Raw genomic sequence first — 57,671 nt, forward strand, 5'->3', positions numbered from 1 at the left:
TTTTTATACCTAAATCAGTCAAAATTTGTGCTCCAACTCCATAATTTCTGAGATCAGCTGGAAAACCTAATTTTTCATTAGCTTCTACAGTGTCTAATCCACCATCTTGTAAACTGTAAGCTTTTAATTTATTTATTAGACCAATACCTCTGCCTTCTTGTCTCAAGTAAACAACAACTCCTTCTTCCTCCTTTTCTATTCTTGATAAAGCAGCCTCTAACTGAGGTCTACAATCACAACGTAATGATCCAAAAGCATCCCCAGTTAAGCACTCTGAATGCATTCTTACTAGTACAGGTTCACTTAATTTCGATGATTTTTGTTTAACTAATGCAACGTGCTCTGAACCATCTAGTTCATTAACATATCCATAAGCTTTGAAATTACCAAAAATACTTGGAAGAATAGCATCAGATTTTCTAAATACAAATCTCTCAGTTTGAAACCGATAACTTATTAAATCAGCTATTGATATTAATTTCATTCCCCACTGTTTTGCATACTCTTTAAGTTGAGGAAGTCTTGACATAGAACCGTCAGGATTTTGTATTTCACAAATCACTCCAGCGGGATAAAGACCAGACATTGAGGCTATATCTACTGCCGCTTCGGTATGACCTGCCCTTTTTAATACTCCACCTTTTTTTGCTCTTAATGGAAAAATATGTCCTGGCCTCCTTAAATCATCAGGTTTTGTATTTGGGTTTATAGCAACTTGTATTGTCTTTGCCCTGTCTTCAGCGGAAATTCCGGTAGTAACATTATGTTCAGGTCCAGCATCAATTGATACTGTAAAAGCTGTTTGATTTTCATCTGTATTTCTGTCTACCATTAATGGTAAATCTAATGAATCAAGTTTCTCACCTTGCATTGCTAGGCATATAAGACCACGTCCCTCAGTAGCCATAAAATTAATTTGCTGTGGAGTTGCAAACTGAGCCGCGCAAATTAAATCTCCTTCATTTTCTCTTCGTTCATCATCTACAACAATTATGCATTCACCATTTCTTATAGCTGCCAACGCATCGCTAATAGGATCAAAATCAATTTTAAAAGATTCATTTATATCCAAAATTGTTCCATTATTTGATTTGGGACTTGTTTCTTTCATTATTCCTATCAATATAGAAAAATAGTGTTTTAGTTACCTTAAATTCAACACTTTATAATCCTATCTCAAAGTCTGCCAATTCAAAGAAATGAATGTTGCAATAGTAGGTGCTACTGGTTACGGCGGTATTCAAGCGGTAAATCTTCTAAAGAAAATTAAAAAATACAAAATTTCATTTTTAGGAGGTAATAAAACATCTGGATCAAAGTGGAATGATAATTTTCCTTTTATTTATCTAGATAATGATCCTTATATAGAAGAAATTTCCGTAGATAATATTTCAAAAAATGCAGATGTTGCTTTGCTTTGCTTACCAAATGGCCTTTCCTCAACGTTAACAAGAAAATTATTAGATCGAGGACTTAAAGTTATTGATTTATCTGCTGATTACAGATATAAGTCTTTAGATGAATGGAATAATGTATATTCCAAAGAAGCTGCTATTTATAAAAGGAATGATGATGATTTATGTAAAGAGGCAGTCTATGGTCTTCCTGAAATAAATAAGGAAGCCATTTCAAAAGGAAGATTAATTGCCTGTCCAGGATGCTACCCAACATCTGCTCTTATTCCATTAGTTCCTTATCTTTCTCAAGGAATTATTGAAAATGAAGGAATAGTGATTGATTCTAAAAGCGGAACTTCTGGAGGAGGTCGAGAACCAAACCAAAAGCTACTCTTATCAGAATGTGGTGAAGGCTTGTCAGCATATGGATTGATAAATCATAGACATACCTCGGAGATCGAGCAAGTAGCATCTATAATTTCTGGAAATAAAATTGAAGTGCTTTTTACACCTCATTTGGTTCCAATTTCAAGAGGTATGCATTCTACTATATATGGGAGATTAAGAGATCCAGGATTAACTTCTGATGATTGCAGAATACTTTTGGATAATTATTACAGAAATTTCAAAAATATTAAAGTATTACCTGTAGGTACATACCCTTCAACAAAATGGGTTAAAAATACAAACCAAATTTTCCTTTCTGTTAAAGTTGATATTCGAAATGGCAGGATTATTATTTTATCTGCAATTGATAATTTGTTAAAAGGTCAGACTGGGCAAGCAATTCAAAATTTAAACATTATGAGTGGAATTTCAATGGATGAAGGTCTTGATTTAACTAATAATTTTCCATAAAATTACTTCTTATCAAAAAACCAGCTTGAGAGATTGAGTGAGGTAAAATTTTATGCTCAAGCATTTGTATCCTTTTGGAAAGTGATTCAATATCATCATCATCTCTAATTGACAATGCAGCTTGCATTATTAATGATCCACTATCTACCTCCTCTTCTACAAAATGTACTGAACAGCCAGTAATTTTTGAACCATTTAATAAAGAGTCTTTTATCGCAGAACCACCTTTATATGCTGGAAGTAATGAGGGGTGAATATTTATTATCTTATTCTTAAATTTATTAATAAAAAATGGAGTAAAAATTTTCATCCAGCCTGCCATAACAACAAGTTCAACATCGTAATGAATTAAAGTATTTACAATTTCTAATTCAAAAGCTTCTTTTTGCAGAAAGTCTTTTCCTCTTATTATTTTGTGAGGTATTTTCTTCCTTTGAGCTCTTTTTATACAACCGGCTTCTTCTTTGTTAGTAATTAGAATTTTTATATCTATATCTAATTCTCCTTTTTCTGTGAGATTAATTAATTCCTGAAAGTTGGTTCCTTCCCCAGAAGCAAGTACACCTATTTTTAATTTTGGTGAAAATCTTCTAAACTCAGATATCTCAGGCGAAATTATGTAATTAAATGATCTATCCAAAGTTTTTTATTTTATCTAATAATAAATTCATATGAAATAAAAAAAACCCTCCTGTCTAAATATTTATATTCAAAAACATATTTATTTGAAGATAAATATTTAAACAAATTTAAATGATTCAAATCTATGTACTAGTCGTTTAGATATAATTAAATAATCAATAAAAGAAACAAATATATAAAATGAATGGAGATTTAAACTCTTGGGATAAATTTTGTAATTATCTTTGGTTTGATAAAAAATTAAATATTTGGTTAGACATAAGCAAAATTAATTTCTCAAATAAAGAGATTAAAATTTTAGAAGAGAAGTTTATAGATGTTTTTTCATCAATAAAAGAATTAGAAAATGGAGCAATCTCAAATATTGATGAAAATAGACAAGTTGGACATTATTGGCTTAGAAATCCATCCATTTCACCCTCTACAAAAATAGGAGAGGAAATTAGTGCAGATATTAATGCAATCTCTGAATTTGGAAAACAAATTTTAAATGGAGATATTAAGAATAAGAATAATGAGCATTATACTGATGTTCTATGGATAGGAATTGGTGGAAGTGGTCTAGGACCATTACTCATTACAGAGTCACTGCAGAAGTGCTCTAGAGGCTTAAATTTTTCTTATATCGATAATGTTGATCCTTTTTTAATTAGTGAAAAGTTAGAAGAGTTATCTGAAAAATTATCAACAACATTATTTGTAGTAGTAAGCAAATCAGGAGGTACGCCTGAACCTAGAATTGCTATGGAAATTATTAAAAGTTACTGCGAAAACAATTCTCTTGAATGGAATTCTAATGCTATAGCTATAACTATGAAAGATAGTAAGTTATATAAAAAAGCCACTTCTGAAAAATGGTTAAAAATATTTAATTTACAAGATTGGGTTGGAGGAAGAACTAGTATTACTAGTTCTGTGGGATTACTTCCATTAGCTCTAATTAATGAAAATATATCTGAATTTATTAGAGGTGCATCATTAATGGATGAGGCCACACGTATAAGTGATTTTAAAAATAATCCAGCAGCACTATTGTCATCCGCATGGTATTTAACTGGGGAGGGAATTGGAAAGAGAGATATGGTCGTATTACCTTATAGAGATAGGTTACAGGTATTTAGCAAATATCTCCAGCAATTAGTAATGGAATCATTAGGAAAGAAATTTAACAGGAATGGTGAAGTAGTTAATCAAGGTATTTCCGTTTTTGGTAATAAAGGATCTACAGATCAACATGCTTATGTTCAGCAATTGAGAGATGGTATTGATAATTTCTTTTGTATTTTTATTGAATTATTAGATTCTCCATCTATTAATATTTTTGATGAAAAAGAAAATCCTAAAGAATATCTTTCTGGTTTTTTGCAAGGAACCAGATCAGCACTCTCTAGTGAAAACAGACAAAGTATCACTATTACGTTAGAAAAGTTAAATTGTTTTTCACTAGGTGCCTTAATCGCTTTATTTGAGAGGGCTGTATCCTTCTACGCTGAATTGGTAAATATTAATGCTTATGATCAACCTGGAGTTGAAGCTGGAAAGAAAGCAGCCGCAAATATTATTGAGTATCAACAAAAAGTAAGTAATCTATTAGACGAAGGTGGAGAATATTCTATAAATGACATAACATCATTATTTGATAATTCAGTTAGTGAACCTATATTTTTCATACTCCGTGAAATGTGTTTCGGAAATGATAATTATTTAGTTAAGGGTGATTGGTCAAATCCAAATTCATTAGTTATTCAAAAAATAAATTCTTAAACAACAATATTCATAATTTTTCCTTTAACAATAATTATTTTTCTTATTTCCTTATTTTGTGTCCATTTTAATATGTTAGGTCTTTGAAGAGTAAATTCTTTAATTTGATCTTCACTTATATCATTATTAATATTTACTTTGTCTCTAACTTTTCCATTAACTTGTATTACTAGTTCATATGAATCTTCCTTTAGGGCTTCGGCATTAAATGAAGGCCAGTTTTCTAAATGCACAGAATTTTTAAATCCTATAAGATGCCATACTTCTTCTGCAATATGAGGTGCAAATGGAGCCAACAAAATACAAAATGTTTTTAAAGCCTCAATTTTTAAATTATTGTTTACATCATTAATGGAATTTGATAATGAATTATAAAACTTCATTAGTTCTGAAATCGCAGTATTAAATTGGTTATTTAATATGTCATTTGAAATTTCTTTTATAGCCATATTCATTGACTTTATTAAACTTTTTTCTTTATCTGGATAGGAATTAGATTTACTATTAATATCTTTTACACAATTTAAATAAAGCTTCCAAATCCTGCTTAAAAATCTAAATTGTCCCTCAACATCTGTATCTCCCCATTCCAAATCTTTTTCTGGTGGTGCTTTAAATAATATAAACATTCTTGCAGTATCTGCTCCATATTTTTTAATTACTGATTCAGGGTCTATTCCATTGTATTTAGACTTAGACATCTTCTCGAAAAGTACTTCGAGTTTAGAATTGTCAATTGGATCTGTAGGATTTGATAAGTCAGTAATATCGGAAGGAGAAACATATTTACCAGTTTTATTGTTTTTATATGCTGCGGACTGAACCATTCCTTGCGTTAATAGTTTTTTGAAAGGTTCATCAATATCAAATAGTTCATTATCTCTCAAAGCTTTAGTGAAAAATCTTGCATATAACAAATGCAATATTGCATGTTCTACTCCTCCAACATATTGATCTACAGGCAACCAATTATTAATTTCATTCTTTTCAAATGGCTTGGTTGAACATTTTGAAGATGGATATCTTAAAAAATACCAAGATGAACACATGAAAGTGTCCATAGTATCAGTTTCTTTTCTTGCTGCTATTCCACATTTTGGACATGTTGTATTTATCCAATTATTATTATCACCTAAAGCATTAATCTTGTTAGCGGAGATTTCTATATCTTTTGGTAATGCAACAGGCAAATCCGATTGGTTCAAAGGAACAGCTCCACATTTTTTGCAATTAACAATGGGTATCGGACATCCCCAATATCTTTGTCTTGATATTAACCAATCTCTTAAACGATATTGAATCTTATTTTCGGCCCATCCATTATTTACTCCCTCCTCCGAAATTTTTAATTTAGCAATAGTATTTGCTATACCATTGTATTGATTTGAATTAATTAGATATCCATTTTCTACATAAGCATTATCAAGCTCATTACTTTTTTCACTTTTATCCTTTACTATTACCTGTTTAATATCTATATTGTTTTTCTTAGCAAACTCAAAATCCCTTAAATCATGAGCAGGTACACCCATAACAGCACCTGTACCATATTCATCAAGTACATAACTAGACACCCAAATAGGTATAGGTTGGGAATTAACTGGATTTATTGCTATTAAGCTGGTTTTTATTCCAATTTTTTCAAGTTCATTGTTTTTATTTTTTTTCAAATATTGTTTAAGATTTTCTATATCTTGTATGGTTTTTTGATCAGTAATATTTTTAATTAATGAATGATTAACAGAAATTGCTAAATAAGTAACTCCAAATAAAGTATCAGGTCTTGTTGTGAATACTGTTATTATCTCTTTTGGATTAGTAATAATATTGAAATTAATATTTGTACCAATTGATTTTCCTATCCAATTATCTTGCATTATTTTTACTCTTTCTGGCCAGTTATCTAATTTTTCTAAATCCTTCAATAACTCATCCGCATAATTAGTAATCCTTAAAAACCATTGTTTTAATAATTTTTTTTCAACTAATGCCCCAGATCTCCAAGATTTACCTTCTGAGTCAACTTGTTCATTCGCTAAGACTGTATTATCTATAGGGTCCCAATTAACTTCTGATTCCTTTTGATATACAAGATCTGACTTGTATAACTCTAAAAATAGATATTGTGTCCAAATATAATAATCTTCATCACAAGTAGCAAGTTCCCTATCCCAATCAACTGACAGTCCCAAAAGCTTTAATTGTGACTTCATATGAGAAATATTTGTTTTAGTCCAGACACTTGGACTAATTCCTCTTTCAATCGCTGCATTCTCAGCAGGCAAACCAAAAGCGTCCCAACCCATTGGATGTAAAACAGATTTGCCCTTAAACCTTTGGAATCGAGCTATTAAGTCTGTAATAACATAATTCCTAACATGTCCCATATGAAGATTACCTGAAGGGTAGGGAAACATTGATAAGGCATAAAATTTATCACTATTATCGGTTAAATCATCTGTTTTATATAAATTATTTTCTGTCCATATTGACTGCCATTTTTTTTCTATTTCAGATGGATTATATAAATTGGTATCAGTCTCATATTGTTTATCGGGAGAAATCACTTAATTTTTATTTGTTAAATTATTATTTTAATATCCATTGTATAAAATAGAAATAGATTGTTAAAAGGAATAATTTATAATTAAAATTTAAAATATATTATCTACAAATGAAAAATATAACTTTTGAAAAATATCAAGGTAATGGAAATGATTTCGTGGTAATTGATTCTAGAGGAAATGATTTATATAAAAATTACAAGTCAAGTAAAATATTTGATATAAAACAAATTTGCAACAGGCAATTTGGTATTGGAGCAGATGGTGTAATTTTTATAGAAGAACCTAATGAAGATAATTATGCAAAAATGATAATTTTTAATTCTGACGGTTCTGAAGCACAAATGTGTGGAAACGGAATTAGGTGTTTAGTTGAGTATCTCCATGTAAATGATTCAATGAATAATAAAAATATAGAATATAAAATTGAGACAAAAGCAGGTTTAAAAATTGCTAAATATATAAATGATGAAATTACAGTAAAAATGGGAGTTCCAATTTTAGAATGTCAAAATATTCCAACAACAATTGAAAAAAAAATAAATTCAATACCTTCGCACGAATTTTTTGAGAAAGATTTTAATAATATGGGTTATGCCGTAGGAATGGGAAATCCTCATTTAATATTCTTTGTAAAAGACATAGAGTCAATTGTGCTTTCCAGACTTGGTCCTATATTTGAAAAAAATGAATTATTTCCTGAAAAAACTAATGTGCATTTTTGTCAAATTTTAAATAGAGATAATATCAAAGTAAAAGTATGGGAAAGGGGAGCAGGACCAACCTTGGCTTGTGGAACAGGTGCCTGTGCTATCCATGTAGCAGCTTATAAATTAGGCCTTTGCAATTCACAAACCATAGTAACTTTACCTGGCGGTAATCTTAAAATTGATTGGTCAAAAGACGATTGTGAAGTCATGATGACCGGTAATGCTAAAAAGGTTTTCTCTGGATCAATGTTAGTAAATTAATGGAAAATAATTTTATCTATTTAGATAATGCATCCACAACTCCATTATCTGAGAATGTTTTAAATATAATTAATTCAACTTACAGGAATTATTGGCATAACCCATCATCTACATATGAGCTAGGGATAAAATGCTCTACATATCTTGAAAAAATTAGATCTAAAATTGCTTATATATTTGAAGCAGAAGAAGAGGATATAATATTTACCTCTGGTTCTTCGGAATCGACAAATATTGTATTTAATAATATTTATGAGAACTTTAAAAGTGGTAGGGTGGTTATTTCTAATGTTGAACATCAAGCAACAACTATTTGTGCTAATAAATTAAGAAAACAAAATTGGGATATTTACGAATGGACGGTAAATAATGATGGAATTTTAAATATTTCTAATATTGAAAAAATTTTAAATAATGATACTAATCTTGTATCAATTATTTGGGGACAAAGTGAAATTGGGACAATACAACCTGTACAGTTTATTGGTTCCAAATGTGAAGAATTAAATATAATGTTTCATTTAGATGCAACTCAAATATTAAGTAATGGAATATTTAGTTGGAAAGATCTTAAATGTGATTTTTTAAGTTTATCTGCTCATAAATTTGGCGGTCCAAAAGGGATCGGTATTCTTTTAACAAAAGAAAAGTCTAGACAAATTTTAAAAAATAAAGACATATCACTTACTCAGGAATTTTCAATTAGACAAGGTACACAAGCTTTGCCATTAATTGCTGGAATGTATGAATCATTAAAGAATATTAAAGGGAAAATAAAATTATATGATTACATAACTGAATTTCCTTCTAATAAAATATATAAACTTAAAAATTATTTTTTTAAAAAAATTAATGATAATAATCATATAAAGATTACTGGTAGTATCAACCATAGACTTCCAAATCATATTTCGTTTCTACTATTAAATAAGTTTTTTGAGCCTATAAGGGCCTATAAGATTGTTAATTTCATGTCAGAAAATAAAATTGCAATAAGCAGTGGAAGTGCTTGTTCAAGCTCATCTGGGAAACCTAGCTCAACACTTAAAAATATTGGTTTAAAAGATGATGAACTATATTCAAATATTCGTGTTACTTTAGGTTCTATAAACAATAAGTCAGAAATAGATAAATTTTTAGAACTTATTCAAATATGTATTGACAAATTTTAATGGAAACCAACTATAGACTACCTAAAGATTTAAATGAATCTCTTAAGAATATGGAGGATGCAATTATTCCCAGTTTATTAGATTCAAATAAAAGATTTACTATAGAAATTAATTTTGAAGGATTGAAGTTTAACAGAATTGGAATAACTATCTACAAGATATTGTCTAAAAATAATAATGTATTCATTACATTTGCTGATCAAGGTGCTGTGGCTTTGGCTCAAAGAGACTATCCAGATATCAAAGATAAAATCTTTACTTTTAAATCATTTGATGAATCAAATAATATAAATAATATTGATAGTGCAATGATATCGATACTACCTCAGCCATATGATTTTGATTCATTTGAACCAATGTCTGATAATTATCAAGGTACGCATTATTCATTAAATCCAAAATTTGAAGATGCCAATATTGGTATAGGAAGTGTTATTAGAGAGCGACGTAAAAACTTTGTCAAAACATGGACAAATATTTATTTTCTTCAGCCTTTAAATAAAGCTGCTCTTATGCATATTTATCCAAATAACTGGTTGCTTTTCAAAGAAGAAAATAAAAGATATTTTTTTAAAAAAGAATTTGAATTTAAACCCGACAACGAATCTATTTTTGTAAATTTATAGATTTAATGTGATAAAAAAAATTTATTCATTTTTCTTAATTGTTCTTGTCTTAGTAACATCTCCTTTCTTAATAAGATATTTATTAGCAAATAAGAAAATAACTTTTTTAAATAGTATTTATTTTAATTTCCCGGGAATAATTACAAAAAACAAAATATGTCCTACTTATGATGCTTTATTGAATCAAACGCTTGATGATTCTTTTAGTGTATCAATTATTAATAATAAAGGGAAAATAATAAGTTCCTACAATGAGGATGTTCCAAGGTTGCCAGCATCTAATCAAAAATTATTTTCATCAGCTTATGTTCTAAGTAAATATAAATTAAATAATAATTTAAAAACTTCTTTATTTAAAGATAAAAACGATTATTATTTACACGGTCAAGGTGATCCAGATCTTAATTATGAACATATAATAGAACTAATTTCTAATGTTAAAGAAAATAAAATTATTAACTTTAATATTGTAGAAATTGATTCAAAATTATATTGGCCAAATGGTTGGACAAATACTGATAAACTTTACGAATACGGATCTCCAATTACATCTCTTGCAATAGAAAGTAATCATAATAAATATGATGATATTTATGCATTAAAAAATTTTATTAAAAATTATTTAAAAAATAAATTTCCAAATTCAAAAATATATATAGATTTATTTGATTCAGAAAAAACTTTTTATTTAAAAAATATTAAAGAGATAAATAAAATATATTCAACTCCAATTCTTTCTTTATTAACTCTAACAAATTCTGAAAGCCATAATTTTACAGCTGAATCTCTCTTTAAAAATGCCTCAAATACTTGGAACGATAATGACTATATAAAATTGAAAAGGTGGCTTGAAAATAAAGGCTTACCAGTATCTAATGCATACTTTGCAGATGCTAGTGGATTATCTCGAAAAAATAAAATTACAACAAAGTTAGTTGTATTGTTTTTAGATAAAATGAGATATTTTAATGATTTTAATGCTTATCAATCTACACTTTCAATTACGGGAGTAAGAGGAACATTAGCTAAAAGATTTGTAAATAGTGAACTATCTGGAAAGTTTTTTGGCAAAACTGGGACTCTTTCAAATGTCTTTGCATTATCTGGTTTTTTATATAAAAATGAAAAGCCAATAATTATAAGCATTATCCAAAATTCTAATAAAATTGATAAAGAAAAAGCTTTTAAATTATTACGTGATCTTTATTACTTGAAATCTTGTTAATAAAAATATTATTTAAAATATTCTTTTAAATCCCTCTCAACACAGGGGGGTACCATGTGATTAATTTCACCACCAAATTTTGCAACTTCTTTTACTAAAGAACTACTAAGAAAACTATAATTTGTATTTGTCGATAAAAATATAGTTTCAATATCATTATTAAGAGATTTATTTGTATGAGCAATCTGAAGTTCGTACTCAAAATCACTCATTGCTCTTAAGCCTCTAAGAATAAGATTAGCTTTTAGATCATTTGCACAATCAACAGTTAGACCAGAATAAGAAATAACTTCAATATTAGGTAAATGAGAAAGAGAATTTTTTATTTGTATTATTCTTCTTTCAAGATTAAATGTTGGTGTTTTAGAAGTATTTTCTAAAACAGCAACTACTAGATTGCCAAATATTTTTTCAGCCCTTTCTATTAAATCAAGATGTCCGTTTGTTAAAGGATCAAATGTACCTGGATAAAGAATTTTCATGAATTTATTATGATCGAATAAGAAATTTAGTTAAAATAAGATTATTAGATAAATCAATTATGACATTAAATCTAGAAGCAAAAAAAATCTTATTAAGAAAAATACCTCATGGATTATTTATTTGTGGCGTTAAAGACGAGGATAAAAATGAAGTGAATGGATTTACTGCAAGTTGGGTGACTCAAGGTTCCTTCACCCCACCATTAGTTGTAATGGCTGTTAGAGCAGAGGGTTCTAGTCATGAAATAATAAAGTCCACCAATAAGTTCTCATTAAATGTGCTCAAAAGTGATCAAAAGGATCTAGCAGCTGTTTTCTTTAAACCTCAAAAAGCCTTAGGAGGTAGATTTGAATCTGTTGAATTTAATTTAGGTGAGCTTGGATTGCCTATTTTAGTTGATAGTGTTGGTGGAGTTGAATGTAATGTTGTTGGAAGTGTTATGCATGGAGACCATACCGTTTTTGTAGGAGAGGTTCAATCTGCTTATCTGAATAATGATGTTGACTCACTAAATTTATCTTCAACTGGCTGGAATTATGGAGGGTAATCATCATAAATGAGTAATTCCTCTATCGAAAAAATAGATAATAAATATAATTTTAAAATTGAATATAAATTAATTTATAATAAGGAGTTATTAAAATCAAGATTATCCGAAATTCCAAAGTCATCTGGTTGTTATCTTTTCAAAGATATAGATAATAACTTACTTTATATCGGTAAATCTAAAAAACTACGCAGTAGAGTAAGTAGTTATTTCAATAATTATTCAGATTTAACTCCCCGATTAAGTTTGATGGTTCGTCAAATAACTGAAATAGAAATAATAGTCACCGATAGCGAATATGAAGCATTAAATTTAGAGTCCAATTTAATTAAAACAAACAAACCATACTTTAATATTCTTTTAAAGGATGATAAGAAATATCCATATCTTTGCATAACTTGGAGTGAAAAATATCCTCGAATATTTATTACAAGAAGAAGAAGAAATAGAAATAATTTAGATAGATATTATGGACCTTATGTAGATGTCGGATTATTAAGGAGAACATTATTTACCATAAAAAAAATATTTCCACTTAGACAAAGGCCAAGGCCAGTCTATAAAGATAGAACTTGTTTGAATTATTCAATAGGAAGATGTCCAGGTGTTTGCCAAGAAGTAATATCATCTGAAGATTATAAAAAAATAATTAAACAAGTATCTATGATATTTCAGGGAAGGAATGATGACTTAGAAATATTTTTACAAAAAAAAATGTTGCAATTATCAAATGATTTAGATTATGAGAATGCAGCAAAAATAAGGGACCAAATTTCAGGTTTAAAATTATTAACTGAATCACAAAAAATATCAATACCAGATTCTTCAATTAATAGAGATATCTTTGGAATTGTTTCAGAAAAAAATGTAGCTAGTATACAAATTTTCCAAATGAGATCTGGTAAGCTCATTGGGAGAATTGGTTATAGTCAAAAATTAAATAATGAAGATGAAAGTCTTATTCTAAAAAGGGTATTAGAAGAGCATTATATGAATGTTGAATGCGTAGAAATACCTTCAGAAATTCTTATTCAATATAAACTTCCAAAACAAATAACATTAGAGGATTGGTTAACGGAGCTAAGAAAAAAGAAAGTAAAAATTATAATACCGAAAAGAAATAAAAAACATGAAACTGTAGAGATGGTTTTAAAAAATGCGAAATTGGAATTAGATAGAATATTAAATGGGATACAAGATAATGAATCATCAATTGAGGATCTTGCCCAAATACTTGAATTAAGCGAACAACCTAAAAGAATTGAAGGTTATGATATAAGCCATATTCAAGGTACAGACCCAGTAGCATCACAAGTCGTATTTATTGATGGAATTCCTTCTAAACAGCATTATAGGAAATATAAAATTAAAGATCCAAACGTTTTTATAGGACATAGTGATGATTTTGCTTCGATATATGAAGTAATACATAGAAGGTTTAGGAAATGGTCAATATTTAAAAAAAACGGAGGGGATTTTTCAATATTAAATGATAAAAGGAATAGTAAATTAGACAATGAACTTCTATCAGATTGGCCAGATTTAATAATGATTGACGGAGGTAAAGGGCAGTTAAATTCTGCTATTAAAGCATTAAAAGAATTAAATCTTGAGGAAGAAGTTACTATATGTTCATTGGCAAAAAAAAATGAAGAAATATTTATTCCAGGCTTTACAAAGTCTATTGATACTGATGAAAATCAAAAAGGAGTTCTTCTATTAAGAAGGATAAGAGATGAAGCCCATAGATTTGCATTATCTTTTCATAGAGAAAAAAGATCTAAGAGAATGAATAGATCACAATTGTCCCAAATCAGTGGATTAGGCCCAACAAGAATAAGAGAATTGCTTGAGCATTTTAAATCAATAGACGCAGTAAGAATAGCTACTAAAGAGGATTTATCAAAAGTTAAAGGACTTGGAAAAAATTCAGTAAATGATATATATGAATATTTTCACGAGTTATAAATATTAATTAATTTTTGAAAAATAGATTTCTTGATATTGTTATATATAACTATATTAAAAATATATATATAGAAATTAATCTAGAAATTTGACAGCTGAAACATATCTCTGGTTTAAATCACTCCACATTATTGGTGTAATCGTTTGGTTCTCGGGACTTTTTTATTTAGTAAGACTTTTTATATATCATGAAGAATCTAAAAAAATGGATAATGAGTTAAAGATTGCCTTTAATAAACAATACACCCTGATGGAAAAAAGACTGGCAAATATAATCACAACTCCTGGGATGATATTAGCTTTAAGTATGGCTATATGCATGGTTATTATGCAGCCAAGTTGGTTAAGTGAGAAGTGGTTGCAAATTAAAATTTCTTTTGTTTTGGGATTAGTAATTTATCATTCTTATTGTTATAAAATAATGTATTCATTGCAAAATGGTACCTCAACCATCTCAGCAAAAAACCTTAGATTATTAAATGAATTGCCTACTTTGTTATTATTTATAATTGTACTTTTAGTTATATTTAAAAATAATTTTCCAACCAGTGTTGCAACATGGAGTGTAGTGGGACTTGTTATTTTCATGTTGGCTTCAATACAATTATATGCAAAGATTAGAAAGAAAAATGAGAATTCATTAAGTAATGAATAGGGAATACTTAATAAAATTAACTTCCAATATTAATAAATATAGTTGTCCTAAAAATATTAATTTCCACTGTCATACAAAATTTAGTGATGGAAGTCTAGAACCGCATGAACTTTTAGAACAAGCTTATCAAAATAACTTAAAATTTTTATCAATAACCGATCACCATACAATTAAAGCTCATGAATATATAAAAAAAAATAATATACTCAAAAATTATCCTGAAGATTCTTTTACATTAATTTCCGGAATAGAAATTAATTGTTTGATTCTAGGATGTTTAGTACATGTAATTGGATTGGGAATAGATATTAAAAGTAGATACCTAAATCCCTACATCCTTGGAGAATCTCCAATAGGTAATGATTTAAATATTAAATCAGTTACTAAAGCAATAAATTTATCTGGTGGTTTATCATTTCTTGCACATCCAGCGAGGTACAGGATTCCCTTTTATAAATTAATTCCAGAGGCCAAAATACATGGTATTGATGGAATAGAGGTTTGGTACGATTATGAACTTAATGAAGTATGGAATCCTAGTTTATTTGTATGCTCAGAAATAGATAAATTAGCAGATAAATATTCAATGCTAAAAACATGCGGAACAGATAGTCATGGACTTTCACTGTTAGGCAGATAATTCAGAATTCGTTTTTTTCAATTATTGAATCAGTATTAATAATTATGTTCTTTAAATTTTCAATGACATCAGAAGAACAATTATTCCACATTTTTCTATTAACAATTTCAAGAAATCTTTGTGCAATATCTCTTAAAGCCCACGGATTATTTTCTAAAAAGAAATTCCTAAGATCCCGATCACATAGCCATGATTTATAAACTTCCTCATAACACCAATCTGAAACTACTTCAGTAGAAGCATCAAAAGCATATAAGTAATCTAGTGTCGCTGAAAATTCAAACGCTCCTTTATAACCATTATCCTTCATTCCATTTATCCATTTAGGGTTAAGTATTCTTGATATAACAACTTTATTAATTTCTTCTTGTAATTTTGAAATTTTAGATAATCCAAATTTAGATAAATCACCATGATACATTTCAGGTAATTTACCGCTCAATTTTTTTACTGCTGAAGATAAACCACCTTGAAACTGATAATAGTCATCAGAATCTAAAATATCATGTTCCTTATTATCTTGGTTATGAACAACTAACTGCACATTTTTAAGAGCATTTTCTAATGATTTTTTATCCTCTATAGGTTCAAGATTATCACTATAAATCCACTTACTCCAATTAAGAAAAGATTCTCCAAAATCATCTATATTTTCCCAATTAGAATTTGAAATTAGTTCTTGTAGACCAGCACCATATGAACCTGGTGCTGACCCAAATATACGATTAATTGGATCACCATTCTTTAATGCTCCAGCAAGAGGATTAAATTTATCAATCTCATTCAGATTAGAAATTAGATTTATTGCTTTAGAAGTTAATTTCACTAACTGAGGAAATGCATCTCTAAACATTCCTGAGATCCTTAATGTAACATCTACTCTTGGCCTATCGAGAACAGTTAAAGGGATAATTTCTAAGTCAACTACTCTTCTTGATGGTCCATCCCAAATAGGTTGTATGCCTAATAAATATAATATTTGACAAATGTCTTCCCCACCATTTCGCATGGTGGACGTTGCCCATACAGATATTGCTATATGTTTTAAATCTTCTCCATTTTCTTGTTTGTATAAATCAATAATTTGAGAAGCAGATTTACAACCAACACTCCATGCTGATTCAGTGGGTAGTCCCCTCGCATCAACTGAAAAGAAATTTTTACCAGTAGGTAAAGCTTCAGTTTTACCTCTCGTAGGAGCTCCAGATGGACCACTTTTTACATATTTGCCATTTAATGAATTAATAAATGATATTTTTTCATCATATGAAGAATTAATGATTGGATTTAGTATCTCATTTTTTAATAATAAAAAATAATTATTATGTTTTTTATCATTAAAGAAATAATCTATTATTTTCTGATTTTTATATTTGTCTAAATATTTTATATTGTTTTTCTTTTTGTAAAAAAACAAATAAATAATATATTTTGCTTGTTGTTCCAAAAAGTCAATAGCCATTCTAAAATTTAAAATTTTTTTATTTGAAAACCTCAATAATATTTTTTTATCCTTTTCTGTTAACTTCTGATCATATTTATTTGTCCAAGGATTCAAATCTAGTTTTAAATTTTTCGCCAGATATTGAACAACACCAATTCGTTTTGCATTTGGGACTCTAGCAATACACAAGAATAAATTTATTTCATTAATATCATTCTGTCTACTGCCAAATACATGCAAACCTGTTCTAATTTGAGATTCTTTAATTTTGCAAAGAAAGGAATCAATTTCTTCTATTTGCAAATTTTTATTCTTTAAGGTAATTTCACTAAAATCTTTTTTAATTAATTCAAAAATGGAGTTTTCTATTATCTCAATACGATTTGAATTTAATAACTTCGCTTCAAAATATTCGTCTAAATAACTTTCTAATATTGAATATTTTCCATATAGTTCTGACCTATCCAAAGGAGGTGTTAAATGATCAATAATTGTGGCAGCAGTTCTTCTTTTAGCTTGGGATCCTTCTCCAGGATCATTTACGATAAAGGGATATATATTAGGTATTGCTGGACAAATAATATTTGGAAAACATTTATGGCTGAGACCTATTGATTTGCCAGGTAACCATTCAACAGTCCCATGTTTACCAATATGGCATATAGCATTTGCATTAAAAACTTTTTCTATCCAAAAATATTGAGCTAAATATCTATGGGGAGGTGGAAGATCAGGAGAATGAATATCTCTATCAGTGTAAGCGTCATAACCACGTTGAGGTTGAATCAATAATGTTATTTTTCCAAATCTAAGACCATTTATTGAGAAGCCTTTATTATCTAGATCGATTGCCTCAGATGGTTTACCCCAACGATTAACAATAATATTTTTTGGATCATTTTCTAAATAATTCCAATATTTTAAATACTCACAAAGTGGTAAGAAATCTAATGGTTCATTATTTTGAGATTCAATATCATTGGTTCTAGTTTTGATAAGCATTGACATTAATTCCGAAGAATCTTGAGGATAATTACAAGATCCAAGGTCATAACCTTCTTCTTTTAACCAATTAAGAATATTTATTATTGAGGATGGTGTATTTAGACCAACGCCATTACCGATTCTTCCATTCTTTACTGGATAATTACTTATTAGTAAACAAATTCTTTTATCAAAATTATTAAGTTTCTGAAGTTTCACATAATTTGTTGCTAATTTTGAAATCCATCGAATACCTACTTGATCAGCTTTATAACTCGTTATTTCACTATATAGTGTATTTTTCTTAGAAATTATTTCTTTAAATGCTGAAGGACAGGTAGTAATTCTTCCATCAAATTCGGGAATAATTATTTGCATTAATAAATCAGATGAATTCATTCCAATAGATGAATTTAACCACTTTTTTCTTGATGTATTAGAAGAAAGAAGCTGTAAAATTGGAATTTTAAGAGAAGTAAAAATATTTGTTGAATTTTCAATTAAATCGTTATTTTTGATTTGAGATGACGAAAATGAAGTTGTGGTAATTATTAGTTTAATATCTTCTTTTTTAAAAATCTCAATTAATTTCTTCTGAATAATATGATCTTTTAGTGTTGAAATAAAAAATGTTTTAGGAGATAGTCCGCATTCTCTTAATTGCAAGTTAAGTTTTTCGTTCACTTCAATTTCATTAGCCAAAAAAAGTGATTTATAGGATATTATTCCTATCTTTTCGCCTTTTTCATTTTTCCAATCATGTAAATATGGATCTGCATAAAAAGTAATATTTAAAAACTCATCAGGAATTAATTTTTCATCTACAACTAAATAATTTAAACAATTAAGAAACTTTCTATAATTATCCATCCCTCCAGATCTTAGTAATCTAGAAATATTTAATGCAATATTTTTATCTATACTACTTATTTCGCATAAGGAAATTTCCTGATCAATGGTACCTGATAGGATTACTAACTTCCTATTTTTATTAACTGCTTGCCAATTTAAAAGTTGTTCAATTCCGTAGTTCCATGTACCTTTATCTCCAAATATTCTAAGTACGACAACTTTTGCATAATTAATTGTTTTTAATAAATAATTATCTATTTGAGCTGAGGAATTTAAATTAGAAATTTCTAATGCTCTTATATTATTTTTTAATGAATCAAATTCTTTTTCTAAAAATAAGTTTGATATAAGATTTAAATCAGCCTTGACACTTGTTATAAAAATAAAATCTGCAGGTGGTTGCTCAATTAAATCATCCTTATTCTTTTCATTTCCAGCTATATTTATTATCCTGTGCATTTTTATATATAAATAAGGTTTAGAATACGTAAGTAGGATAAAACAATTTTACCTTAATTAAATAAATTAAATATGCATGAATTTCTTCCATACGCCTGGTTCGAAGGTAAATGTATTCCATTTAAAGAAGCAAAAATATCAATAGCTACTCATGCACTACATTACGGTACTGCTGCATTTGGAGGAATGCGAGCGATACCTAACCCAACAAACAAAGATGAATTCCTTTTGTTTAGAACTGATAAACATATAAAAAGGTTATCTCAAAGTGCAAAATTACTCTTAACTGAAATTTCTGAAGAATATATTTTTAAAGCCTTAGAAGAAGTTATAAAAAGAAACAAGCCAGAAAAACCTATTTATATAAGACCATTTGTATATACAAGCGATTTAGGTATAGCTCCAAGATTACACAATATTGAAACAGATTTCTTTATTTATTGTATTGAACTAGGAGATTATCTATCACCAGATGGTGTTTCTTGTAGAATGAGTAGCTGGACAAGACAAGAAGATAGATCTCTCCCCTTAAGAGGAAAAATAAGTGGAGCATATATTACTAGTTCATTAGCCAAAACAGAAGCTAGTTTATCGGGTTTTGATGAAGCCCTGCTATTAAATTCAAGTGGTAAGGTAAGCGAAGCTAGTGGTATGAATTTATTTATTGTAAGGAATGGGGACTTAATCACTCCTGGTGTTGATCAAGATATCCTTGAGGGGATTACTAGAGCTAGTGTAATTGAATTAGCAAAATCATTTGGAATAAATGTAGTTGAGAGGCCTGTTGATAAAACAGAATTATTAATAGCAGATGAAGTTTTTCTAACTGGTACAGCAGCAAAAATTACACCAGTTAAAAAAATTGAATCAACTGAATTAAATGTTGAAAGACCAATAATGAATAAATTAAAAAGTAAGCTTATAGAAATAACAGAAGGTCGTTCTCAAGACTATGATAATTGGGTAACGAGAATTTCACTAAAATAAATTAATTTTTGCCTAAAAATGGAATCTTTCAGAACCTATCTAAATAGAGATGAAAAACCATTAATTATTTTTGACGGAGGTACTGGAACATCTTTTCAGAACTTAAATCTTACTGCAGATGACTTTGGAGGAAAAGAATTAGAGGGATGTAATGAAAACCTTGTTTTATCATCGCCAGAGGTAGTTGAGAAGGTTCATAATTCATTTTTAGAAGCAGGTTGTCATGTTATAGAAACTAATACATTTGGAGCCTCATCAATAGTCCTTGATGAATATGATATTGCTGATAAGGCTTATGAGATAAATAAAAATGCAGCATTTATAGCAAAAAAAGCTGCTGCCAAATACTCATCAGTTGATAAACCAAGGTTTGTAGCAGGTTCAATTGGGCCAACAACTAAATTACCCACCTTAGGACATATAGATTTTGATGAATTAAAGCAATCATATAAAGAACAAATTTATGGTCTTATAGATGGAGGAGTTGATCTTCTTTTGATTGAAACATGTCAGGATGTTTTACAAATTAAATCTGCCTTATTAGCATCAAAAGAAATTCTTGAAAGTAAAAATATTGATATACCTTTAATGGTATCTATAACAATGGAAACAACAGGTACTATGCTTGTTGGATCTGATATTGCTTCTGCATTAACAATATTAGAGCCATTTAATATAGATATCCTCGGACTTAATTGTGCAACTGGTCCAGAGCAAATGAAGGAACATATTAAATATTTGTCTGAAAATTCTCCCTTCGCTATAAGCTGTATTCCCAATGCAGGTCTTCCTGAAAATATTGGTGGTGTAGCTCACTATAGATTAAAGCCAATAGAATTAAAGATGCAGTTAATGAATTTTATATATGACTTTAATGTTCAATTAATAGGTGGATGTTGTGGGACAACACCTGAACATATAAAGTACCTGTCTTTAATAATCGATGAAATTATTGATAATGAAAGGACTAACAACAATGGTAAGAAAAATTCAAGCGGTTTTATTCCATCTGCCTCATCAATATATAACTCTGTGCCATATAAACAAGACAATTCAATTTTGATAGTAGGAGAAAGATTAAATGCAAGTGGATCGAAAAAGGTAAGGGAGTTATTAAATAACGACGATTGGGATGGCTTAGTTGCAATTGCCAAGCAACAACAAAAAGAAAATGCTCACGTTCTTGATGTAAATGTCGATTATGTAGGCAGAGACGGAGTGAAAGATATGAAAGAAATAACTTCAAGACTAGTTACCAATATAAATTTACCCTTAATGATTGACTCTACAGATGCTGACAAAATGGAAAGTGGATTAAAGTCAGCTGGTGGTAAATGTATTATAAATTCAACCAATTACGAAGATGGCAATGAAAGGTTTGATCAAGTTTTAAATTTAGCCTTAGCGTATGGTTCAGGTCTTGTTGTCGGAACAATCGATGAAGATGGAATGGCAAGGAATTCAGAAAAAAAATATAAGATTGTCAAACGAGCGATTAATAGAACAAGAGAATGTGGTTTGTCAGATTATGAGCTATTTTTTGATCCATTAGCTCTGCCAATATCTACAGGGATAGAAGAAGATAGATTAAACGCTAAAGAAACTATTAGTGCTATATTAAAAATTCGTGAAAATTTCCCAGATATTCATATCATACTTGGGATATCAAACATTAGTTTTGGTCTTTCACCATTATCAAGAATTAATCTAAATTCAATATTTTTAGATGAATGCATTAAAGCAGGATTGGATTCTGCAATTATCGCACCAAATAAAATTTTGCCATTCTCAAAAATTTCTGAAGAAACTAAAAAGCTTTGCCTAGATTTGATTTATGATAAAAGAGAATTTGAAGATGATATTTGTATTTATGATCCATTAGTAGAATTAACAAAGGCTTTTCAAGATTTATCTATTCAAGATTTCAAAAAAGCATCTTCAGAAAATAAAAACCTAACTCTTGAAGAAAGTCTGAAAAATCATATTATTGATGGAGAAAAAATAGGGTTAGAGGATCAATTAAATAAAGCGTTAAAAAAATATAAACCTCTTGAAATAATTAATACCTTTTTACTAGATGGAATGAAAGTTGTAGGAGATTTATTTGGCTCAGGTCAAATGCAATTGCCATTTGTACTCCAATCCGCTGAAACAATGAAATTTGCTGTTTCAATTTTAGAACCATATATGGAAACTGTAGATGAAAACATATCAAATGGAAAACTCTTAATTGCAACCGTCAAAGGCGATGTACATGATATTGGAAAAAATTTGGTAGATATCATACTTACAAATAATGGTTATGACGTAATAAATCTAGGAATAAAGCAAGATGTTTCAGCAATTATAGATGCACAAAAAAAACACAATGCTGATTGCATCGCTATGAGCGGATTACTTGTTAAATCAACTGCTTTTATGAAAGATAATTTAGAGGCTTTTAACAATGAAAATATTAGTGTACCAGTAATATTAGGAGGCGCAGCCTTAACCCCAAAATTTGTAAATGAGGACTGCAGCAAAATATATAAAGGGAAAATATTGTATGGAAAAGATGCGTTCACTGATCTTAAATTTATGAATGAATATATGGATAATAAGAAAAAGGGTAATTGGTCAAATACAGAGGGTTTCATTAAAGATAAGGGTATAAATATTAATTTAGCCTCATCAAAATCAAACTCTCAAGCTGTTAAAAAATCAATATCCATACATACCGAGACTACCAAATTAAATTTAAAAGAAAATTTTATCAGATCTAAATTTATTAATGAAGAAAATCCAATTCAAGCCCCTTTCTTGGGAACGAATGTCTTGAACGATATTGATATAGATTTAAATAAGTTAATATTTTATTTAGATACAAAAGCACTATTTAGCGGCCAATGGCAAATAAAAAAAGGAAAAAACCAAAGTGTAGATGAATACAATAACTATTTGGAGTCATTTGCTAAACCATTGTTAGATAAATGGTTGGAGATAATTATAGAGAAAAAACTTATATCACCCAAAGCAGTTTATGGATATTTCAGATGCGGCAGAAAAAATAATAGTATTTTCTTATTTGATGAGAAATCATTAAATAAAATTTCTCAATTTAATTTTCCACGACAAAAATCTGGAAATAATTTATGCATAGCTGATTTTTATTGTGATTTAAAAAATGACAAACCGATAGATATATTTCCTATGCAGGCAGTAACCATGGGCGATATTGCTAGTGAATATTCTCAAAAATTATTTAAAGAAGATAAATATAGCGATTATTTGTTATTCCATGGACTTACAGTGCAATTAGCAGAAGCTCTAGCTGAGTATGTCCATGCATTAATTCGTATTGAATGTGGTTTTAGGTCTGAAGAACCAGACAAAAATAGAGAAATACTAGCTCAAAAATATAGAGGAGCTAGATATTCTTTTGGTTATCCTGCATGTCCAAAAGTATCTGATTCAAACATACAATTATCATTGTTGGATGCAAAAAGAATAAAATTGACCATGGATGAATCTGAACAACTTCATCCAGAACAAAGTACTACAGCTATCATTTCACTACACTCGAAAGCTAAATATTTCAGCGCTTAAGCTAAATTTTTAGTTGTTTTCTAAATATTCAATAATTTCTTCCTTTAGTTCTTCCATCGTTTCATTATCACCCAGATCAAGTCCCTCACCCGCGGCATCCTGTGTTAACTCAAGATAAAATGAAGCACCATCACTAGATAAAAATTCTAATGCGGAAGTTTCATCACTATCTTTAAAAGCTTCATAAAGAGCTTTAAATGCAATGTTTTCAGTAAAGTCCCAATCCATAATGAAAAAAACCTTATTAGAATTATTACCTCCTTACCCCCCATACTCGTCAACCTTTTTTAAAGAAATGTTGGTGTTTTATTATTATTAAAAAAATCTATGACCATAAATAATCAAAATCAGTTAAATGTTCTTGGACAAGAAATTGAGATTTGTAGTTGCGCTCCTATGACAGGGTGGTTCAGGGATGGATTTTGCAACTATGACAAAAATGATGGAGGGAATCATTCCATATGTTGTGTAATGGATGATAATTTCCTGAAATATAGTAAATCACAAGGTAATGATTTAATAACTCCCATGCCTATTTATTCCTTCCCAGGACTAAAGGATGGTGATCATTGGTGTATTTGTCTTGATAGGTGGAAGCAAGCATTATTAGACGGTCTTGCGCCAAAAGTCATATTAGAATCAACGAATATTGTAGTCTTAGAATCAGTACCTCTTGAAACATTGAAAGAATATCAATTTAATAAAAAGTAATTACAAGTTTATTTTTTTTTTTAAAATGATAATGATAAATTTTTTTAAATGAGTTTAGAAATATATTGGAAAAAGGCACTAGAACAAACTCAATTATCAATTGATGATGAATCATTATATCCTCTCAAAACTGTTATTATTACAAGAGATTTATATGAAAAAGACGACTTCATAATTAGGAAACTCGATACTTCAAAATTTAATAAAAAAAAAATTTATGGTCCTAAGCAAAATCCTTTTTGTCCTTGGGAAAAGATACTAGAAATTGATAAAATTGGTGATAATCATCAATTAATATTAAATAAGTACCCTGTACAAAAAGGTCATATTTTACTTATTACAAATGAATGGAAACCTCAAAATGGATGGTTAGATATTAAAGATTGGAGAGCGATCCAACAAGTTAATAAAGATACTAGTGGATTATGGTTTTTCAATAGTTCTCCAATTGCGGGAGCAAGTCAACCTCACAGACATTTTCAACTTCTGCGTAGATCTAAAGGTGAGATATCATGCCCTAGAGAAAAGTGGTTTTTAGAGATGAACTCATATCAAGATCTAGAGAGTAAGCTTAAAAAAAATATTATTGTATCCAAATTTAATTTTTTAGAAAATCCATCATGTCTTTTTGAATTTTATTTAGAATTATGCAAGAAATTAGGACTTGGGGACCCTATTAATGATAAGAAACCGATATATCCTTACAATATATTAATAACTAATAAATGGATCGCTATTATAAAAAGAAAAAATGATCATATTCATGGTTTTAGTATTAACGGTTTAGGATTTGCAGGATATCTATTAGTAACTGAAAATTCAAATATTAATTATTTAAAGAAATATGGCCCTGAAAAACTTCTAGAAAGTTTTGTTTGAATACTAGTTAGTTACTTCAACTTCCTTATCCCTGCTTATTTGGCTTTCAAGAACTTCTATAGAGGCTGTTACGGAGGCAATTTTACGTTCAAGTGAATCCTTAATATAATTGAGCATTTCTAATTTCTTGTGTTGATAAAAACTCTTTTTTTCTTTAGATGACTTGAAATAACAATTAAACATTTTTTTGCTTTATTATAAAAAGATACTTAATTGACTTGCGACATAAAAATAAATTGGTTTTAATTTAAAAACAATATTCCGTATGGACTTTCAATTTTTTTTGAATAAAATTAAATAAATTCCATACTATTCAAGAAAATATTATTGAATATTCCTGAAAATTCAAATACAAAAAGAATTTCAATTGATTTACCTGAGGAACTAATTTTCAGGTTTGATCAATTACGAAAAGATTGGGGATTTAGAGCAAGAGGACCTGTAATAGAAAAGATACTTAAAGAACTTCTTCAAGAAGATGATTTACTACCTAAGAACCAACAGCAAGAAATAGACTTTAACGAGAATAATAATGAAAATTTAAATATTGATGAAGATACTGCATTGGTATTAATTAAATCAGACGTAAAAAAAGAAGTTAATGAGATATCCTTGAATAAAAGATCTACAAATAAAAATCAATATAAAGAAAAAGCTAACTCAAACATAAGCCTTCCCAATTTTGTTGAAAAAAAAGTAAAGAATCTAAGAAGAAGTATTAATAGTGAAAAATTAAAGGAGAATATTAATGATATTCAAATTAATACAATTAATGAAACTGAATTAATAAAATGTCGTGTTGAGTTAATTAGTCATTGGAAAACCTTATATGGATCAGTTCCTAATGATCATGTAGTAGAAGCTTCGATGGATTGGTTTGAAAGAGATATATGGCCAAATCTTGATGGAACTGAAAATCTACCCTTTACGTGGAGTTCAGCCAATAAATTAATGTCAGAATTATGTCCATTTTGGATAAAGAAAAATCCATCCCTTGAAATTGTTTTATTAATGATTGGCGTTTTAGAAGACCCTTTTGCTACATCAGACCTGATAAATAGAATACCAACACTTATGAGAAGGTTTGTAAGTAGATTTAAGCGAAATAATAGATCAAATTCATTTGAAACTTTGGACTCAACAATGACAGTACATGGAGCACTTAAATTATTGAATTTATCAACATCTGCAGGATCCGCTCATACGTTTCGTAAAATTAGAGAGGCCTATAAATCAATAGCCTTAGAGACGCACCCAGATGCTGGAGGATCAACAGATCAAATGAGAAAACTAAATGAAGCGTATCAATTGCTAAAAAATCTATATAGAAATTAGTATACTGATTCTCAAATAAGACTATTTACAAGTCTAATTAATAGTCTCATATAAGAGAGATGTTAAGTTTAATATTTATATTTATCATCAAATATTTTTTATTCAATTTTAACGAAACAATTATTATGTATAAATGAAATTTAAATATAAAATACTTTTAAAAAATGAGAATTACTTTGTATAGTACTTCTCATATAGGACTTAATATTAGTCTACTATTGAGTCTAAAAATAGATAAATAATATAAATTAATTATCAAATTTTATGAATCATTCTCAAACTGTTTATTGCCTAGGAAAAATTAAAAATTGAATAATAAATCGATAAACTATGTCCTTTAAATGTCCAAAAGATTAATAAGGGCTAGAAAGCAAAGCTATATATGGCTTTTGTTTCTTGTCGTACTGCCTTAAAGACAGTACTACTTAGATTGAAGCTTTTCAATGGCAGTTTGTTTATCAATACTAGGAACATCGCTTAATCCATTAGCATCAAACCAAGGGGCACTAGCCCAATCAAATCCTTCGCCAAAAGTATTATCTGGTGCAGTTATATACCAGTGACATGACGCATCTGGAATGTCAACAGCACATTTTGACCAATCATCTGACCACTGAGGGACTTGTACCCACAGCACTGAAGATAGAAGTAAAGATAGAAGATTAATCATGGTCATTATCATACAACATTAAATACTTTTATAGGATTATTATCTATCTTATATAAGAATTATATATAGACTAGTTTATAGTCTCATATGAGATTAATGATATACCTAATTCCTCAATTTAGTGCTAAAACGTTTTTCAACATTAGAAATTATATTTGAATGTATTGATGTAATGTCCGAGTCCAGTAATGTTTTATCTTTATCTCTATAAGATAATCTAAATGTATAACTTATATGATCATCTCCAAATTTAGTATCTTCAAAAACATCAAGTAAATTTACATCCTCTAAGAGATGTTTTCCTGTTTTTCTTATTTGTGATATTATTTCGTTGATTAAAAATTTCTTACTGAAAACAAAATTTATATCCCTTTCGATTTTCGGAACAATTGGATAATGCTTATATATTGGAATCCATTTATTTTTTCTTGTACTAGCTCCCAAGAGGTTAGAAACATTTATGTTAAATAAATAAACTTTTTTTAATGACTTCTTGTCTAATATTAATTTGGGATGTATTTCACCAAAATAACCTGCATCTTTCCCTTCAATAAATAATTTAGCTGTTCTTCCTGGATGAAGAAAATCAATTGAATCAGTAGGTTTATCATCAATTTTTATGTTCAAAGATGATAAAGCCTCCTTTAACTTTCCTCTGGCCTGGAAATAATTAAGATCGTTATCCTTACCCGAATTTATCCATTTCCCAAATTTTTTATTTCCATAAATCGCACCATTCAAAACTTCTTCTTGAATAAACTCATTTTTCTTTTGAAAAACATTTCCAATTTCAAATATATAACAACTTGCTTGTCCAGCTTTTATATTACGGTTAACTATCTCCAAATGTTCTTTCCAGATATTATCTCTAAGGCAGCTTGTTTCTAATAACAAAGGATTAGAAATCTTTATAAGTTTTTCATCATCTTCAGGAACAAGAGAGTAGCTTAGTACCTCGTTAAAACCATTTTCTATAAAACCATTTTTTACTTTTCTCAATGCCGACTGTCCTGATGACAATTTACCAGGCTTAATTGGATTAGGAAGTTTTAAGTCGAATCTGTCATACCCTATTAATCTAGCTATTTCTTCAATTAAATCTATTTCTCTTATTAAATCATGTGATCTATTAGGAATTACTGCTACATCCCAACCATATTCTTTATTCTTTAAAGTACAACCTATGAGTGTTAATTTATTAACTATTTCATTATCAGATAAATTTCTTTTTTCAAATTGATCGTTAATTATTAATGGACCAAGTATTTTATGTATTCGATTTCTCCGTAGTTTAATAAATATATCCTCATTACTTATTAAATTTGAAGTATTGATGATTGGTGAATTAATAGAAAAATATTCTTCTAAAAGATTAATTGCCCTTGTTACTGCATTTATTGTATTTTTTGATGAAATCCCTTTTTCATACCTGCTGCTAGATTCTGTTCTTATGCCAACCGCCTTGGAAGATTTTCTTATAGTAACTGGATTAAAAACAGCGCCCTCAAGGTAAATAGATGAGGTAGTATTACTTACAGAAGTCTCTAAACCGCCTATAACACCTGCAATAGCTACAGGTTTATCACAACAAGTAATAACTGTGATATTCTCATTTAAGTCATATTCTTTACCATCTAAGCAAATAAGGCTTTCGGTATCCTGGCCTTTTCTTACAGAGAAATCTTCTGGAGAAACTTCCTTACCAATTAAGTTTGACAGCTTATCTTTATCAAACGCATGCAAAGGTTGACCTTGTTCTAAAAGAATATAATTTGTCAAATCAACTAGAAGATTAATAGATTTTATACCTGATTTTTCTATACGGTCTTTAAGCCAATTTGGTGATAATTTCTCTCCATTTACCCCATCAATGCAGCTTATTGTATAAATGCAATTAGATTCTATAGCCTCTGAACAAAGTTTAATTCCCTTAAGTAAATGAATATTGTATTTATGGATTAATTTTGGAAAATTTAAGGTGGATTCTAAAAGGGCAGAAATTTCACGGGCTATACCTATAACAGACATTCCATCAGGTCTATTAGCTGTAATGGCTAAATTATATATAAAATCATTTAATTGAAGAATGTCAGACCCTGGAGTGCCCAATTCATGTTTTAGGGCCAAATCTTCATCAATGATCTCTATCCCTTTGCTAGAGTCCTCTAAACCAAGTTCCTGCAGTGAACATATCATTCCTTCACTCATGACACCTCTAATTTCACTTCTTTTAATAGTTAAATCAACTGCATTTAATTTCGCGCCGACAGTAGCAACATAAACATAAATATTTGGTTTAATATTGCGTGCACCACAGATAATTTGTAAATTCTTTGAATTACCAATATCGACTTGGCAAATTGAAAGTTTGTCAGATCCTTCGTGTTTTAAGACAGATAGTACCTTACCTAAAACAACGCCATTAAGATTTTTTGAACAATCTTCTAATGATTCAACCTCAAATCCACCAATAGACAATTTCTCAGAGAGATCATCAGGAGTAGAAGTAATTTCTACTAAATTTTTCAACCAATTTTGAGAAACTTTCATATATATTTTTTAATCAACGATGATAAAAGAAATGAGTATATCTTCAAAAAAGTTTGTTGAAGATGTACAATAGAAAATTATACAATAAAGTATTAATTAAAATGGCCAAAAAAGGGACAAGAGTTGTAGTGACCCTGGAATGTACTGAAGCTAGGACAAGCACAGATCCTAAGAGATCAAATGGTGTCTCAAGATATACTACTGAAAAGAATCGTAGAAATACAACCGAGAGATTAGAACTAAAAAAGTTTAATCCTCATTTAAACAGAATGACAATTCACAAAGAAATTAAGTAATCAAATCAAATTAAATCATGCCTAATTCAATTTTCAAAAAACAATTATCACCTATCAAACCAGGAGATCCTATTGACTATAAGGATGTAGAACTACTAAAAAAATTCATAACTGAAAGGGGCAAAATCCTACCAAGAAGAATGACAGGTTTAACCTCTAAGCAACAAAGAGATCTCACATTAGCTGTTAAGAGAGCCAGAATTGTAGCTCTTTTACCCTTCGTAAACCCTGAAGGATAATTTCATATTGAATATAGTTGGCAAAATAATTAATATTTCAAATATTTGAAAGATTTAACTTATTTAAAAACATATATTATTGACTCTGATGATCCACATGAGGTAGATGACGCCATTTCATTAGAAATAAAAGAAGGAAATAAAAAAAATTTATGGATACATATTAGTAATCCATGCAAACTCTTTTTGCATGACTCTAATATTGATTTAAATGCAAGAAAGAGAAATAGCAGTTTATATTTAATTGATCAATATGTCCCAATGCTTCCTAAGGACATTCGTGAAAAGGCAAATCTAGCTCAAAATAAAGTTTCAGAAACTATTAGCGCAGCATTAGAATTCAATGACGATGGATCAATAAATAAATATGAAATAACTGAAGCAATTATAAAACCAAAATATCAATTAACATATGAAGATGCAAATGAAATATTAGAAATAGAACCGAAAGAAGAAATAGAATTAATTGAGATTAAAAATTTATTAGAAAAGAGTATTACATTCAGAAAGAAACAAGGAGCAATTATTTTTGAAAGTCCTAATAATAAAATTAAATTATATGAGAATAAGATTATACTAACTAAATTAGAGAAAACAATATCACAAATTATAGTTGCAGAATCTATGATTTTAATGGGTTATGTTACAAGTTTATTTTTAGATAAATATAATTTAGCGGCTGCTTTTAGAATTCAAAAAATAAACTGTAATCCATCTGAAATACTCAATAGATACAATGATAGTGATATTAAATATATAATATTGAAACAATACATGGGAAGAAGTTACATAACTACTAAGCCAGGAATTCATGAATCATTAGGCCTTAAAATGTATGTACAATGTACATCACCATTAAGAAGATATCTTGATTTAATTATACAAAGGCAAGTCTATAGCAAAATTAATAATTACGATGTTCTAAGTAAAGATTCAGTCTCTAAGATTATTGACTATTCAAAAAATAGACAATCAGAGAATAGTAATATATTTAGAAATGATAAATTTAAATATTTAACATTATTTTTTAAGAATGAAAATAAACCTTTTTATAAAATAATATTCGTTAAGTGGATTAATCATAAAAAAAATATTGCTTTGGTTTATTTTCCAGATTACTCACTAGAAATCCTTATTACTCTTTTTGTATCAATAGAAATATATAGTAATAAAATATATAAAGTTAAATATAATATAAATGATAGTAATCTTTTAGAATTTATTTATTAATAAAATAATATATACAATGGTTTGTTATTAGTTTAAAAAATATCTGTTAGTATTAATAAAAAAGCTTTATGACTTTTGTCATTACTACACCTTTATACTATGTTAATGATAAACCTCATTTAGGAAGTGTATATACAACAATAATTTGTGACTCAATAGCTAGGTATAAAAGGCTTGCAGGTGAAGATGTTATTTTCATCACTGGCGTTGATGAACATGGATTGAAAATACAAAGAACAGCTAATGAAAAGGGTATTGAACCAAAATCACATTGTGATGAAATCTCAGAAGTCTTTAATAATAATTGGAAAGATTGGAATATATCCTTTGACAAATTTATAAGAACAAGCTCAAAAAATCATGAATTTGTTGTTAATGAATTTTATGAAAGAGTAAAAGCATCAGATGATATCTATATGGGAGTTCAAAAAGGTTGGTATTGTGTCGGTTGTGAAGAATTTAAAGATAATCCAGAAAACTCATCAACATACAAGTGCCCAATACATCAAAAAAATCTAGAATGGAAAAATGAAGAGAATCTCTTTTTTAGGCTTTCAAAATATCAAAAGGATATCGAGAAAATAATCAACGAACCCTCTTTTATAGAGCCAATAGAAAGAAAGAATGAAATTATAAATTTTGTTTCTAGAGGTTTAAAAGATTTTTCAATTTCAAGAACAAATGTTACGTGGGGAATTCCTGTCCCTGGCTACGATAACCATACCTTTTATGTTTGGTTTGATGCTTTACTTGGATATGTAAGTGCCATTAGTTCTGATGTGACAGAACATTCATTGGAAAAATCAATTAATGGAGGATGGCCAGCTGATGTTCATTTAATTGGTAAGGATATTCTGAGATTCCATGCTGTATATTGGCCTGCAATGCTCATTTCTGCCAAAATGAAAGTTCCTAAAAAGGTTTTTGGGCACGGATTTCTTACAAGAGAGGGGCAAAAAATGGGTAAAAGCTTAGGAAATGTACTCGACCCTGATTTATTGCTTACGAAATATGGAAATGATCCTGTAAGGTGGTACCTCATAAAAGACATATCACTAGGAAATGATGGAGATTTTCAAGATAAAAGATTTGTTGACATTATCAATAATGACTTGGCTAATACAATTGGTAATTTATTAAATAGAACATCATCTATGTCTAGAAAGTGGTTTGATAATAAAGTGCCAAATAATGAAAAAATTTTAAGCGAAAATAAATTAGAGAATTTTGCAAAAATTGTAGTTGAAAACTATATTTATAACTTTGATAACTACAAATTAGATTTAGCAGCTGATGAAGTACTTAGTCTCGCAATTAATACAAATTTGTATTTGAATGATAATCAGCCATGGCTGCTAATAAAAGAGAAAGATAATCTACCTCTAGTTAAAGAAATTATTTATAACGTTTTAGAAAGTACACGAATAATAGGATTATTATTACTACCTTTATTGCCCGAATTATCTACAAAAATTAATGAACAACTTGGCTCTATATACAGAGAGGAAATTCCTTGGAAAAAACAATTAATTTGGGGATTATTAGTTGGCAACTCAAGTCTTCCTAAACCCACTCCAATCATAAATAAACTCGATTATGAGCAAAAATTATAGATTAATAATTTTCCTTCCATTATTTATGCTTAGTTGCGCTCCAAATGTAATTGATGAAAATAAAATAACACAAAAAATAGACAGTTTAAATATGAATATTTTCTCTAAAACAGGAGAAAAAATATATTCAATCACCAGTCCAAATTCTAGTTTTAACAATATTAAATTAAAGTTCGAATTAAAAAAACCTATCATTAATATTTTCGATGGGGGGGAAATTAAATATATTATTAGTTCAGAAGAATCTACATTATCAGATAACAATAAACTCCTAAAATTAAAAGGGAATGTTAAATTAAAAACTCTTAAACAATATGAGGACATTTTATATGCAGATAAGTTTATTTGGAATATAGAAAAGACAAACTATCTATTAGAGGGAAATATAAGATTTGAAAATCAAAATATTATTTTAAATTCAGGAAAAGCCATATTGGGTTCAGATAATATAATTGAATTTTTTAATCCAGTAAAATACATTATAAGGGACCAAAATAACGATAATAAATATGAAATAAATTCAGAAAATGCTTACTATAATTTAAATACTGAATCAGTAAGTTTTAAAGCAAAAGATAAAAGAGTTAAATCAATAATTTATTTTTAAATATTATTTTTTGAAAATATATTACTAATTTTTTTAGACCAATTATTTATCCATTTTTCATCAGATTTAGTGAAACATTTAGTACTCCAGCCTCCGATTAATATAAAAGCCTTATTATTTATAGGTACAACTAAGATAGATGGAACATCGGCACAAAAATTAAAAAATTCATCTTTTCCTGGATAAAATTTAGTGTTTGCCAATGATATTAATTTCATATCTTTTATAGATCTTAGACAAGTTTCCCCAGGTTTAAATTCATTACATGAAGTAATTCCCCTCCTCAATATATTAACGCCATCATTATGGATTAATATTGCTGCAGCTGCTGTAGAAGTTAATATCGCTTCAGAACCCCATGCAAGTTCATTAATAACTTCATCCGGCATTTTTCTATCGAAGAGAAACTTATTTTCTCCTTTTAAAGCAACTTTATCACCCGCTAATGGTTCGAATTGTTTAAATAGAAAACCTATCAAAATAATAATTAATGAAGCTATTGCAGCTAACACTTGCGCTCTTTCAAGCTCAGGAGTGATTGTTTCTATTGAAATGAAATTTGCTATCTGAAAAATAAAGAGTATAACACCGACTGATATTAATGATCTCCCATTGAATCCCATATTTTAAATATGTTATTTCTAATTAAATTATGCAAATATTATATTGTTTAGTACATTTAAAATTACTCAAACATAACGTTTTTAATATATAATTAACCAAAACTTCTCAAAATGAACCAAAACATCAATAAATATATACTTTCCATTATCTTTACTGGCTTTATTTTTATTCTTATCCCTTCGACTACATACGCAAATGAAATTAATAGTATAAATGAATATTTTGGCGTTACTCAACAGAAGACTATTATAAATTACGAAAAAAGTCAGCCCTCATCTATCGACAACCCTGTAGTGGATCCAAATTTTAACACTATGAGATCAAAAGATACTGAGAGTTCAACCGCAACTTATATAGTTATAGGATTGTTAATTGCTGCGACAATTATTCCTTTAGCAACATGGTGGTATTTCTCTAAATAATAGAGAATTTATGAATGTCAAGAACTTTAGTATTAGTGAATATTCATCTTATATAGTTTTTATTACAGGGGGGACAAAGAGTGGCAAAAGTGAATTCGCGGAGCATCTTGCAAAGGAGGTAAACAATTTATCTTATGTTGCCTTATCTGAAAACAATTTGGATGATAGAGAATGGCAAGATAAAATTAATTTACATCGAAAAAGAAGGCCAAAAGATTGGAAATTAATAGAAACGACAGATCTATTAAATACATTAAGGAAAGAAGAAGGTCCATTATTAATAGATTCTATTGGAGGATTCGTTATGAAAAGTATTGGTAAGGAACAAAATGAATGGTCAACAAAAATGAATTCACTTATAAGTCTCTTAATGAAAAGAAAAAGTATAACGATTATAGTTGGAGAACAAGTAGGTTGGAGTTTGGTCTCTGAATATAAAATTGGTAATACATATATTGAAAGGATCGGCGAACTTCAAAAGAGAATAACCAAAATATCAAAAGATAATTGGCTGGCTATAAACGGCAGAGCAATCAAAATAGATGAAATAAGTATTGAAATACCTAATTAAAATTGGAAGTAGCTCTTTTTGAACCTAGAATCCCACAAAATACTGGTAATATTGCCAGATCATGTGCTGCATTTAATATACCTTTAAATCTTATAGAGCCATTGGGTTTTAAGCTAGAAGATAAATATTTAAAAAGAGCAGGATTAGACTATTGGCTTCTAGTTACAATTATTCAGCATGAGAATTTTGAAAAATTTTTTGCGCTAAAATCAACAAAAAGAATAATTTCTTTTAGTAAAAAAAATGGATTATATTTGAAGGATTTTAAATTTAAGCAAAATGATATTTTGCTATTTGGGAGAGAAGATTCAGGATTACCCGATTCCATTATTGATAAAAGCGACTTTTTAATATCAATATTTATGCCGAATATACAAACTGGAAACAATGATCAAAAAGGTGTTAGAAGTCTAAACCTATCTGTAGCATGTGGAATTGCTATATATGAGGCCCACAAACAAATAAATTTTCAAAATGGTAATTAAGTACAACCAATGCCTTACAATATTCCCATGTCTCGGTAGCTCAGCTGGTTAGAGCGGCGGATTCATAGCCCGCAGGTCGCGTGTTCAAGTCACGCTCGAGACATTTTCAATACTTTTAATTGAAGAACATAGTTAAATTTTTAATTTAATTAAACTATTAAAGACAAAATGTTTAATTCTCTCGGCACAGCCTTAGATCCAAAAAAATCTAAAGCAAAATATCCAGAAGCAAGAGTTATTGTTCTTGATGACAATTTTAATACTTATCAGCATGTCGCAAATTGTCTTCTAACAATAATCCCAAGCATGAGTGAACAAATGGCATGGGATCTAACCAACAAAGTTGACAAGAAAGGATCTGCAGAAGTATGGAGAGGTAATCTTGAACAGGCAGAGCTATATCATGAGCAACTATTCAGCAAAGGATTAACAATGGCTCCAATTGAGAAAACATAAAATAAGTAAGATTGACAGAAAATTTTTGGCTTATAAATTCGAATCGTTCAAGGGTTAAAAGGTTTTCAAAGAATAATCAAAATAAAGATAAATTTTTTGAATATATATTTATTGACTCTGGAAAAATTCTTGGTGTTTTAGGAAAAGAACCACCTCTTATGACAACCAGAGAAGAACTTAAAGTTGATAAAGCTAGAGATGAATGGAGAAAGTTAATCGCTCAAGGTTGGAGGAGAACCAATCCAGTTTGGGAAGACTATTAGTAACCTATGTTGTTACTAGGATTAGTTATATAAATTATGAGATTTAGAACGTAGTTAGCAGGTAAATTTAATGGCTTCAAAAGTAACAAAGCCATTCCTTGAGTCACATTAAATTCTTTATTTTTCATAAAAAATAAGTTTCATTTTAATTATAAAAAGACTGTCAAATACAAACTAGAAATCCTGAAAAAAAGATATAAAATCATTTATTTATTAAGGATTTTCAAGATATCTAATATCTAAAACTTATTTTAAAAAATTATAGATTTAGGATTACTTGTTATTTTTTTTTAACAAAAAAATCCACATTATAATTTAATAATTTCTACTATTTAATAGTTATAAATACAAAATGAAGTATCTCTTCTCAAGCAAAAGATCAAGAGCTTTATTTGGTATTGGAATAGTTGCTATAAGTATTGGATTAATATCAAAAAAAGTAATTAACTATCCAGCTGGAGGAGGTATGAAAGGTACTCAAGAAATAACCTTTAATATCTAGCCATTAATCATCTTACATTTTCCTTAATTTTTATATCCAGTCAACTTTGATAACTCTTTTAGTGAAAGTACACCTAAAATTAGTTTTCCATTTATTTCCCATGTGGGAAACCCTTTAATTTTTTTATCCATACATAATTGAGTTTGACTGTTGATGCCATCTCTTGCACATTCAACTACATTAAGTTCTCTATAAGCTTGCTTACCAAATAATTCACTTTGATTAAGGCAATTAGGACACCAATATGCTGAATATTTAACTACACCATTATCTTTAAGGTATTTTGCCAACTCGATTGATTTGCCAGTGCTTTCTGAGGTGACTATAAGTTCTCTCTGATTATTTAGGTGGGAGCTATCTACAACACTTGGTAAAGTAAGCAAAATAAATAGTGGGATCAATAGGCGTTTCATTTATTTACTACTTTTCCTCGATATTTTCTAACTATCTTATCAAGCAAAATTCGTATATCTTTATTTTTAAGTTTCTCTATTTGCTGAAGATTTTCAAAAAGATAACATATTTGATCCTGTGTATTTTCATTTAATTCACTTACTACCATTTATATTTAGATTTTTTATATTCTAATTTTAAATCAAAAGTAAATTTATGTACTTATTGTATTTATATTTTTTTATTGCTATTTTTTTAAAGCGGGCTAAGGTTCATATCTCCACGAGGATTTAGTCCGCTGAATTTCTGAAGATTCAATTTATTTTGGATCCCTCTTTAAGAAGTTGATTAGAAATATTCAAAAATATTTATCTTTGCTTAATTTCTAAATTCCATTGAAAAGCATTCTCATATAAACATTAATAGTGTGACACCTTCATTCAAAGATGTTGTTATTTCGCTTCATAATTTTCTTAAAATACTTAAACTCAATAAATTCATGCATCATTTTGATATCATCAGACAATACTTTTTTACTAACTGCATATTCGTCCACATTAAGTGGAGATTTATTATTTCCAAAAGATGTTTCGTGATCAAAAGAAAGGTTTATAAAATCTTTTTTATCAATTTGATTATAAGATTCATTTAACACGCCTCTAGACCTCAACGCTTCCTCAACCAATAAACCTGTAACTTTTGACTGACTAAACTCATTAGCTGCGCATAATTTTTCAATAATTTCATGCACTTCTTCACTTGGCAAAAAACCAATTCTTTTCCTCGGAGAGGGCATAGTTAAAAAAAAATTAGTGTCACACTTGCACATTATAAGTGTTGCACTATATTTGATTTAAGTCAACTAATTTTGCTATGCATATTTTATTATTTCCTGTCGGATTTATTCTTTGGTATCTAGCATATGAAGCGAAACCTATCATCAATGATGAAGTAAAACTTAATTGGGAAGAAAAAAATACAATTAAAAGAAATAAACTTTTAAATATAATCGACGAAAGCTTTTAAAATTTACTGTTAATCGATTTTGACCATTCCTTGTGCTTATTATCTAGATCTGAGATTAACTGTTTTTGATAAGTAAATTTTAGTTGATTTTCGTTAAGTGATTTTTTTGTGATAATCATCTGTTTCGAGAAAAAATAAGGAGTGTTAGAACTACTAATTTTCTTTTTGACTTCCATATAATGAATTCATCTATTTTTTTTATATGACTTAAAAGATTATAGTCTCAATATTTTTATATTCTTTTTATATTTCCTTTATATGTGTTTTTAGCACGTTTGTAAAAAATATTAGTTAATTGAATAATAAAGGCTATATTTAAAGAAAATATATGTTTTATCATGAATCTAAAGGAGAGAGGTATTACTGTTGGAGATTTACTAATAATACTAATAATAATCACTTCTACAATATTAATTAAATCATTTAGCAAGGATAAGAAAACGACACTTAATTATATTAATCAAGAGCAAGTTTCTTATAAGAAAAATTACTATCAAAAATTTATTTGAATAGCTTAAATAGATTATTTATAAAACTCTTAATTAATTCAATTGACTATTAAGTATATCTCTTATGTAAATTTCAAGAATTAATAATTATCAAACAATGAGTTTATGTATTTTAAATATTTTGATGAAATGATTTAGAACTTTCCCATTTCAAGTTATCCTTTAAATCATTGATATCATTTGAAATTGAAACTAAATTCACCATTTGAAGAATTTGACTTTTATTTAGCCTATTAATAACAATAAGTTTATTAAGCATTTCTAAAACAGATTTATCATTAATATTCATTGTGCGTATAAAAACTATGATCCTTCAATTCAAATACCTTATCTTATAATTTTAAAAATTTCATAATATATTTATGCTAAATATAAAAAATATTTATAAAATCATCAAAAATTAAACTCTTACTTATAAGAAAATATCCTATGCTCACTTTCTTATAAATTCGTTTATTGTAAAAAGAAAAAACAAAAAAATGAAAAAAAACTCCAAGAAAGAATACCTTAATAGAGATGAAATTAATGAGATGATTGAATCAGCTTTAAGGAGGCACAATAGAAGATCTACAATAATATCAAGTGTACTTGGCTGGATTCTAATAGGAGGTTATTCGTTTGGACTTTTTCAAGCAGTTCAAAATGTCTAATTAATCTTTTCTTTAAAGCTTAACTTACTAGATGATAAATTAATATAAGACTAAGAATTTATTATGAGCGAATATATTGAGGCAAATCTTAAAGTGATAAGAAAATATTTAAAAAAACGAAAAAAGTATATATCAAAATTAAATAATGCTTCGATTATGGAAGAATTCAAAGAATGGAGCAAAGATCCATTACCTGAGACAGAATCAATTTGGACTTTACCTGACTTAACGAGAAATGAAAGACTAAAAAATTTTTGTCGCTCAATTAAAAAGGAGATAAGATAAGTTTTAACTACCTAGTTGTATATGATTTACCTTTAAGTAAAAATAACCCGCAAATCCAACTATATTCAAAATTACGACAAAAATCCAAGCTCCAATAGGCTGATTAGAATCTAATTTTTTTATTTTAACTTTTTCCTTTAGTCTTTCAATATATTTAGCCATTATAAAAAATAATCAAAAGAATTTTTCTAATTATAGAGAGTTAAATTTAAAGGAATCTTAAATAAATTAAAATTTCTTTTAATTCGAATTTTTATTGTCAAGCCTGTTAATGGGATATTTAATTAACTCCTTTTTGAGATTTTTTAAAAGTTTATTGTGATTCAAAATTGTAAATTTCCTAGTAAAGGAATAATGCCATTTCATTGAATTAAAAAAAAAACTTGCTAATTCATTATTAATAAAATTATAATACTTATTACGGTCATTCAGACCATACATAATTTAAAAAAGGACAAATTTTTTCATGAGCTTAAGAGTTGGCCAAGAAGCACCAGATTTTAGTGCTACAGCAGTATATGATCAAGAGTTTAAGGAGATTACACTTTCAGGTCTAAGAGGTAAATGGGTTGTTTTATTCTTTTACCCACTAGATTTTACATTTGTATGCCCAACTGAAATAACGGCATTTAGTGATAGATACCAAGATTTCTCAGCTCTTAATACTGAAATACTTGGGGTATCAGTTGATAGCAAACACTGTCATTTAGCTTGGATACAAACCCCAAGAAATGAAGGCGGAATAGGTGATATTAACTACCCTTTAGTTTCTGACTTAAAAAGAGAAATTTGCCAGGCGTACAATGTTCTCAATGATGATGGAGAGGCCGATAGAGGTCTATTTCTTATCAATCCCGAAGGAGTAGTTATGCATACGACTGTTAACAAGGCTCCTGTAGGTAGAAATGTTGATGAAACTCTGAGAATTCTTCAAGGTTATCAATATGTTGCGGCAAACCCCGATGAAGTATGTCCAGCCAACTGGACCCCCGGGGAGAAAACAATGTTAGAGGATCCCAAAGGTAGTAAGGAATATTTTTCCGCCCTATAGAAGTATTAGAAATATTTAAGTAAGTATTGAGTAGTAAATAATTATAAAAAAATAAAAAATAAATATATTCAAAAAGGGGATAACATCCCCTTTTTGAGGTTTGGGTACGATCCAATCGCTTAAATTAGTTTTATATGATATGAAAGACCAGGTATAAAAAGAAATTTCTATGGCGACTAGGATAAAAATATTAATTAAGTTTAAGTCATTCAAACCAAAATATCTATAAATATGAAACTGATCATCAACACTTATATTATTAATTTGAAGATGCCAAAGATAGATAGAAATCAAAATAAAATTTACCAATATTATTTTTTTTAAGAGAAACCTGGATTTCTTAAAAATTAATGAGATAGAAATTAAAAATATGAAAAAACTTAGCTGCAGAATATCCGGTTTTGGTACATTAACTCCTTCAAGAAATAAATTAAATATAAGATCAAAATTTATATATATATAATCAGCTATTAAGTAAGAGAGGAATATTAAATTTATTGCTACTAAGAATAATAATCTTTTTCCTTTAATTATTTTTATACTATGAATTTTTTCCTTATTAAATTTATAGTATGTATAGTTTTTTAAAGAGTTTACATACACCAAAAATGGACATATTGCACCGCTCAAATAGTAAAGGATTGAATAAAAGGATATATCATTAATATTAAGTGAATACAAATTAAACCATTGTTTTTGTACAAATGGAAGAATAAGTATAAATGAAAGTGTAACTAGTAACTTCGTTGTATTGTTTTTAATTATCAAGAAAAATTTTTTTTATTTAAAACAATTAAATCAAACTTTCAACAATTTAGAAGTTGTTAATTTAAAAACTTTTTTATCTATAGTTTCTTGATTTAAAAGTATATCAACTAATTTATCTAGTAAGACTCTATTTTTTTTCAATATTTTTATTGAATTATTTAATGAAATTTTAGAAATATTTATGATTTCATTATCTATTTTGGAACTGGTATTTTCTCCTATGAGAGGCTTTCTTCTAAATAATCCATCTCCTAAATACATTTCATTATTATCAGAATCCATTGAAATTGGACCAATTATTGAAAATCCGTATTTCGTAACCATTTCCCTTACTATATTTGTCGCATAAGAGATATCATTTAACGCGCATTGTGTAATTTCACTTTTACCAAAAACTATCGTTTCTGCTGCTCTTCCAGCTAAAGCAATTTCAATTTTTGAAAATAATAATTTTTTTGATATCAAGCCACTAGAAATTACATCTTCGTCAGGGCATATTTTTGTATATCCTCCTATAGATCCAGATCTAGGCAAAATCGTAATTTTATCAACTGATTCAATTCCATTTCTCACAGCAGATACAATCGCTCTGCCTACTTCATTATAAGCAATAATTTTTTTCATATTTGGAGAAGTTATTAATGAACTTCTTAGGCCAATGGTAATTTTATCGAGAGCATTTTCTATATGAAAGTCACTGATTAATTTGGATTCATCTCTTGCACAATGAATAGCACTCTCATTCATCAAATTTGCAAGATCTGCTCCCGAAAATCCAACTGTTCTTGAAGCCCAATATCCTAAGTCGACTTCTCTTGCAAGTGGTTTGGAAAGTGAATGAACTGAAAGAATTTTTTTTCTTCCATCTAAATCTGGAAGCATTACTTCAATTTTCCTATCAAATCTACCTGGTCTTAATAATGCTGCATCCAAAATATCTGGTCTATTTGTTGCTGCTAAAACAATAATCCCGGAATTATCAGCAAAACCATCTAATTCAGTTAGAAGCTGATTGAGAGTTTGTTCTCTTTCATCATTTCCACCTCCAATTCCAGACCCTCTTTGCCTACCAATAGAATCAATTTCATCAATGAAAATTATACAAGGAGATTTTTCCTTAGCCTTAGAGAATAGATCTCGAACTCGGCTTGCACCAACACCAACAAAAAGTTCTACAAACTCTGATGCCGATATTGAAAGAAAAGGCACTCCTGATTCACCAGCAATTGCTTTAGCCAATAATGTTTTACCTGTACCTGGCGGGCCTATCAAAAGAACTCCCTTAGGTACTTTTGCGCCAAGATTTTCAAATTTCTTTGGTTCTTTCAAAAATGTTATTACCTCTTTTAATTCCTCAGCGGCTTCAGGGACACCAGCTACATCATCGAATCTCGTTTCTACATCATCAATAGTTACAAATTTAGCTTGATTTTTAGTAAAACCAAAGGTTCTGGAAGCTAATTTTGATGTACTCCTCAAGATTAAGACTATAGCTAATATAAAAATCAGGAAAAGACTTATTGAAGCAAATGAATTAGCAGCTGAGGCTTCTTTTCTACTATTGTTAATAGTAAGATCTACCTTATTTTCAGTAGCCTTTTCAAGGATTAATTGATCGTTGTAAAGGATAGGTATTTTAAATTTATCGCCATTTTTATACAGAACATCAATTTCTCTCTGCCTAGGATAAAAAAATATTGATTCTATTTTTCCCGTCTCTATATCTTCTAGAAGATCCGAATAACTTGATTTAGAATTTGAATATGAGAATTTTGATCTAAACACTAATCTTTATAAGTTATTAATAAAGCATATATGCTTATTTAAAAAATTGACGTATATAAACAAAATATACTCAAAAGTTTTGGAGATAACCAGTTAAAGGTTATATTATTATATGGAAATAAAGAAACAGAATGGCTGTACCAAAGAAGAAAAAATCAAAGAGCAAAAGGAACCAAAGACATGCTGTCTGGAAAGGGAAAGCAGCAATAGCAGCTCAAAAAGCTATATCTCTAGGTAAATCAGTTCTAACTGGGAAAGCTCAAGGATTTGTTTATCCTATTGAAGAAGAAGAAGAAGAAGAATAGCTTTTAAGATCCTAATTTAAATGCCTCAAGTATAACGGCATAAATTGCACCAATTCTTAATTTATCAACTACGGTCCATAGATAATAAAATTTTGAACTAGCGGCAGGTTTAATTCTTATAATGATTTCAATAAAAACAATAATTATTGGGACCATTATCAATTCATTTTTACCTTCAGATATGAATTTTGTAAGAAAATTTGCGAACAAAAAATAACCAGTCAAAACAGAAATTAGACCAACAGATTTTGTCCTCCAAGTATCACTTAGAAAACCAAAAAATAAATTATTTAACTGGTAGGTAATTCTTGAAAAATTAGTTTTTTGCATTACTAAAAGACACTAAATAATCACTTAAAAAACTATAGTCAACATATGATTTTTTTAGTTTAGGCCCTTTAATTACATTTGCCACATTATTCTCATCACCAAGACTGTCTAAAATACAATCTAATTTAATATTTTCCTCAAGAACTATTGGGATATTTGAAGGAACAAAAATTGTAGGCAAGTTAGCTGCCAAGGAAGATTTCAATCCAGGATTGGAGTCTTCAAAAACAATTGAGTTATTTTTGTTTATACCACTTAATTGGATTGCCTTTAAATATGGTAATGGATTTGGTTTCTTTAATTCAACGTCTTCGCTTGAAATAATGAACTCAAAAGGGTTGAAGCCATTAAAAAGATAATCAACAAGTAGATTGACTTGAATTCTTGAACTTGAAGTAACAATAAATTGTCTTACTTTTTTTCTATGTAATTCATTTATTAATCTAAAAACACCAGTTTTTAAACTAACGTAATTTTTTTTTATAATTTCTAAATAATGAAGCTGTTTTGTTTCATGAATTTTGAGAATTAAATCTTCTGAGAAATTATCATTATTAGATTTAGCGTAATAAGCTATCCTATTTTTGCCCCCATTTATCTTCAGAAGTTTTATGTATGTGTCAGTATCCCAATCCCAATAAATACCAAGGTCACTAAAAGCATTATTAAAGGCAGGTAAATGGGCCTCTAATTCAGTATTTGCGATGGTACCATCTAAATCCCAATAAACACCCTCCAGATAAGTCACCAAAAAGAATTTCTTTTATTTACGGTAAAAAACAAGAGCAATTATTGCTGGTCCTGCTAACGCAACTACAGCCAAAGGAATAAGTGTTGCCATGATTAATGAATATGTTTTGTGATACTATTTTTACAAATAAATGACGAAACTGTACTGATACGTTACAAGATTGAATTAAATTATGAAATCATGGACATGTATAGAAAATTGTGGAGCTTGTTGTAAATTCGACTTGAACGAAAGAAGCGATTTGGCTAACAAACTTAACAAAGATGATATAGCTTTGATAAATTCGATGACGGCTAAAGACGGTTGGTGTAAAAACTTGGACAGAGAAAATAAAAAATGCTTAATTTATGAAACCAGACCACATTTTTGCCGGGTAAATGAATTTTCAACTTCATTTAAAGGATATTTGAAATCTGGTGATAAATTTTTAATAGATTGCTGCAAACAACATATTTCATCAAATTATGGATACCAAAGTAAAGAGATGAAAACTTTTAGAATTGCTGTTTCAGGAAAATGAATAGTAAATTAGAAAAAAAAGAAAACAATATTGAAAAAAGTTTTTTTTCAATATTTATAACGACTTTTACAACAATTTTTATTGCTGAACTAGGCGATAAAACTCAGATAGCCACATTAATGCTTTCTGCTGAATCGGGCAGGCCAATAGTTGTTTTTCTTGGAAGTTCTCTAGCATTAATAAGCTCTAGCATAGTAGGAGTTCTTATTGGTAAATGGGTATCAAAAAAAATATCTCCTAGCAAATTTGCTTTATCTACTGGTACTTTAATGATATTGATAAGTATATTTTTAGCTTATGAAACATTCAAAAATTATTTATAAATGGTTTTAAGTTTATTACTATCAACATTTCTAACTGTTTTCATAGCTGAATTAGGTGACAAAACTCAACTAGCCACTTTAACTATAAGTGGCACTTCAAATAAACCATTAGCAGTTTTTCTAGGATCATCATCAGCACTTGTTATTGCAAGTTTACTAGGAGCTTTAACAGGTGGTTCTATTTCAAGTTTTTTACCCGAAGTAGTTCTTAAGTCAATAGCTTCCATTACATTTTTTATCATTGGTATAAGGCTTTTTATCAACTCTTTCGTCATTGAACAAGAAGAAAAAGAAGAGAAAGAAAATAATTAGTTTTAAGCTTGGATAATAAGGTGTAATAATGAAGTGTATACCCCTAAATTAATTTATAATTTCACTTAGATCATGTTCACATCATCTTCAATAATTGATAATCTTAATCAGGCAGAAGGGTTAGAATATAAAAAATTATGCAGATTATTAAAGATAACAAAGAAATCTGATAAGGATAAATTAGATATTGCGTTAACAGCTTTAGAAAAACTTGAAATAATTAATAAAAATGAGAATGAAGAATATAGCTGCATAAAAGATAGTGATCATCTTGTCGCTAAAATAAGATGTAGTAGCAAAGGCTATTGCTTTGCTGTAAGGGGGAAAGACAAAGAAGATATTTACATTAGGGAAAATCTTCTTAATTATGCATGGAATGGAGATAAAGTTTTAGTAAGGATAATAAAAGAGGGTTATAGAAGAAGATCACCTGAAGGAATAGTTGATTGTATTCTTGAAAGATCAAATCAAATACTTCTCTCTAAAGTTGAGATAATAAATAATGATGTATATGCAATCCCAATAGATGATAGGATCCTTTCTAAAATTAAACTTCCAAAAGAGAATGAAAAATACACTTTCAAACCAGAAAATAAGAATATAGTAAAAGTAGAGATTGATAGATTTCCCATAGGTCAAGAAGAAGGACTAGGCCATGTGATACAAGAATTAAAACTAAACAATAATGAGGAATTAGATACAGACTTTGTTTTATCAAAAAGTAATATCCCTAAATCATATGATTTAAAACATATTGAATCAAAAAAAATAGAAAAAAGGGAGAGGATAGATCTAACAGAAAAAAACTCTTATTTATTCAAAAGTTGGTATTCTGTCAATTCTCCGATGCTCCCTATGATTCAAATAGAGCAAGGGAAAAATAAAAGTACTAAACTATGGATACATACAAATAATCTTGCAGAAAGAGTAGATCTAAATAGTAAAAAATCCATTGAAATATTATTCAATGGCTTCGAATCATTACCCTTATTAAATGATTGGCAAAACTACCTTAGTGAATTCATAAGAAAAGATTCTGAATTTAAATTAGGGGAAAAGAATGAGGCAATTAGCCTCTGTTTGCATTTAAATAGTGATAATGAAATAACTGATTGGTCATTTCATCTTACTTTAGTAAAATGCTCTCTTATTGTCGGAAGTAATTATACTGACGAGCTTTTATCAAGAAAAAGTAAAACAAGAATAACCTCTCGTATATTAAAACCTATAAAGGAATATATCGACGATTTAGATAAAATACTGGAAATTTCATCTTCTTTAAGACAAAAACATCTTTTGGAGGGTAAGGTTGAAATGCCTGCACCACTCAATAAAATAAATCTATTAGAAGAATTTTTTATTCACAATCCAGCTGAATATTCAAAAGGATATTTTGAATCATTAAATAAAGAAGATTGCCAAACTTACCTTTCACCAATACTACATGAAGCGAATTTAATATGGTTCAAGCATTCAAATCACTGTGGCTTAAAAAGTGCGGGCTACGACATCTCAAAGGGAATAGATTATGTTAATGCAAATGAAATAATCAAATATTCAGAATTTATTGATAAAGATATAGAGCTTAATGAAGATGGAAATTTGTCATTTAGTCAAGTAATTAAATTATGCGGTGATGATAATAAAAAAAGAATCTTACATAAACTTTTAATTAATGAATTTAAGGAAAATCAAATAAGCTTGATTTCTAAAAAGCTTGATAATGATGAATCAGAAAAAATATTTATTTCTCCATGGACAATTCCAGGATTTGACTTTCTAAATCTTATTAATCAGTACTGCATTTTTAATATGATAATAAATGGTAAGAAATCAAAGAAAAATAATATTAATGCAATCAATATATCAGACAGTAATTCATTAGACTTAGTAAATTGGGATATATTTAATTCATCAATTTCAAAAAATCTAGATGTATTATTTAACAAGTTTATGATAGATAAACTTAATGAATATAAGTACAAAGTTAACCAATATAAATCTAATATGATAAATATTAAAAAAGTAAGAAAAGCCGAAAAATTATTAGGCAATATATATGGTGGATTTATTCTATCAGTGCAAACATATGGTTTTTTTGTTGAGATATCAGAACTAAATGTAGAAGGTTTAGTACACGTAAGCACCCTAAATAATGATTGGTACGAATATAGGTCAAGGCAAAATCTATTGATTGGAAGAAAATCAAAAAAATCATATAAAGTAGGAGATGCAATAGAAGTAAAAATCATAAAAGTAGATATTCTTAAATATCAAATTGATTTAGAATTAACATAAATAATTTTTTCAAAAAATATATCATGGAAATATTAACCCAAAGAAAAAAAATGAGGATAACTTTTTAGAATAATGATTAAGAAAAAATATTTATTATTAACTCTTTTTTTAATAATAATATTTCAAATTTTAATATATACAAATAATAATCAGAAGACTTCATTTAGATACTTTAAATGGACTGCCCGAGAAGTAAGTATAGGTAAGCTAATAAATATTTCATTTTTTTCTGGTTTATTTATGAGTGCTTTATTGAATACCACAATTACTAGTTTCAGAAAAAATTCTTTCGTAAATGTTGAAGATGATTTTATAGCTCAAAATAATGAGGAAAATATTGAATCAAAAATTGAAATGCCGCCACAAAGGGATATCAGAGAAACTCAACCAACAATTTCTGTTAATTACAGAGTAGTTAAAAATATGGATAATAATAATTCTAAAGAAAATCGAGATTCATCAAATAATCCTGATAAACAAGATGACTGGGATAATGCTGATAATGATTGGTAGAAAAATAAATTAATTAAAAAATGTTTTTTTAATTTATAATAAAATAAATAGTATTTTTTATGGAAGAAAACCTAGAACCAAATAATAAACCTACTAGTGAAATATTTGACAATGATACTAAATCCAATTCTGAAGAAATAAAAGAACCTAAATCAAAAGTACAAGATATTAATGTAAATAATTCTATTTCTCAAAATAATTCTGCTCCTAAAATTGATTTAAAAAGAGAAAATTCTTTACCAGCGGAAAATGATCCTAAAATTCAAAATAATTCTGCTCCTAAAGTTGACATAAAAAATGAAAATGATATACCCGTTAAAAATATTCCAAAACCCAAAAAAGAACTCCCAATAGAGAAAAAGCCTTTCCAAGAATTTATTAATACACATTTAATTCCCTCTTTAGTAGAAGAGATTAATCGAAGAGGATTAGAAATAAATTATATAAATCTCCAAAACACCAATAGACCCATAGCAGGAGATAAATGTTGGGTTATTAATTGTGAAATTAAAGATACATGCAACTTTTGGTTATCTTTTGAAAAGGACGATATAAGCTCTTCAAAAAGTATTTCTTTATCCAAACCAAATCAAACACCTAGCATTATTGAATCATTTCTTATTGACGAAAAAAGGATAACCCTCAAATTAATCATTTCAAGAGTATTGCAGAGATTAAATGGACAAAAATTGATAGGAGTTAATTAAAAAAAAGAATAACACCAAGTTAACTTTTCCCTCGAAAATACAAATAATAGTAAATAATAGTAATAACAAAACAGTTAAAGATGTCCCAATCAACTATTGAATCTACAAATAAAAAAGAAGTAAATAGAGGAAAAGCCCCAGCAAAGGAAACAATTTTGTCTCCAAGGTTTTACACAACAGACTTTGAGGCAATGGAAAATATGGATTTATCAATAAATGAAGAGGAATTAGAAGCGATATGTGAGGAATTTAGAAAAGACTACAATAGGCATCATTTTGTAAGAAATAGTGAATTTGAAGGTGCTGCTGAAAAGTTAGATCCTGAGACAAGAGAACTTTTTGTTGATTTTCTCGAAGGAAGTTGTACATCAGAATTTTCAGGTTTTTTACTTTACAAGGAGCTTAGCAAAAGGATTAAAGACAAAAACCCTCTTCTTGCTGAATGTTTTGCCCATATGGCCAGAGACGAAGCTAGACATGCAGGTTTCTTGAATAAATCTATGAGTGATTTTGGATTACAGTTAGATTTAGGTTTTTTAACAGCAAACAAGGATTACACCTATTTCCCACCAAGAAGTATTTTTTACGCTACCTATTTATCTGAAAAAATAGGCTATTGGAGATACATTGCAATTTATAGGCATCTTGAAAAAAATCCAGATAGCAAAATTTTTCCACTATTTAATTATTTTGAAAATTGGTGTCAGGATGAAAATAGACATGGGGATTTCTTTGATGCTCTGATGAAAGCACAGCCACGTACAGTTAAATCTTTAAGTCAAAAAATTACCATTGGCGGCTCTACCTTTACACACCCACTATTTGACTACTTCCATAGATTTAGATATTTTTTGAATAATCTTCCATTAACATCCAAGTTATGGTCTAGGTTTTTTCTATTAGCTGTATTTGCAACTATGTATGCAAGGGATTTGGGAATTAAAAAAGATTTCTACAGTTCACTAGGTTTAGATGCCAAAGATTACGATCAGTTTGTTATTAATAAGACAAATGAAACGGCAGCTAGAGTTTTCCCTGTAGTAATGGACGTTTATGATAAATCTTTTTATGGAAGATTAGATAACATAGTTGATAATAATAAGGTTCTTTCCGATATCGCAAGCAGTGATGGAAATAAAATATCTAAAACTCTTAAAAAATTACCTATATATTTATCAAACGGTTACCAGTTATTAAGACTATACTTATTAAAACCTCTTGATAGCAAAGATTTCCAACCCTCTATTAGATAATCTTTTATACAGAGAAGATTTATAAAGTCATATGCTTTCGTCACAAATCAAATCAAATGAAATCATTTTTGGTAGTTGCAATAAAGATTTATTAGAAGAAATTATTTTCTATGGGATAGGACTTGGGGCTGATTTTGTAGAAATATTTATAGAGAATACAGACAACTCAAGCGTTCTAGCTGAAGAGGATTTCATTACAAGTGTAAGTCCATCATTTGGAAGGGGTGCTGGTATTAGAATCTTCAAAGATAAAAAGGATGGATTTGTAAGTACAAATGATTTAACAAAGAATGGCTTGATGAGGTCGGTATCTCAGGCTATTGAGATGTTAGACATAACAGATAATAAAAAAATAGAAGTATTTAACGGTCTAGATAAACATAGAGACTATAGTTTATCCAAGAAAAAATGGATTAATGAAGTCCCATCGATTCATGAGATAAGTGAAAAACTATTAGTCAGCACAAAGTCTCTTAAAAAAAATAATAAAATAATCACTAGAAAAGGAAGTTACTCAAGAAATCTACAAGAGGTAATTATAGCCTCAAGCGATGGAACCTATGTTTCTGATATTAGGTTGCATCAAACAGTTGGACTTAACGTGATTGCAAGTGATGCCCAATACAGATCTAGTGGAAGTAGAAGATTTGGATCCTCAGGAATGCCTCATGAATTCAGATTATGGGATCACGAAAAAGCAGCTAATGATGTATTCGAAAGCTCAATGAACATGCTGTATGCAGATTATGTTGATGCGGGACAAATGCCTGTTGTATTAGCTAATAAATTTGGTGGTGTTATATTCCACGAAGCCTGCGGTCATTTACTTGAAACTACTCAAATAGAGAGAGGAACAACACCATTTGAGAATAAATTGAATGAAAAAATTGCACATGAATCTGTAACCGCAATAGATGAAGGAATTTCAGAAGGATCCTTTGGTTCATTATCAGTAGATGATGAAGGTATGGAACCCGAAAAATCAGTTCTTATAAAAGATGGAATTTTAAAAAAATTCATATCCGATAGGGCAGGTGAATTAAGAACTGGTCATAAAAGAACAGGAAGTGGAAGAAGACAAAATTATTCTTTTGCTGCAGCTTCACGAATGAGAAATACTTATATAGCTAAAGGTGAGCACTCGAAAGAGGATTTAATCAATAGTATTAGTGATGGTCTTTACTGCAAATCAATGGGTGGTGGCAGTGTAGGTGCTACAGGACAATTTAATTTTGCGGTAGAAGAGGGATATCTTATTAAAAATGGAAAATTAACTGATCCAGTAAAAGGAGCAACTTTAATTGGTGAGGCTAAAGAAGTTATGCCAAAAATATCAATGTGCGGAAATGACCTCGAATTAGCTCCTGGATTCTGTGGATCCATCAGTGGAAGTGTCAACGTAACTGTTGGCCAACCTCATATTAAGGTTGATTCAATCACTGTTGGCGGAAGATAGATATGAATTCAAAAGAAATAACAACTCAAATCTCTGAAGCTGCAGATTCTCTAAGTCTTAAAAAATGGGATTATGGTGCAAGCTTTTCTAATGATTATTCTGTGCAAGTAGATAAAGGTGAAGCTAAGCAACTTAAGGCATCACAAAAACAAATTTTAACTATAAGAGTTTGGAACGAATCTAATTTAGTTGGTATTACAACAACTAGTGATATCAGTGAATCTGGTATTAAAAAAGCTCTAAATCAAGCAAACATTGCATCTGATTTTGGCAATAAGAATGAAAGAACAGAATTCTCACCACTAGCCAAGGATCCTATTGAAGTTAAGGACTCAAAAAAAAGAAATCCTGTTGGAATAAAAAAATTACTTACTCTTTTAAGAGAAGCGGAAGTTAAACTATTAGAAAGCCATGATTCCATAAAATCTGTTCCGTATAATGGTCTATCTGAGAGTTTTTATGAGAGAGTGTATGCAAATAGTGATGGTGCCTTTCGGAGTTATACCAAAAGTCAAGCTGTACTTTATTTATATGCAAGAGCAGAGGAGACAAATAAGAAACCTCGTAGCTCAGGCTCTGTAAAACTTGGATATGGAGTTGAAGATATAGATATAGAGTCGTGTATTAAAGACGCTTCTAATAAAACAATTTCTCATTTGAATTATTCATCTATTAAAACTGATAAATATTTAATATGTTTTTCCCCAGAGTCTTTTTTAACGATCATTAATGCCTTTAGTTCAATGTTTAATGCTAGAAGCATTTTAGATGGAGTTAGCTTATCTAATAAAAATTCACTTGGAGAGAAACTATCTACAGAAGCACTTAATATTTATGATGATGGTCTTCACGAAAAGAATATTTCTTCATCACCATTTGATGGAGAGGGAACTCCTACCAAAAGACTATGTTTAATTAACAAAGGGAGACTTGAAAATTTTATACATTCTGAATCAACTGCAAGAATATTTAAAACAATGCCCACAGGCCACGCTGGACTAGGATCAAAAGTCTCAGTATCTCCTGATTGGATAGTAGTTGAGAAATCAGAGGAAAACTCAGATCTAAAAATATCATTAGATCACTCTACTTATGAGGGAGAATTTGTTTATATTGAAGAATTAAATGCAATCCATGCAGGTGTCAGAGCAAGTCAAGGTTCATTCTCACTTCCATTTGATGGATGGCTCTATAAAAACGGTAAAAAAATCTCAATAGAATCTGCAACTGTAGCGGGGGATATCAAATATCTTTTGAAGAATATAGTAAATATTGAATCAAACCAGGAAGTAACAACAAGTGGAATTTCTCCACATATATGGGTAGATGAATTATCAATAACTGGTGACGCGTGAGAATTATATTCTGGGGAACACCTGAATATTCAATTGCGAGCCTTGATATTTTTATTAAATCTAAGCACGAGTTAATTGGAGTAGTTAGCCAACCCGATAAGAAAAGATCTAGGGGAAATAAATTAATATCCTCACCTGTTAAAAGTTTTGCCGAGCAAGAATCTATAAAAATTTATACTCCAGCAAAAATCAGGGACAATATACATTTTATAAATGAACTTAAATCACTATCTTGTGATCTATTTATTGTTATAGCTTACGGAAAAATATTACCCAAAGAGATATTGGAAATCCCAAAATTTGGATGTTGGAACGCACACGCTTCATTACTTCCAAGATGGCGTGGTGCAGCCCCAATCCAATGGTCACTAATAAAAGGCGATGAATTTACTGGTGTAGGAATTATGAAAATGAATGAGGGACTAGATACTGGCGACTTATTATTGGAAGAAAAAATTAAAATTGGTAATGAAGATAATTTAAATACACTATCAGAAAAACTAAGTATTTTATCTGCAAAATTATTTTTAAATGCCACGTCACTACTCGAAGAAAATATTTATAAAAATACTAATTCTCAATTAACAAAACAAAATTCCCTAGGAAGAGAAATTACTTACGCAAGAATGATTGAAAAATCAGACTTTAGAGTTGATTGGGGTAATGAGGCAATTGAAATTTCTCAAAAAATAAGAGGATTATACCCACGAGCAAATACAACTTTTAGAGGTAAGAACCTAAAAATACTTAAAATCAAAGTTTTGAGTAGTGATGAAATTAAAAATGAAAAATACGTTTTCATGAGCAATTATTCAAGACCAGGTATTATTCTTGCTGTAATAGAAAATGAAGGAATAATAATTTCAACTAAAACTGATCCGATTATTTTGTTAGAAGCAAAACTTGAAGGCAAAAACATTTCTAGTAAAAAGCAATTGATACAACAGTTAAAGCCAACAGTAGGTGAATATCTCTCAGATTAAGATTTAGATTCTTTTTTAGAGAATCCCCAAATGAAAGCAAAAAGAATCAAAAAATAAAAATAATAGTCTGGAAGAATAGATTCTTTAATTAACGTATTTAGTAAAAGTTTAATCCCCACTATTAAAATTGCTACGTAACCGGCTCTTTCTAATCTAGAAAATATATCCAGAAGTTTTAGAAAAATCCCCGATGTAAACCTTAAGGCTAATACTCCAATTACTGCTCCAAATATAATTAATATGTATTGATCACTGATTGCTACTGCAGTAGTAATACTATCTATGGAAAAAGCAAAATCAGTAATTGAAAGAAGTGCTACAACCCTTAAGAACCTAAAATTATTTTTATTATTATCTGTCCCATTTTCAGTGTTTTCTATATCTGAATTTAAAAAAACATTTGAAAAGAATAAGTATATTAAATAAAAACCAGCAAAAACTCTAATAAGAATAAACTTTAGAAGAACATTAGATAATATGATCAGAATAATTCTAAATAATAAAGATATTGTTATGCCAATATTTAAGGCTCTTGACCTTAATTCTGAACTGTCGAGTGATTTAGTGAGAGAAGCTAATGCGACAGCATTATCTGCGGATAATAATAATTCTAGAGAAATTAATATTGGTAAAAGTGTAAAGATTTCGTACCAACTATCTACCTGATCTAGTGTGGGTATAAAAGAATTTATTGCAGCTGAATCCATCAAATATTATTCACAATCAGTATAAAATCTAATATAATAGATCGGATATTTGTAATCAAGATTGATAGCTATAAATGAGTTTAAATACTTTAGTTGATTATATTTCGAACTCACAAATTACTTCTGAATTAATAAAAAGAATTTCAAAAAATAATGAATTAAATTTTGTTGGTTCAAGTAGATATGCGAAATCAATAATCTTAGATAGCATCGCAAAAAAAGAGGGAAAAAATATATTATTAATTTCTCCTAATGTAGAAATTGCCTACAAATGGATTGGTTATTTTGAAAGTATAAATGATAAAGCAGTCTTATATTATCCTCCAACAGAACATTTACCATACTCATCAATTAATAAATCCAAAGAGATTGAATTTAGTCAGCTTACTGTTTTATCGAAATTAATAAAAAAAAAGAAAAACGAACTTAATATTGTTATATCAACAGAGAGATCACTTCAACCTCATCTAATAAATAAAAAATTATTAATTGAAAACAAGTTAAATTTGCAAAAAGGGGTTCAAATCGAGATTCAAGAATTAGCAAATAAACTTACTTTGCTTGGTTATACGAAGGATAATGTAACTTCAACAGAGGGATTCTGGAGCAGGAGAGGGGAAATAATAGATATTTATCCTGTCAATAATGAGTTTCCAATAAGATTAGAATTTTTTGATAATGTAATTGAGAAGATAAGAGAATATGATCCTAATACACAGAAAACATTAGAAAGTATCAATAATATTGAAATAATACAGGCTGGATTTGATTTGCTAATTAAAGATAAGTTAAATAATTTTTCTAAGAACGGTATTTTTAATTCAGAAGATATAAATAAAAATAATCTTGATCGTTATTTAGGAATCATTGAAAAACAACCCTCCAATATAATAGATTTTATTGATAGGGAAACAATTCTTGTAATTGATGAATTAGAAGATTGTACGAAATTTGCAAATAACTGGTATCTAGATTCAGAAAGTAATTTTTATAATTGTGAGTATGAATTAAATGAGAACCTTAAAAATAATGATATTAATTTAGAGGTCAAACCAAATTTACATTTAAAGTTTGACGAAATATTAAATTCACTAGGAAATTTTAATTTGATAAAATTTTATGAATTTGAATCTAAAGTCAATATTGATAATAAGTTTTTGTTAAATGATAAAAGAATAAATTCATACTCTAAAAATATAGGAAAATTATCCAATGATATAAATAAAAATATAAAAAATAATGAAAAAGTATGGATATTATCAGCACAGCCATTGAGAACTAGGACTTTACTTTTTGAGCACGAATGTAATACAAACTTCTTAAACAACCCTAATGATATTGATGAAGCATTTAAGTCAATTAATAATTCCACTCCTTTAATTTTAAAAAATAAGAACAATTATGAAATCGAGGGTTTTTATCTTCCGATATGGAAAGTTGTCCTTATAACAGATAAAGAATTATTTTCACAACAATCTCTTTTTAATAATGTATTTATAAGAAGAAAGAAAAGAAGTGTAAATTCAAATATAAATTTAAATAAGATTAGTCCCGGTGATTTTATAGTTCATAAAAATCATGGAATAGGAAAATTTTTAAAAATAGAAAAAATAAATATAACTGGAGATTCAAGAGATTATTTAGTCATTCAGTATCAGGATGGGAAGATAAGTGTTGCCGCCGATCAACTTAGTAGTGTTAACAGATATAGATCAAGCGGAAAAATAAAGCCAAAAATAAATAAATTAGGAGGGACGGAATGGGAAAGAATAAAAGATAAAAATAAGAAACAAATCAAAAAAGTTGCTGTGGATATTTTAAAACTTTATGCAAAGAGAGAAAAATTAAAGGGGTACATTTATCCAGAAGATGGTCCTTGGCAAGATGAATTAGAGGAATCATTCCCTTATCAACCAACACCTGATCAAATTACTGCTGTAGAAGAAATAAAGTCTGATATGGAAAGCGACAAGCCAATGGACAGGCTGGTTTGTGGAGATGTAGGATTTGGTAAAACAGAAGTCGCTGTTCGGGCTATTTTTAAGGCTATTACATCAGGCAAACAGGTAATATTACTAGCACCCACAACAATACTAGCTCAGCAACATTGGAGAA

General features: G+C 28.8%; 60 protein-coding genes and 1 tRNA gene (2 of these 61 cut by a window edge). 43 read left to right on the forward strand and 18 right to left on the reverse strand.

What is annotated here, in order from left to right:
- On the reverse strand, positions 1 to 1,111 hold the 5' portion of the coding sequence (ribBA, locus tag EW14_RS04745) for a bifunctional 3,4-dihydroxy-2-butanone-4-phosphate synthase/GTP cyclohydrolase II (protein WP_042850363.1). It extends 614 nt beyond the left edge of the window; only the first 1,111 of its 1,725 coding nucleotides appear in the window; the start codon lies at positions 1,109 to 1,111; its stop codon lies off the left edge, out of view.
- Between the two features lie 88 nt (positions 1,112 to 1,199).
- On the opposite strand from ribBA, the gene argC reads away from it, so the two are divergent.
- Complete coding sequence (gene argC, locus EW14_RS04750) at positions 1,200 to 2,255, forward strand: N-acetyl-gamma-glutamyl-phosphate reductase (RefSeq protein WP_042850364.1); 1,056 nt, start codon at positions 1,200 to 1,202, stop codon at positions 2,253 to 2,255.
- Here the strand turns inward: argC and purN are convergent.
- Complete coding sequence (gene purN / locus EW14_RS04755) at positions 2,239 to 2,895, reverse strand: phosphoribosylglycinamide formyltransferase (RefSeq protein WP_042850365.1); 657 nt, start codon at positions 2,893 to 2,895, stop codon at positions 2,239 to 2,241. The two genes, argC and purN, sit on opposite strands and share 17 nt — an antisense overlap.
- 182 nt (positions 2,896 to 3,077) lie before the next feature.
- Between purN and EW14_RS04760 the strand changes: the two genes are divergently transcribed.
- Positions 3,078 to 4,661, forward strand: a complete 1,584-nt coding sequence (locus tag EW14_RS04760) for a glucose-6-phosphate isomerase (RefSeq protein ID WP_042850366.1) — start codon at positions 3,078 to 3,080, stop codon at positions 4,659 to 4,661.
- On the opposite strand, the gene leuS is transcribed toward EW14_RS04760, so the two are convergent.
- The gene (gene leuS / locus EW14_RS04765; protein ID WP_042850367.1) at positions 4,658 to 7,228 is read right to left on the reverse strand and encodes a leucine--tRNA ligase; all 2,571 of its coding nucleotides are present in this window, start codon (positions 7,226 to 7,228) and stop codon (positions 4,658 to 4,660) included. The genes EW14_RS04760 and leuS overlap by 4 nt on opposite strands.
- A gap of 107 nt (positions 7,229 to 7,335) precedes the next feature.
- Between leuS and dapF the strand changes: the two genes are divergently transcribed.
- The 4 genes from dapF to EW14_RS04785 are packed head-to-tail and all read left to right on the forward strand — an operon-like array spanning position 7,336 to position 11,219.
- A complete protein-coding gene (gene dapF / locus EW14_RS04770) occupies positions 7,336 to 8,196 on the forward strand; it encodes a diaminopimelate epimerase (protein ID WP_042850368.1) in 861 nt (286 codons plus the stop codon).
- Positions 8,196 to 9,368, forward strand: a complete 1,173-nt coding sequence (locus tag EW14_RS04775) for a cysteine desulfurase family protein (RefSeq protein WP_042850369.1) — start codon at positions 8,196 to 8,198, stop codon at positions 9,366 to 9,368. The genes dapF and EW14_RS04775 overlap by 1 nt, the downstream gene beginning before the upstream one ends.
- Positions 9,368 to 9,994, forward strand: coding sequence for a DUF1995 family protein (locus EW14_RS04780; protein WP_042850370.1), 627 nt, complete (start codon positions 9,368 to 9,370; stop codon positions 9,992 to 9,994). Before EW14_RS04775 ends, EW14_RS04780 begins: the two co-directional genes overlap by 1 nt.
- A 7-nt stretch (positions 9,995 to 10,001) precedes the next feature.
- Positions 10,002 to 11,219 carry a D-alanyl-D-alanine carboxypeptidase gene (locus tag EW14_RS04785; protein WP_042850371.1) on the forward strand — a complete coding sequence of 406 codons (1,218 nt, stop codon included), beginning with the start codon at positions 10,002 to 10,004 and terminating at the stop codon, positions 11,217 to 11,219.
- A gap of 8 nt (positions 11,220 to 11,227) precedes the next feature.
- On the opposite strand, the gene coaD is transcribed toward EW14_RS04785, so the two are convergent.
- Positions 11,228 to 11,701, reverse strand: coding sequence for a pantetheine-phosphate adenylyltransferase (gene coaD, locus EW14_RS04790; protein ID WP_042850373.1), 474 nt, complete (start codon positions 11,699 to 11,701; stop codon positions 11,228 to 11,230).
- Between the two features lie 59 nt (positions 11,702 to 11,760).
- Here coaD and EW14_RS04795 point away from each other — a divergent pair, with 59 nt between their 5' ends.
- From EW14_RS04795 to EW14_RS04810, 4 genes are all read left to right on the forward strand, one after another.
- Entirely contained in the window at positions 11,761 to 12,249 is a 489-nt protein-coding gene (locus EW14_RS04795; RefSeq protein WP_042850374.1) for a flavin reductase family protein, read from the forward strand.
- Positions 12,250 to 12,258: 9 nt separating this feature from the next.
- The gene (gene uvrC, locus EW14_RS04800) at positions 12,259 to 14,217 is read left to right on the forward strand and encodes an excinuclease ABC subunit UvrC (protein ID WP_042850375.1); all 1,959 of its coding nucleotides are present in this window, start codon (positions 12,259 to 12,261) and stop codon (positions 14,215 to 14,217) included.
- An 88-nt stretch (positions 14,218 to 14,305) separates the two neighbouring features.
- Positions 14,306 to 14,872, forward strand: a complete 567-nt coding sequence (gene hemJ / locus EW14_RS04805; RefSeq protein WP_042850377.1) for a protoporphyrinogen oxidase HemJ — start codon at positions 14,306 to 14,308, stop codon at positions 14,870 to 14,872.
- Positions 14,865 to 15,512 (forward strand): PHP domain-containing protein, encoded by a 648-nt coding sequence (locus EW14_RS04810; RefSeq protein ID WP_042850378.1) that lies wholly within the window; start codon positions 14,865 to 14,867, stop codon positions 15,510 to 15,512. Before hemJ ends, EW14_RS04810 begins: the two co-directional genes overlap by 8 nt.
- Position 15,513: 1 nt before the next feature.
- Here EW14_RS04810 and cobN read toward each other — a convergent pair whose 3' ends face one another.
- Positions 15,514 to 19,251 (reverse strand): cobaltochelatase subunit CobN, encoded by a 3,738-nt coding sequence (cobN, locus tag EW14_RS04815; protein ID WP_042850379.1) that lies wholly within the window; start codon positions 19,249 to 19,251, stop codon positions 15,514 to 15,516.
- Between the two features lie 72 nt (positions 19,252 to 19,323).
- Here cobN and EW14_RS04820 point away from each other — a divergent pair, with 72 nt between their 5' ends.
- Complete coding sequence (locus EW14_RS04820) at positions 19,324 to 20,238, forward strand: branched-chain amino acid transaminase (protein WP_042850380.1); 915 nt, start codon at positions 19,324 to 19,326, stop codon at positions 20,236 to 20,238.
- A gap of 18 nt (positions 20,239 to 20,256) precedes the next feature.
- Entirely contained in the window at positions 20,257 to 23,823 is a 3,567-nt protein-coding gene (metH, locus tag EW14_RS04825; RefSeq protein ID WP_042850381.1) for a methionine synthase, read from the forward strand.
- A gap of 9 nt (positions 23,824 to 23,832) precedes the next feature.
- On the opposite strand, the gene EW14_RS04830 is transcribed toward metH, so the two are convergent.
- A complete protein-coding gene (locus EW14_RS04830) occupies positions 23,833 to 24,051 on the reverse strand; it encodes a hypothetical protein (RefSeq protein WP_042850382.1) in 219 nt (72 codons plus the stop codon).
- Between the two features lie 99 nt (positions 24,052 to 24,150).
- Here EW14_RS04830 and EW14_RS04835 point away from each other — a divergent pair, with 99 nt between their 5' ends.
- The 3 genes from EW14_RS04835 (at position 24,151) to EW14_RS04850 (ending at position 26,748) form a co-directional block, all read left to right on the forward strand.
- Positions 24,151 to 24,534 (forward strand): DUF2237 family protein, encoded by a 384-nt coding sequence (locus EW14_RS04835; protein ID WP_042850383.1) that lies wholly within the window; start codon positions 24,151 to 24,153, stop codon positions 24,532 to 24,534.
- A 48-nt stretch (positions 24,535 to 24,582) separates the two neighbouring features.
- A complete protein-coding gene (locus EW14_RS04840; protein WP_042850384.1) occupies positions 24,583 to 25,413 on the forward strand; it encodes a DUF4922 domain-containing protein in 831 nt (276 codons plus the stop codon).
- A gap of 327 nt (positions 25,414 to 25,740) precedes the next feature.
- Entirely contained in the window at positions 25,741 to 26,748 is a 1,008-nt protein-coding gene (locus tag EW14_RS04850) for a molecular chaperone DnaJ (protein ID WP_042850385.1), read from the forward strand.
- 421 nt (positions 26,749 to 27,169) lie between these two features.
- Here the strand turns inward: EW14_RS04850 and EW14_RS04855 are convergent, their stop codons facing one another.
- Together EW14_RS04855 and pheT are read right to left on the reverse strand one after the other, a co-directional pair.
- Positions 27,170 to 27,418, reverse strand: a complete 249-nt coding sequence (locus EW14_RS04855) for a hypothetical protein (protein WP_042851309.1) — start codon at positions 27,416 to 27,418, stop codon at positions 27,170 to 27,172.
- A gap of 105 nt (positions 27,419 to 27,523) precedes the next feature.
- Positions 27,524 to 29,968: a phenylalanine--tRNA ligase subunit beta gene (gene pheT, locus EW14_RS04860; protein WP_042850386.1), complete on the reverse strand. Its 2,445-nt coding sequence runs from the start codon at positions 29,966 to 29,968 to the stop codon at positions 27,524 to 27,526.
- A 101-nt stretch (positions 29,969 to 30,069) separates the two neighbouring features.
- Between pheT and rpmG the strand changes: the two genes are divergently transcribed.
- The 5 genes from rpmG to lptC all read left to right on the forward strand — a co-directional run bounded on the left by rpmG (position 30,070) and on the right by lptC (position 33,953).
- Positions 30,070 to 30,264: a 50S ribosomal protein L33 gene (gene rpmG / locus EW14_RS04865; RefSeq protein WP_002805540.1), complete on the forward strand. Its 195-nt coding sequence runs from the start codon at positions 30,070 to 30,072 to the stop codon at positions 30,262 to 30,264.
- A 17-nt stretch (positions 30,265 to 30,281) separates the two neighbouring features.
- Complete coding sequence (rpsR, locus tag EW14_RS04870; protein WP_002806014.1) at positions 30,282 to 30,503, forward strand: 30S ribosomal protein S18; 222 nt, start codon at positions 30,282 to 30,284, stop codon at positions 30,501 to 30,503.
- Positions 30,504 to 30,548: 45 nt separating this feature from the next.
- Positions 30,549 to 31,733, forward strand: coding sequence for a ribonuclease catalytic domain-containing protein (locus tag EW14_RS04875; protein ID WP_042850387.1), 1,185 nt, complete (start codon positions 30,549 to 30,551; stop codon positions 31,731 to 31,733).
- Positions 31,734 to 31,801: 68 nt separating this feature from the next.
- Positions 31,802 to 33,346 (forward strand): methionine--tRNA ligase, encoded by a 1,545-nt coding sequence (metG, locus tag EW14_RS04880; protein WP_042850389.1) that lies wholly within the window; start codon positions 31,802 to 31,804, stop codon positions 33,344 to 33,346.
- Positions 33,347 to 33,371: 25 nt separating this feature from the next.
- The gene (gene lptC, locus EW14_RS04885; protein ID WP_042851311.1) at positions 33,372 to 33,953 is read left to right on the forward strand and encodes an LPS export ABC transporter periplasmic protein LptC; all 582 of its coding nucleotides are present in this window, start codon (positions 33,372 to 33,374) and stop codon (positions 33,951 to 33,953) included.
- On the opposite strand, the gene EW14_RS04890 is transcribed toward lptC, so the two are convergent.
- Positions 33,950 to 34,576 carry a cofactor assembly of complex C subunit B gene (locus EW14_RS04890; protein WP_042850390.1) on the reverse strand — a complete coding sequence of 209 codons (627 nt, stop codon included), beginning with the start codon at positions 34,574 to 34,576 and terminating at the stop codon, positions 33,950 to 33,952. The genes lptC and EW14_RS04890 overlap by 4 nt on opposite strands.
- A 111-nt stretch (positions 34,577 to 34,687) precedes the next feature.
- Between EW14_RS04890 and EW14_RS04895 the strand changes: the two genes are divergently transcribed.
- From EW14_RS04895 to EW14_RS10265, 7 genes are all read left to right on the forward strand, one after another.
- Entirely contained in the window at positions 34,688 to 34,999 is a 312-nt protein-coding gene (locus tag EW14_RS04895) for a hypothetical protein (RefSeq protein WP_042850391.1), read from the forward strand.
- A gap of 10 nt (positions 35,000 to 35,009) precedes the next feature.
- Positions 35,010 to 35,570 carry a bifunctional adenosylcobinamide kinase/adenosylcobinamide-phosphate guanylyltransferase gene (locus tag EW14_RS04900; RefSeq protein WP_042850392.1) on the forward strand — a complete coding sequence of 187 codons (561 nt, stop codon included), beginning with the start codon at positions 35,010 to 35,012 and terminating at the stop codon, positions 35,568 to 35,570.
- Positions 35,571 to 35,572: 2 nt separating this feature from the next.
- Positions 35,573 to 36,055: a tRNA (cytidine(34)-2'-O)-methyltransferase gene (locus EW14_RS04905; protein ID WP_042850393.1), complete on the forward strand. Its 483-nt coding sequence runs from the start codon at positions 35,573 to 35,575 to the stop codon at positions 36,053 to 36,055.
- Positions 36,056 to 36,084: 29 nt separating this feature from the next.
- Positions 36,085 to 36,158, forward strand: a tRNA-Met gene (locus EW14_RS04910).
- A 65-nt stretch (positions 36,159 to 36,223) separates the two neighbouring features.
- A complete protein-coding gene (clpS, locus tag EW14_RS04915; RefSeq protein WP_042850394.1) occupies positions 36,224 to 36,511 on the forward strand; it encodes an ATP-dependent Clp protease adapter ClpS in 288 nt (95 codons plus the stop codon).
- A gap of 11 nt (positions 36,512 to 36,522) precedes the next feature.
- Positions 36,523 to 36,774 (forward strand): DUF1651 domain-containing protein, encoded by a 252-nt coding sequence (locus EW14_RS04920; RefSeq protein WP_042850395.1) that lies wholly within the window; start codon positions 36,523 to 36,525, stop codon positions 36,772 to 36,774.
- A 352-nt stretch (positions 36,775 to 37,126) separates the two neighbouring features.
- Complete coding sequence (locus tag EW14_RS10265; protein ID WP_197049540.1) at positions 37,127 to 37,276, forward strand: hypothetical protein; 150 nt, start codon at positions 37,127 to 37,129, stop codon at positions 37,274 to 37,276.
- 23 nt (positions 37,277 to 37,299) lie between these two features.
- Here the strand turns inward: EW14_RS10265 and EW14_RS04925 are convergent, their stop codons facing one another.
- Both EW14_RS04925 and EW14_RS04930 read right to left on the reverse strand, forming a co-directional pair.
- Positions 37,300 to 37,689 (reverse strand): hypothetical protein, encoded by a 390-nt coding sequence (locus EW14_RS04925; RefSeq protein ID WP_042850397.1) that lies wholly within the window; start codon positions 37,687 to 37,689, stop codon positions 37,300 to 37,302.
- 416 nt (positions 37,690 to 38,105) lie between these two features.
- Positions 38,106 to 38,465: a hypothetical protein gene (locus EW14_RS04930; RefSeq protein ID WP_042851312.1), complete on the reverse strand. Its 360-nt coding sequence runs from the start codon at positions 38,463 to 38,465 to the stop codon at positions 38,106 to 38,108.
- A gap of 77 nt (positions 38,466 to 38,542) precedes the next feature.
- Here EW14_RS04930 and EW14_RS10270 point away from each other — a divergent pair, with 77 nt between their 5' ends.
- Entirely contained in the window at positions 38,543 to 38,695 is a 153-nt protein-coding gene (locus EW14_RS10270) for a hypothetical protein (RefSeq protein WP_197049541.1), read from the forward strand.
- Positions 38,696 to 39,316: 621 nt separating this feature from the next.
- Here EW14_RS10270 and EW14_RS10275 read toward each other — a convergent pair.
- Positions 39,317 to 39,493 carry a hypothetical protein gene (locus EW14_RS10275; RefSeq protein WP_197049542.1) on the reverse strand — a complete coding sequence of 59 codons (177 nt, stop codon included), beginning with the start codon at positions 39,491 to 39,493 and terminating at the stop codon, positions 39,317 to 39,319.
- A 190-nt stretch (positions 39,494 to 39,683) separates the two neighbouring features.
- Between EW14_RS10275 and EW14_RS10280 the strand changes: the two genes are divergently transcribed.
- Together EW14_RS10280 and EW14_RS04940 are read left to right on the forward strand one after the other, a co-directional pair.
- Positions 39,684 to 39,854 carry a hypothetical protein gene (locus tag EW14_RS10280; RefSeq protein ID WP_011862975.1) on the forward strand — a complete coding sequence of 57 codons (171 nt, stop codon included), beginning with the start codon at positions 39,684 to 39,686 and terminating at the stop codon, positions 39,852 to 39,854.
- 63 nt (positions 39,855 to 39,917) lie between these two features.
- Positions 39,918 to 40,139 carry a hypothetical protein gene (locus EW14_RS04940; protein WP_042850400.1) on the forward strand — a complete coding sequence of 74 codons (222 nt, stop codon included), beginning with the start codon at positions 39,918 to 39,920 and terminating at the stop codon, positions 40,137 to 40,139.
- Between the two features lie 3 nt (positions 40,140 to 40,142).
- Here the strand turns inward: EW14_RS04940 and EW14_RS10285 are convergent, their stop codons facing one another.
- A complete protein-coding gene (locus EW14_RS10285) occupies positions 40,143 to 40,301 on the reverse strand; it encodes a hypothetical protein (protein WP_197049543.1) in 159 nt (52 codons plus the stop codon).
- Positions 40,302 to 40,605: 304 nt separating this feature from the next.
- Here EW14_RS10285 and EW14_RS04945 point away from each other — a divergent pair, with 304 nt between their 5' ends.
- Positions 40,606 to 41,190, forward strand: a complete 585-nt coding sequence (locus EW14_RS04945; protein ID WP_025881525.1) for a peroxiredoxin — start codon at positions 40,606 to 40,608, stop codon at positions 41,188 to 41,190.
- 798 nt (positions 41,191 to 41,988) lie between these two features.
- On the opposite strand, the gene ftsH is transcribed toward EW14_RS04945, so the two are convergent.
- Positions 41,989 to 43,743, reverse strand: a complete 1,755-nt coding sequence (gene ftsH / locus EW14_RS04955) for an ATP-dependent zinc metalloprotease FtsH (RefSeq protein WP_042850403.1) — start codon at positions 43,741 to 43,743, stop codon at positions 41,989 to 41,991.
- A gap of 131 nt (positions 43,744 to 43,874) precedes the next feature.
- Between ftsH and rpmF the strand changes: the two genes are divergently transcribed.
- Positions 43,875 to 44,048 carry a 50S ribosomal protein L32 gene (gene rpmF, locus EW14_RS04960; protein ID WP_025881531.1) on the forward strand — a complete coding sequence of 58 codons (174 nt, stop codon included), beginning with the start codon at positions 43,875 to 43,877 and terminating at the stop codon, positions 44,046 to 44,048.
- A gap of 3 nt (positions 44,049 to 44,051) precedes the next feature.
- Here the strand turns inward: rpmF and EW14_RS04965 are convergent, their stop codons facing one another.
- The 3 genes from EW14_RS04965 to psb30 are packed head-to-tail and all read right to left on the reverse strand — an operon-like array spanning position 44,052 to position 45,219.
- Complete coding sequence (locus tag EW14_RS04965; protein ID WP_042850404.1) at positions 44,052 to 44,378, reverse strand: DUF565 domain-containing protein; 327 nt, start codon at positions 44,376 to 44,378, stop codon at positions 44,052 to 44,054.
- A complete protein-coding gene (locus tag EW14_RS04970; protein WP_042850407.1) occupies positions 44,365 to 45,126 on the reverse strand; it encodes an HAD-IA family hydrolase in 762 nt (253 codons plus the stop codon). The genes EW14_RS04965 and EW14_RS04970 overlap by 14 nt, the downstream gene beginning before the upstream one ends.
- Positions 45,127 to 45,141: 15 nt before the next feature.
- On the reverse strand, positions 45,142 to 45,219 hold the full coding sequence (gene psb30, locus EW14_RS10680) for a photosystem II reaction center protein Ycf12/Psb30 (protein ID WP_144010216.1): 78 nt from the start codon (positions 45,217 to 45,219) through the stop codon (positions 45,142 to 45,144).
- A gap of 82 nt (positions 45,220 to 45,301) precedes the next feature.
- On the opposite strand from psb30, the gene EW14_RS04975 reads away from it, so the two are divergent.
- The 10 genes from EW14_RS04975 to fmt all read left to right on the forward strand — a co-directional run bounded on the left by EW14_RS04975 (position 45,302) and on the right by fmt (position 54,849).
- The gene (locus EW14_RS04975) at positions 45,302 to 45,649 is read left to right on the forward strand and encodes a YkgJ family cysteine cluster protein (RefSeq protein ID WP_042850408.1); all 348 of its coding nucleotides are present in this window, start codon (positions 45,302 to 45,304) and stop codon (positions 45,647 to 45,649) included.
- A complete protein-coding gene (locus tag EW14_RS04980) occupies positions 45,646 to 45,972 on the forward strand; it encodes a TMEM165/GDT1 family protein (RefSeq protein ID WP_025933559.1) in 327 nt (108 codons plus the stop codon). The genes EW14_RS04975 and EW14_RS04980 overlap by 4 nt, the downstream gene beginning before the upstream one ends.
- On the forward strand, positions 45,973 to 46,284 hold the full coding sequence (locus EW14_RS04985; protein WP_042850409.1) for a TMEM165/GDT1 family protein: 312 nt from the start codon (positions 45,973 to 45,975) through the stop codon (positions 46,282 to 46,284).
- Positions 46,285 to 46,356: 72 nt separating this feature from the next.
- The gene (locus EW14_RS04990) at positions 46,357 to 48,582 is read left to right on the forward strand and encodes an RNB domain-containing ribonuclease (RefSeq protein WP_042850410.1); all 2,226 of its coding nucleotides are present in this window, start codon (positions 46,357 to 46,359) and stop codon (positions 48,580 to 48,582) included.
- A gap of 72 nt (positions 48,583 to 48,654) precedes the next feature.
- On the forward strand, positions 48,655 to 49,095 hold the full coding sequence (locus tag EW14_RS04995; protein ID WP_042850411.1) for a hypothetical protein: 441 nt from the start codon (positions 48,655 to 48,657) through the stop codon (positions 49,093 to 49,095).
- Between the two features lie 59 nt (positions 49,096 to 49,154).
- Positions 49,155 to 49,802 carry a DUF2996 domain-containing protein gene (locus EW14_RS05000; protein ID WP_042850412.1) on the forward strand — a complete coding sequence of 216 codons (648 nt, stop codon included), beginning with the start codon at positions 49,155 to 49,157 and terminating at the stop codon, positions 49,800 to 49,802.
- 80 nt (positions 49,803 to 49,882) lie between these two features.
- Positions 49,883 to 51,055 (forward strand): magnesium-protoporphyrin IX monomethyl ester (oxidative) cyclase, encoded by a 1,173-nt coding sequence (gene acsF / locus EW14_RS05005; protein WP_042850413.1) that lies wholly within the window; start codon positions 49,883 to 49,885, stop codon positions 51,053 to 51,055.
- A gap of 31 nt (positions 51,056 to 51,086) precedes the next feature.
- Positions 51,087 to 52,511: a TldD/PmbA family protein gene (locus EW14_RS05010; RefSeq protein ID WP_042850414.1), complete on the forward strand. Its 1,425-nt coding sequence runs from the start codon at positions 51,087 to 51,089 to the stop codon at positions 52,509 to 52,511.
- 2 nt (positions 52,512 to 52,513) lie between these two features.
- Positions 52,514 to 53,866: a TldD/PmbA family protein gene (locus tag EW14_RS05015; RefSeq protein WP_042850415.1), complete on the forward strand. Its 1,353-nt coding sequence runs from the start codon at positions 52,514 to 52,516 to the stop codon at positions 53,864 to 53,866.
- Positions 53,863 to 54,849, forward strand: coding sequence for a methionyl-tRNA formyltransferase (fmt, locus tag EW14_RS05020; protein WP_042850416.1), 987 nt, complete (start codon positions 53,863 to 53,865; stop codon positions 54,847 to 54,849). The genes EW14_RS05015 and fmt overlap by 4 nt, the downstream gene beginning before the upstream one ends.
- Here fmt and EW14_RS05025 read toward each other — a convergent pair.
- Positions 54,846 to 55,556 carry a membrane protein gene (locus EW14_RS05025; protein WP_042850417.1) on the reverse strand — a complete coding sequence of 237 codons (711 nt, stop codon included), beginning with the start codon at positions 55,554 to 55,556 and terminating at the stop codon, positions 54,846 to 54,848. The two genes, fmt and EW14_RS05025, sit on opposite strands and share 4 nt — an antisense overlap.
- 74 nt (positions 55,557 to 55,630) lie before the next feature.
- Between EW14_RS05025 and mfd the strand changes: the two genes are divergently transcribed.
- Positions 55,631 to 57,671 carry the 5' portion of a transcription-repair coupling factor gene (gene mfd, locus EW14_RS05030; RefSeq protein WP_042850418.1) on the forward strand. Its footprint extends 1,472 nt past the window's final position, so only the first 2,041 of its 3,513 coding nucleotides appear in the window; its start codon is at positions 55,631 to 55,633; the stop codon falls past the right edge of the window.

Origin of the sequence: Prochlorococcus sp. MIT 0604, from assembly GCF_000757845.1 — a bacterium.
Lineage (GTDB): Bacteria > Cyanobacteriota > Cyanobacteriia > PCC-6307 > Cyanobiaceae > Prochlorococcus_A.

Bases quoted from the DNA above. Each gene is read 5' to 3' on its own strand.
- EW14_RS04830 (WP_042850382.1), bottom strand. From the start codon at position 24,051: ATGGATTGGGACTTTACTGAAAACATTGCATTTAAAGCTCTTTATGAA.
- dapF (WP_042850368.1), top strand. From the start codon at position 7,336: ATGAAAAATATAACTTTTGAAAAATATCAAGGTAATGGAAATGATTTC.
- EW14_RS04895 (WP_042850391.1), top strand. From the start codon at position 34,688: ATGAACCAAAACATCAATAAATATATACTTTCCATTATCTTTACTGGC.
- EW14_RS10280 (WP_011862975.1), top strand. From the start codon at position 39,684: ATGAAAAAAAACTCCAAGAAAGAATACCTTAATAGAGATGAAATTAAT.
- metH (WP_042850381.1), top strand. From the start codon at position 20,257: ATGGAATCTTTCAGAACCTATCTAAATAGAGATGAAAAACCATTAATT.
- rpsR (WP_002806014.1), top strand. From the start codon at position 30,282: ATGCCTAATTCAATTTTCAAAAAACAATTATCACCTATCAAACCAGGA.
- pheT (WP_042850386.1), bottom strand. From the start codon at position 29,968: ATGAAAGTTTCTCAAAATTGGTTGAAAAATTTAGTAGAAATTACTTCT.
- EW14_RS04965 (WP_042850404.1), bottom strand. From the start codon at position 44,378: ATGCAAAAAACTAATTTTTCAAGAATTACCTACCAGTTAAATAATTTA.
- EW14_RS04780 (WP_042850370.1), top strand. From the start codon at position 9,368: ATGGAAACCAACTATAGACTACCTAAAGATTTAAATGAATCTCTTAAG.
- rpmG (WP_002805540.1), top strand. From the start codon at position 30,070: ATGGCCAAAAAAGGGACAAGAGTTGTAGTGACCCTGGAATGTACTGAA.
- EW14_RS05010 (WP_042850414.1), top strand. From the start codon at position 51,087: ATGCTTTCGTCACAAATCAAATCAAATGAAATCATTTTTGGTAGTTGC.
- EW14_RS10270 (WP_197049541.1), top strand. From the start codon at position 38,543: ATGCATATTTTATTATTTCCTGTCGGATTTATTCTTTGGTATCTAGCA.
- EW14_RS05025 (WP_042850417.1), bottom strand. From the start codon at position 55,556: ATGGATTCAGCTGCAATAAATTCTTTTATACCCACACTAGATCAGGTA.
- EW14_RS04810 (WP_042850378.1), top strand. From the start codon at position 14,865: ATGAATAGGGAATACTTAATAAAATTAACTTCCAATATTAATAAATAT.
- cobN (WP_042850379.1), bottom strand. From the start codon at position 19,251: ATGCACAGGATAATAAATATAGCTGGAAATGAAAAGAATAAGGATGAT.
- EW14_RS04975 (WP_042850408.1), top strand. From the start codon at position 45,302: ATGAAATCATGGACATGTATAGAAAATTGTGGAGCTTGTTGTAAATTC.
- EW14_RS05015 (WP_042850415.1), top strand. From the start codon at position 52,514: ATGAATTCAAAAGAAATAACAACTCAAATCTCTGAAGCTGCAGATTCT.
- EW14_RS04980 (WP_025933559.1), top strand. From the start codon at position 45,646: ATGAATAGTAAATTAGAAAAAAAAGAAAACAATATTGAAAAAAGTTTT.
- lptC (WP_042851311.1), top strand. From the start codon at position 33,372: ATGCTTAGTTGCGCTCCAAATGTAATTGATGAAAATAAAATAACACAA.
- EW14_RS04820 (WP_042850380.1), top strand. From the start codon at position 19,324: ATGCATGAATTTCTTCCATACGCCTGGTTCGAAGGTAAATGTATTCCA.
- EW14_RS04940 (WP_042850400.1), top strand. From the start codon at position 39,918: ATGAGCGAATATATTGAGGCAAATCTTAAAGTGATAAGAAAATATTTA.
- EW14_RS10285 (WP_197049543.1), bottom strand. From the start codon at position 40,301: ATGGCTAAATATATTGAAAGACTAAAGGAAAAAGTTAAAATAAAAAAA.
- EW14_RS10275 (WP_197049542.1), bottom strand. From the start codon at position 39,493: ATGAATATTAATGATAAATCTGTTTTAGAAATGCTTAATAAACTTATT.
- EW14_RS04890 (WP_042850390.1), bottom strand. From the start codon at position 34,576: ATGGGATTCAATGGGAGATCATTAATATCAGTCGGTGTTATACTCTTT.
- EW14_RS04945 (WP_025881525.1), top strand. From the start codon at position 40,606: ATGAGCTTAAGAGTTGGCCAAGAAGCACCAGATTTTAGTGCTACAGCA.
- EW14_RS04900 (WP_042850392.1), top strand. From the start codon at position 35,010: ATGAATGTCAAGAACTTTAGTATTAGTGAATATTCATCTTATATAGTT.
- argC (WP_042850364.1), top strand. From the start codon at position 1,200: ATGAATGTTGCAATAGTAGGTGCTACTGGTTACGGCGGTATTCAAGCG.
- EW14_RS04835 (WP_042850383.1), top strand. From the start codon at position 24,151: ATGACCATAAATAATCAAAATCAGTTAAATGTTCTTGGACAAGAAATT.
- acsF (WP_042850413.1), top strand. From the start codon at position 49,883: ATGTCCCAATCAACTATTGAATCTACAAATAAAAAAGAAGTAAATAGA.
- EW14_RS04990 (WP_042850410.1), top strand. From the start codon at position 46,357: ATGTTCACATCATCTTCAATAATTGATAATCTTAATCAGGCAGAAGGG.
- clpS (WP_042850394.1), top strand. From the start codon at position 36,224: ATGTTTAATTCTCTCGGCACAGCCTTAGATCCAAAAAAATCTAAAGCA.
- EW14_RS04985 (WP_042850409.1), top strand. From the start codon at position 45,973: ATGGTTTTAAGTTTATTACTATCAACATTTCTAACTGTTTTCATAGCT.
- EW14_RS10265 (WP_197049540.1), top strand. From the start codon at position 37,127: ATGAAGTATCTCTTCTCAAGCAAAAGATCAAGAGCTTTATTTGGTATT.
- EW14_RS04925 (WP_042850397.1), bottom strand. From the start codon at position 37,689: ATGAAACGCCTATTGATCCCACTATTTATTTTGCTTACTTTACCAAGT.
- EW14_RS04855 (WP_042851309.1), bottom strand. From the start codon at position 27,418: ATGATTAATCTTCTATCTTTACTTCTATCTTCAGTGCTGTGGGTACAA.
- EW14_RS04775 (WP_042850369.1), top strand. From the start codon at position 8,196: ATGGAAAATAATTTTATCTATTTAGATAATGCATCCACAACTCCATTA.
- EW14_RS04840 (WP_042850384.1), top strand. From the start codon at position 24,583: ATGAGTTTAGAAATATATTGGAAAAAGGCACTAGAACAAACTCAATTA.
- EW14_RS04995 (WP_042850411.1), top strand. From the start codon at position 48,655: ATGATTAAGAAAAAATATTTATTATTAACTCTTTTTTTAATAATAATA.
- EW14_RS04795 (WP_042850374.1), top strand. From the start codon at position 11,761: ATGACATTAAATCTAGAAGCAAAAAAAATCTTATTAAGAAAAATACCT.
- coaD (WP_042850373.1), bottom strand. From the start codon at position 11,701: ATGAAAATTCTTTATCCAGGTACATTTGATCCTTTAACAAACGGACAT.
- EW14_RS04930 (WP_042851312.1), bottom strand. From the start codon at position 38,465: ATGCCCTCTCCGAGGAAAAGAATTGGTTTTTTGCCAAGTGAAGAAGTG.
- metG (WP_042850389.1), top strand. From the start codon at position 31,802: ATGACTTTTGTCATTACTACACCTTTATACTATGTTAATGATAAACCT.
- uvrC (WP_042850375.1), top strand. From the start codon at position 12,259: ATGAGTAATTCCTCTATCGAAAAAATAGATAATAAATATAATTTTAAA.
- EW14_RS05000 (WP_042850412.1), top strand. From the start codon at position 49,155: ATGGAAGAAAACCTAGAACCAAATAATAAACCTACTAGTGAAATATTT.
- rpmF (WP_025881531.1), top strand. From the start codon at position 43,875: ATGGCTGTACCAAAGAAGAAAAAATCAAAGAGCAAAAGGAACCAAAGA.
- EW14_RS04760 (WP_042850366.1), top strand. From the start codon at position 3,078: ATGAATGGAGATTTAAACTCTTGGGATAAATTTTGTAATTATCTTTGG.
- psb30 (WP_144010216.1), bottom strand. From the start codon at position 45,219: ATGGCAACACTTATTCCTTTGGCTGTAGTTGCGTTAGCAGGACCAGCA.